The sequence below is a fragment of the Ruegeria sp. AL11 genome (assembly GCF_056540865.1).
On sequence record NZ_JBQFXO010000005.1, the window covers coordinates 281,028 to 336,898 of the forward strand.

Below are 55,871 nucleotides of genomic sequence, written 5' to 3' on the forward strand. Positions count from 1 at the left end.
ACCAGCTGGACCGCCGCACGGTGCAGCCGTATCCGACGTACCGCTTGGGCGCAGGTTTCGCCTGTCAACGCGCGGAACACGCGGTGCCAATGAAACCGCGACATCGCGGCGACATCGGCCAGCGCATCCAGCGACAGATTTCCATCGGGGTGATCGTGGATATAGGCCAGCACCCGCAGGATGCGGTCCTCGTAACTGGTTGCCATTTGGCATCCCTTCCTTCTCTCTGCCCAATCGTGGTCGCATAATCGGCTCTCACAAATCTTGCTGAGTTGCATCCCAAGCGACCACGCGTCATATAGCAGGGAACTTCCGCGTTGAGAGGCGTCATGACCCAGTATCTGGATTTCGAAAAACCGCTGGCCGAGATCGAAGGCAAAGCAGAAGAGCTGCGCGCCCTGGCCCGCGCCAATGAAGAGATGGATGTGGCCGAAGAAGCCTCAGCTCTGGATGCTAAAGCCGCCAAGCTGCTGGATGAGCTTTATGCCGATCTGACCCCATGGCGGAAATGTCAGGTCGCGCGTCACCCCGAGCGCCCCCATTGTCAGGACTATGTCAAAGAGCTTTTCACCGAGTTCACTCCACTGGCCGGGGATCGCAACTTCGCCGACGATCTGGCTGTGATCGGCGGGTTGGCCCGGTTTAACGATCAGCCGGTGATGGTGATCGGGCATGAGAAAGGCTCTGACACCAAATCGCGGATCGAACGAAATTTCGGCATGGCCCGTCCCGAAGGATACCGCAAAGCGGTCCGCCTAATGGAGATGGCCGGGCGCTTTGGTCTGCCGGTCGTGACCCTGATCGACACCGCCGGGGCCTATCCCGGCAAAGGCGCAGAGGAGCGTGGTCAATCCGAAGCGATTGCCCGGTCGACCGAGATGTGCCTGAAAATCGGCGTGCCTCTGGTTTCTGTCATCATCGGCGAAGGTGGCTCTGGCGGGGCTGTAGCCTTTGCAACGGCGAACCGCGTCGCGATGCTGGAGCATTCGGTCTATTCGGTGATTTCTCCCGAAGGCTGCGCCTCGATCCTTTGGAAAGACGCCGAGAAGATGCGCGAGGCCGCCGAAGCGCTGCGCCTGACCGCGCAGGACCTCTATAAGCTGGGTGTTTGCGACCGCATCATTACCGAGCCCAAAGGCGGGGCACATCGGGATCGTCCGGCCGCGATTGAATCGGTCCGTGCCGCCATCGCCGCCATGCTGAAAGAACTGGACGGCAAGGATGCGGTGACCCTGATCAAGGACCGCCGTCAGAAGTTCCTGGATATCGGCTCAAAAGGGCTGGCGGCGTAAACCGTCAGCCGCCCAACCGGCGCAATAACTCAATCGAAGGCTTGCCGGTTACGGCCAAGCCATTGGCGCGCTGATAGCCGCTGATCGCGGCTTCGGATTTCTTGCCGATCACGCCGTCCGCGCCTTCGGTATCGAACCCAGCCGAGGTCAGGCGGCGTTGCAGCTCTTTGCGGTCTTCCAGCGTCAGGCCGGTTTCATCCGGTCCGAACGACGCCTTGAAGGGAGCACCGCCAGCGATTCTGTCGGACAGATGGCCCACACCGATCGCGTAGCTGTCCGAGTTATTGTAGCGCTTGATCACGTTGAAATTGCGGAACACGGCGATCTTCGGCCCCGGCACCTGAGGCTGCAAGACCGCGACGGGCGTGCCGGAAACGGTGCCGACCTCTCCGCCCCAGAGCTGACCACGCACCCAACCCGCGCGCGACAGATAGGCAGCGGTTGAAGCCAGTGAGTCGGACGGATCCTCGGACCAGATATCGCGCCGCCCATCGCCGGTGAAATCGACCGCATAGGCCAGATACGAGGTCGGAATGAACTGCGTATGCCCCATCGCGCCCGCCCAGCTGCCGGTCATGTTGTCCGCCGAGGTGTCGCCCGCCTGAATGATCTGCAAGGCCGCGATCAGTTGCTTTTCAAAAAACGCACCGCGCCGCCCGTCATAGGCCAAGGTCGAGGTTGCCGAGATCACCGGCACATCACCGCGGCGCGCGCCATAGCGGCTTTCCAGCCCCCATACGGCCACGACGACCTCTTTGTCGACGCCATATTGCGCCTCGATCTGCGACAGAACACCGTTATGACGTTGCAGCATCTTTTTACCGGTACTGATCCGCTCATCCGAGGCGGCAATGGCCAGATAGTCCTCAAGCGAGCGTTTGAACTCAACCTGATTGCGGTCCCGTTCGATCACACCGGGCAGATAGCCTGCCCCCTGAAACGCGCGGTTCAGCGTGGATTGTGAGATGCCCTGCGAGGAAGCGCGGGATTTGAAACCCGCCACCCAGGCATCGTAACCCGCATTGGAAACAGGCTGCATTCGGGATGCAGGCGCGCGCGCCGGTGTGGTTGCATCACTGCACGCCGCCAAAAACGCCGCACTGAGACCGATTGAAAAACTGCGTCTATTGATCATGACTGAAATCTGCTCTGGTTTGTGATTTGCTTTAGCGTAGCGCAGTCCGTGCGCGCAAACCAGAAAGACCGGTCACAGTGACCGCCAAAAAGGCCGTTCGGCAATTGGCCGCCTAGAGCATTTTGCGTTTCACTTTAGGAAAGACCATCGAAATGCGCGTCGACCGTGGGGAGAAGCAGCGTATTTCGATTCAAATCAAACGCAAACGATCTAGCTAACCAGCAACCGCAAGCCTTGTGTCACGTCCGAGCGGACCGCGAGGCGCAGGCCCGGCTCGTCCCCCGCCTTCAGCGCGGCAATGATTAGCTTGTGATAATGCGGCGGCTCGGTGCGCCGCAAACGGCCATAAAGCGCACGCATGGTAGGGCCAAGCTGAAGCCAAACAGTTTCCGCCATGGCCAGCATCGCAGGCGCCTGCGCACGCAGGTAGAGCGTCCGATGAAATTCCAGGTTCGTTCGGATATAGCCCACCGCGTCGCGCTTGGTCACCATCTCGGCGACATTCATATTTATGCTCTGCAACCGGTCGATCAGCGCCATATGCGCGCGAGGCAAAGCACGGCTGGCCAACTCAACCTCCAGCAGCGCCCTTAGGGCTGCCAGCTCTTCTATCCGGTCATTTGTCAGCTCGGGCGTCGAGACGCGCCCCGATGACGACAAAAATAAAGCCCCTTCAGCCGCCAGTCGGCGCACCGCTTCGCGCGCCGGCGTCATCGAGACGCCGAATTCCTTGCCGATTCCCCTGAGGGTCAAAGCCTCGCCCGGCGCAATCTCTCCGTGCAGGATGCGCGATCTCAGGGTGCGATAGACCCGATCATGCGTTGCGATGCTCGAGTCTGTGGGCCGTGTCGTTATCATGGCCTCATGTGATCACAAAATTCGGTGACGTCAACTCGCTGGCCCGTCAAATCGGAAGCGATGTAACACGGCTCCGTTGTCCCTCAACCAGCGACGCGGTGTATCATAGGGACCGAAAATACGCTCCACCTGCGCCCAGAAAGCCGGCGAGTGGTTCATCTCCGCCAGATGCGCCACCTCATGCGCAGCGACATAGTGCAGAACTTCGGGCGGAGCCAAAATCAAGCGCCACGAGAACATCAACCCGCCGTGGGAACTGCACGACCCCCAGCGCGACCGCGTGTCCCGCATTGACAGGGTCGTGTAGGACCGGCCCAGAATGGCGGCGTAGTCATCACAGGCCTCGCTCAAACGATCCCGCGCAAGTTCTTTGAGGAAGCGGGCCAATCGACGCCCCTCAGCCCCTGCCGGGACAGCCACCTTGTCCGCGCCCAACTGAACGCGCCGACCGGTTGCCGGGACGATTCGGCGTTCAACGCCTTCGACAGGGATCAGGCCGCCGACGCGTACGTCTTCCCTCTCGGGCTGACCCGCCAGGTTCTGGCGGATCCAATCTTCCTTGCTACGCGCGAAGTTCAACGCCTCGACCTCGGGCACGCCGTTTGGATAAGTCAGGGTAACTCGTCCGTCCAATTGGGAAATCCGCAGACTGATCCGTCGCGCCCGCGCGGATTTGCGCAGCGTCAGCGGCACTGGCGGCCTGCCCGGCAAAGCGTGTTCACCCATATCCCGTCCTCTTCCGCGCAAAGGCTTTGACAGCACCCGCCGCCTGTGGCAGGTGAACTGAATCTTTTAGACGACTCACCTGATATCAAGGGGATTTGACATGCCCAAGGAAGAATGGGGCGTAAAGCGCGTTTGTCCGACCACCGGTAAGCGGTTTTATGACCTGAACAAAGACCCGATCGTCAGCCCCTACACGGGCGAGATCGTGGAACTTGAAACCGGCAAGAGCCGGATGATCGCCGCCGATGCCGAAGATGCGGCAACCAAGAAAGCGCGCGAAAACGCATCCGAGGATGATCTGGTTCTGGATGATGACGACAATGTCGACGTCGATCTGGATGACGATCTGCTGGACGATGATGACGACGGCAATGATGATGTTTCGCTCGACGACATCAAGGACATGTCGTCGGAAGACGAAAACTGATCCGATATAGGGGCGGCCACTGGCCGCCCTTTTTCGTTGTGCAAAGCCGCGCAGAGTTTTTCGCAGAATTCAAATTTTGCTCTTGCACTCGTGCGCGCTGTCTCATAAACGTCCGCCCACTGCCTCGGCAGTACTTGGAAGGGGCCTTAGCTCAGTTGGGAGAGCGCTTGCATGGCATGCAAGAGGTCAGGGGTTCGACTCCCCTAGGCTCCACCAAATCTCAGATCATTGTCGGATTGGTTTTGCTTCCTTGAGCGACAGGGGATGAGCACGTCTCGTTAGCATTGAGACTGCCGGAAGAAATGCCTGGTCTCTCGCATCGGCAAAAGTGCAAACTGCTACTGGCACTGCGCCTGACTATCCCGCGCCTGACAAAATGTTGTTGGACCTTGGCTCTTTCCTGCACCGCCCTCTTGTGCCACCTTGCGCCAGAAAAAGTGGAGAGAGCAGATGGCAATCACGACCTGTGTATTTGACGCCTATGGCACATTGTTCGATGTAGCCGCTGCGGCACGTCAAGCCGCTGCCGAGCCGGGCTTTGAGGCTCTCCGCGATACATGGCCGGATTTGGCAAATCACTGGCGGCTGAAGCAATTGCAATACACATGGCTGCGCGCCGTCGCAGACGCTCATTGCGATTTCTGGGATGTCACACAAGACGGGTTGGACTGGGCGCTCGAGGCGACGGGGCTGCAAGGGGACGGCAAACTGCGCCAACGGCTGCTGGATTTGTATTGGGAGCTGCGCGCCTATCCCGAGGTGCCCCAGATGCTGCAGGCCCTGAAACAGGGCGGGTTGCAGACGGCGATTCTGTCGAACGGGTCGCCTCCCATGTTGGATGGCGCGGTGCAATCGGCCGGTATTGGCGATGTTTTGGACGATGTGCTGTCGGTCGAAAGCGTCGGTATCTTCAAACCCCACGCCAAGGTCTATGATCTTGTGCAGGGCCGGTTCGGATGTGCCCGCGATGAGGTTCTGTTCGTCAGTTCCAACGGTTGGGACGCTGCCGGGGCAAGCGGATACGGCTTTGTTACCGCATGGGTCAATCGCGCTGGCGAACCGATGGATCGACTGCCGTGGAAACCGGCGCATGTTCTGTCTGACCTGACCTCAATCCCCGAACTGGCCGGGCTGTAATGGGTGAATTCAAAACGTCTGACGGGATTCGGCTGCACTATGAGGATAGTGGCGCTGGCGTTCCTCTTCTTTGTCTGGCCGGACTGACGCGCAACGGGCGCGATTTCTCGCTTCTCGCACCGCATATGGACGATACCCGCCTGATCACATTGGATGCGCGGGGGCGCGGGCAGTCGGATCATGATCCGAACCACGCGAACTACAACGTCCTGCGCGAAACTCAGGATGTCGTCGAGCTGCTGGACCATCTGGACCTTGACCGAGTGGTGGTTTTGGGCACGTCGCGCGGCGGGATGGTTGCGATGACGCTCGCGACGCTGCAGCCGGACCGGCTGGCGGGCGTGATCCTCAATGACGTAGGTCCGGTGATTGAACCCTCAGGTATCTCTAGGATCATGGACTACGTGGGCGCAGCACCCACCTCAAAGACCTATGATGAGGCCGCCGCCGTCCTGAAGGCGGTGATGGAGCCTCATTTCCCGAGCGTCCCATTGGCAATCTGGCGCTCACAGGCTGAGAACCAGTATCAGGAGACGACCAAGGGGCTGGCCTTGCGCTATGATCCGGCCCTTCGCACGGCCCTGGTGGAGCAAGCCGCAGTTGGCGCTGTGCCGGACCTATGGCCCTTCTTCGAGGCGCTAAAGGGCATTCCGACGGGCGTTCTGCGCGGCGCAAACTCTGATATCCTGAGCCAAGAAACACTGAAACAGATGCAGACCCGCCACCCGGGCCTGATCACGGCTGAAGTCCCGGATCGCGGACATGTGCCTTTTCTGGACGAGCCGCAATCCCTCGCCGTTATTCGCAAGATTCTGGACCAAGCATGAGTACACTAGAGCTGATCGAAGCCGCTGCCCATCGGCTGAAAGGGCATGTTCGCGAGACGCCCCTTCTGACTTCACCCTTTCTGGACGAGATCGCCGGGCGCCGGGTATGGGTCAAACCCGAATGCCTCCAGTACACCGGCAGCTTCAAATTCCGCGGCGCATGGTCGGCCATCTCGGCACTGAGCGAGGCGGAAAGGCAGCGCGGCGTGATCGCCTATTCCTCGGGCAATCATGCGCAGGGGGTGGCCTTGGCGGCAGCGAAGCACGGGATCTCTTCGGTGATCATCATGCCTTCGGACGCGCCGCAGCTGAAGATCGACAACACGCGTGCCTTGGGCGGTGAAGTTGTTCTGTACGACCGAGCCAAGGAAAGCCGCGAAGAGATTGGCAATGCGCTCGCCTCCGAGCGCGGACTGACCCTGATCCGCCCCTACGACGAACCCCAAGTCATCGCAGGGCAAGGCACCGCCGGGCTTGAGATCGCGCACCAAGCCAAAGCCGCAGACGTAAAAAATGCTGACGTTTTGGTCTGTTGCGGCGGCGGCGGTCTGACCTCGGGCATCGCGCTTGCGCTTGAGGCGCACGCCCCCGGCCTGCGTGCCCGCCCATGTGAGCCGGACGGGTTCGACGACGTCAAACGCTCGCTCCAGGCGGGGCAGATCCAAGGCAATCCTGCAACTGCAGGCAATATCTGTGACGCAATCCTTACCCCGCAACCGGGTGACATTACCTTTCCGATCCTCAACCGCCTCTGCGGCCCCGGCCTATCCGTGACCGAGGACGAGGCGCTGCACGCCATGGCACTGGCCTTTTTGCGCCTCAAGATCGTGCTAGAGCCGGGCGGTGCGGTATCGCTGGCCTCGGCCCTGTTCCGAAAGGATCAAGTCGAAGGGGATGACGTGATCGTTGTCGCCTCGGGCGGAAATGTTGATCCCGGCGTCTTTACGCGTGCGTTGGAATTCCTGACCTGACACCCATATCGGGTTTGTGCAATCTGCACGCACAGACCGAGCAAGGAACCAAAACATGACGATCGCTGATCTGGGTGGCGTTCAGCTAAACTACCGGATTGATGGCGCGCCGGACGGTGCGCCCATCGTGTTTGCAAACTCGCTGGGTACCAATCTGCACCTGTGGGACGATGCGCTGCCACATCTGCCCGACAGGCTGCGGATCATTCGCTACGACAAGCGAGGGCACGGCCAATCCTCGGTCCCGCCTGCGCCTTACGCCATGGGCGCGCTGATCCGCGATGCCGAGGCGCTGCTGGATTACCTCGAAATCCGGGATTGCGTCTTCGTCGGCTTGTCGATTGGTGGTATGATAGGCCAAGGGCTGGCGGTGAAACGGATGGATCAGGTCCGCGGGCTGGTACTGTCAAACACCGCTGCCAAGATCGGGATGCCGAAAATCTGGCAGGAGCGGATGGAGGCCGTCCGCACCGGTGGAATCGAAGCGCTGGCCGATGCGACGATGGAGCGGTGGTTCTCGCGCGATTTTCGGGCCGCCAACCAGCACCTCGCATGGCGCGAGATGATGGTCAGTCAGCCAACCGAAGGGTATCTGGGCTGTTGTGCCGCCATTGCAGGCACCGATTTTTATACGCCGACCAGCGGCCTGCGCCTGCCCACCCTCGGGATCGCGGGCAATGAAGACGGCTCGACCCCGCCGGATTTGGTGCGCGAAACGGTGGACCTAATCCCCGGCTCGCGGTTCGAATTGATGCGCCGGGTGGGCCACCTGCCCTGCGTCGAAAAACCCGCTGAATACGCTGCCCTTTTGCGGCAATTCCTGACCGAGATCGGTCACATCTGAAGGAGCGTCCCTTGGCCGAATTTTTATTGGTCCATGGATCCTGTCACGGCGCCTGGTGCTGGCGCGACCTGATACCCGAGCTTGAAGCGTTCGGCCACTCCGCCCGTTCCATCGACATGCCCAGCCACGGCTCGGACCCGACGCCGATCTGCGATGTCACGCTGGAGAGCTGCCGAGACGCCGTGCTCGCGGCCTCAACACCAGACGCGATTCTCGTCGGGCATTCTTGGGGCGGCTACCCGATCAGCGCCGCAGCCGAGGCCGACCCGAACGCCATGCGTGCCCTGATCTATCTTTGCGCCTATGTCCCGCAGGACGGATTGTCTCTGGTCGACATGCGAAGACGTGGTCCGGTGCAAACCATTGGCGATGCGGTCGACAAATCCACCGATGGGCTATCCTATACCGTGCATCCCGACCGCGTTCAGGACCTGTTCTATCATGATTGCACGCCCGAGATCCTGCCCTATGCATTCGCCCGGCTCTGCCCGCAGGCCATCAAGCCGCAAGACACACCGCTTTCATTGGGGGATCACTTTGACCAGGTTCCAAAGGCCTATATCCGCACCACCGAAGACCACACTATCCCTCCGGCCTATCAGAAAGACATGAGCGAGCGAATTCCAGCACATCTGCGGCGGGATATCGACAGCTCCCACTCTCCGTTCTTCTCGCACCCGCGCCATCTGGCGCAGATATTGGATGAGCTGTCGGACAAGCTGTAACTGACTGACGAGACGTCATCCTGGGTGGCTAAACAGCGCCCTTCCCTCATCCTGCTGGCCCCTCTAGGGTAAGCGCTGGGTCATATAGTCGGGTTCCATGCGTCTTCCATTTGTCTTTGTTCTTCTGACCGTCATGATTGACGCGATGGGTATCGGCCTTGTGATGCCGATCATGCCGCAACTGATCGTCGAGGTGCAGGGTGGAACGCTCGCCGACGCCGCCCTTTGGGGAGGCGTCCTCAGCACGGCCTTTGCCGCCATGCAATTCGTGTTCGGGCCTATTCTTGGCAATCTGTCAGACGCCTATGGCCGTCGGCGTGTCTTGCTGGTCTCGTTGTTTGTGATGGCTTTGGACTATGTGGTCATGGCCATTGCAGGCAGCATCTGGTTGCTTTTGCTCGGTCGTATTGTAGGAGGGATCACAGCCGCAACCCACGCGACCGCGGCTGCCTTCATGGCAGATGTCTCAAAACCCGAAGACAAAGCCGCCAATTTTGGCCTGCTCGGCGCGGCTTTTGGCATGGGATTTGTTCTGGGTCCCGTAATGGGCGGCCTGCTTGCCGAATACGGAACGCGCGCGCCTTTCTGGGCGGCTGCGGCCCTTTCAGCCGTCTCATTCGGCCTCGGGCTAATGGTCATGCCTGAAACGGTCACAGACAAAACTCGCTGCGCCTTCAGCTTGAGACGCGCCAACCCTGTCAATGCGCTAAAGGCCATTGCCGCCCTGCCCGGAGTTCGCCCCCTCTTGTGGGTCTATTTCCTCTACTCGGTAGCAATCTATGTCTACCCCGCGATCTGGTCCTATTTCACGACCGAGCGTTTCGGGTGGTCGCCGCAGATGATCGGTCTGTCTCTCGGCGTCTATGGCATAGGCATGGCCGCCGTTCAGGGCGGGTTGATCCGACCCGCAACACGTCATCTTGGGGAACGCATGACCATCATCTGCGGCATGGGTTTTGAGGTCATCAGCTTCGCCCTACTGGCCTTCCTGACCAATGGCACCATCGCCCTGATGCTGATCCCGATCACCGCCTTGGGCGCCGTGATCACGCCCGCGCTGCAGGCACTGACCTCGCGCGCGACGCCAGACTCGCAACAGGGTGAGCTTCAGGGCGTCCTGACGTCTCTGCATGCCTTGTCCATGGTGATCTCGCCCCTGTTGATGACCAGCGTGTTTGCGTGGTTCATCCGGCCTGACACGTCACTCTACCTGCCCGGAGCACCATTCCTCCTGGCACTGGTCCTTATGACCGCCGGGTTTTTCCTGTTTCTGCGCGCTAGGCCTGCCGTGGCGTAATACCGACATACCCGTGACGGTTTCCGTCTTGCGAGATGCCGAATCCCGCGCCACCGTAAACCAAACGAAGCGAGGGACGACATGCAAACCATCAAAGCCGCCGTATGCCGGGCGTTCGGGGAACCTTTGACCATAGAAGAGGTCCAACTGGCCGCCCCTGGCACCGGCGAAGTCGAGGTTACACTGGACGCGGTGGCCATCTGCCATTCGGACATCTCATATGCCGATGGTGCATGGGGCGGATTCCTGCCCGCTGTCTATGGGCATGAGGCCGCCGGGGTGGTCAGCGCAGTGGGCGAAGCTGCAGGGGATTTCAAACTGGGCGACCCGGTGGTTGTGACACTGATCCGGGCCTGCGGCTCTTGCCCGTCCTGTGCGGGTGGCAAACCTACGATCTGCGAAACCCCCTATGACACGGTCCAAGGTCCGTTGCGCACGGGCGACGGAGGGCCTTTGGAACAGGCGATGGCCTGCGGCGCCTTCGCCGAGAAAGTCGTCGTCAGCCACCGGCAGATCGTTCGGATTCCGGAAACGCTACCCAAAGATCTCGCCAGCCTGTTGTCCTGTGGTGTGATCACCGGGGTCGGCGCAGCGGTGAACGCCGCAGGCTTGCGCCCCGGTCAGGATGTAGTGGTGATCGGCGCGGGCGGCGTGGGCCTTAACGCCATCCAAGGCGCTCGGATCGCAGGCGCGCGCCGTATCGTTGCGGTCGACATGACCGAAGAGAAGCTTGAGATCGCCAAGGAGTTCGGTGCCACCCACGGCGTCCTCGCCAGTCTGAAAGAACCTTGGAAAGCAGCCTACAAAGCACTGGGCGGGCGCGGCGCGGATGCGGTATTGATCACCGTCGGCGCGATCCCCGCCTATGATCAGGCCCCACGGTATCTGGGTCTGGGCGGCAAAGCCGTAATGATCGGCATGCCCCATTCCGGGGACGAAGCCAGCTATGAGCCGGTGATCCTCGCCGCGCTGGGACAGGGTTTGGTAGGGTCAAAGATGGGCGACGTGGTCATCCAGCGCGATATCCCGTGGATGATCGACCTCTATGAGCAGGGGCGGCTGAAGCTGGATGAACTGATCTCGGGCCGCTGGTCTCTGGATCAGATCAATGAGGCGATTGCCGATACCAAAACCGGCTCCGCCAAGCGCAATGTGATCCTGTTCGACAGGTAGGCCGATGTTGCGTTTCCTGACCGATCTCTTCAAACCCGAGGCGGCGAAACCTGCGCCGTCCACCTCGGAGACGTCGATGAATTTCGATCTGGCAGAGGTACCGCCTTTCCTGATAGGCCTCGCCAACAATCCCCGGTTTGGGCTGCCCGAAGCACTGGTCACCCAGATCGCGGAGAACCTGTCGGATTTGCCCGTGGACCAAAGCAGCCGTTGGCAGATCGAGGGCAGTTTCGACGGCAAACCAGCGCTGATCGAAATTCAGGCCTTCATGGACGATGTCGACGCCCCGGATATGGCGTTCTTTGGCAGCGCCGAGGTGGTGGCCGAGATTGATCGCGAACTTATTGCCTTTGACCAAGCACGAGAGGGCTAAGATGAAACTGCAAGACCTCGATATTATCGTCACGGCCCCGCCCGCCCCCGGTTGGGGCGGTCGCTATTGGATTTTGGTCAAGCTGACTACGGATACCGGCATCACCGGCTGGGGCGAGTGCTACGCCTCCTCGGTTGGACCAGACGCTATGCGCCACGTGATCCGCGATGTATTTGAACGCCACATGCAGGGCGAGAATCCGGAAAACATCGAGTTGATGTTCCGCCGTGCCTATTCCTCGGGCTTTACGCAGCGCCCGGACCTGACTGTCATGGGCGCGTTCTCGGGGCTTGAGATCGCATGCTGGGACATTCTGGGCAAAGACCGCGACCGACCGGTCTACGCGCTGCTGGGCGGCAAGATGAATGACCGTATTCGCGCCTATACCTACCTCTACCCCCTGCCCCAGCACAACCTGACCGACTTTTGGACCTCGCCCGAACAGGCGGCTGAGGCTGCGGCAGATGCGATCCGTCGCGGCTATACCGCCGTTAAGTTCGACCCCGCCGGTCCCTATACGATCCGGGACGGGCACATGCCTGCGATGTCCGATATCTCTCTGTCCGTTGCGTTTTGCAAAGCAATCCGCGAGGCGGTGGGCGACAAAGCTGATTTGCTGTTTGGCACCCATGGCCAATTCAACACCGCCGGTGCCATCCGGCTGGGTCAGGCGATAGAACCATACTCTCCGCTTTGGTTCGAAGAACCCACTCCGCCCGACAATATCGAGGACATGGCCCGCGTCGCCCGCAACGTCCGCATACCTGTCGCGACCGGAGAGCGCATGACCACCAAAGCCGAATTTGGCGCGGTTCTGCGCGCAGGCGCGGCGGAGATTTTGCAACCGGCTTTGGGGCGTGCAGGCGGCATTTGGGAAATGAAGAAAGTCGCTGCGATGGCCGAAGTGTTCAACGCGCAAATGGCCCCGCATCTTTATGCCGGGCCGGTGGAGTGGGCTGCGAATATCCATCTGGCGGCCTCTATCCCGAACCTGTTGCTACTGGAAACCATTGAAACGCCATTCCATGACCAGTTGATCAAGGGCTCAATCCGGGTTGAGCAAGGGTTCGTGACCTCTCCAACCACCGCCGGGCTTGGGATTGAAGTGGACGAAAATCTGGCTCGCGCGCATCCTTACAAAGGCGACGGGCTTCACCTTCAGATGCAGGAAGAACCGTGCGATTATGCCAATGGCAACGCCTTTCAGGGTGGGGCTCCCGCATCTGAGGGGTGACATTATAACGTTTCTTAGGGCATAATGTCAGAAGACTTAGTTGAAGAACGGTTGACCGGTGACACTGAAAGACAGCACCACTCAAGCCCCGGCATCGGACGGATTGGCGGAAATGAAAGACAACGCAGCCCGTGCCGCCGCGTTTCTGAAAACGCTCGCGCATGAGGGCCGCCTGATGATCCTGTGCCACCTCGGAGACGGTGAGAAGTCGGTGGGAGAGCTGGAGGCGCTTTTACAAATCCGGCAGGCCGCCGTCAGCCAGATGCTGGCCCGCCTGCGTGAGGATGGTTTGGTCTCGACCCGGCGCGCGGGGAAAACGGTGTTTTATTCGCTTGAGGATGGCAACACGAAACAGGTGATCGAGTTGCTCTATCAACTGTTCTGCAAGCCGAAAGACTGACAGTAGAGCGTTTCAGGCTTATCCCGAAACGGCTCTAGTTCGAGACATATCCCGCAACCACCTGCAGCAGTTTGAACGCCGTCGCCGCGTCGTTTTCGACCACGGCCAGGAATTCCTCTTCCCCGATGCGCAAGCAGGACAGGTCGGTTTCGGCCACCATGCTCAATGCGCGGGGCTCTTTGCGGATCAGGCCCAGCTCCCCAACCAATGCCCCGGGGCCGACGCGTAGGATAAGCTCATCCGGCGTGCCTGATTTGGGCAGATACAACCCCGCCTCGCCTTCGAGAACAACGTAGGCACCATCCGTGGGCTGGTCATCTTTGAGGAAGATCACCTGCCCGGCAGAGGCATCAAACCACCGCGCACCAAAGGCCAGCAGGCGCAACTGTCGCCGATCAAGGCCAGAAAACAGCGGCGTCTGCTCTAGGGCGCGCAGCTTGCGGGCCAAGTCGGCCGAGGCGGCACTATCCTCTTCCACATCCCCCGGTCCTTCATCCGTGACAACCCGACCTTGCCGGATCTCGACATACATGTCGAAGACATCGGGGTTTTGGAATTGGTCGTTCAGATAGATGACCGTGGTCTCGGGCAACAGCGCGCGCAGGTTTTTGTAGACCGCGACCTGCGTCTGCATGTCATAGCTGGCCAGCGCGTTTTCCAGGATCAGGATGTCGGGTTTCTTGATCGTCGCACGGGTGAACGCCAGGGGTTCGGCAAAGACTGCGGGCAGGTTCTGGCCACCGAGCGCGACCGGCACATCATAGATCAGCTCAACCACCAACGGACGCGCGCCGTGTTCGGCCAGAACATCAACAATAAGCTTGCGCACCTCGTCCGAGCGCGCGCCGCCGATCTCGCTGACCTTGCCGAACAGCGCGTTCTCCATCACGGTCAGGCCGGGCGCGACGGCCTCAGGGTCCAGCGGCACGAAGACGTCCATCAACGGCCGCATCAGCTTTTCCGAGTGGCTGTGGCGCAGCTCCAGAATACGATCCTTTAACTCATCCGAAAAGGCCGGGCCGATCTGTTCAGCCGAGACGACCAGAGGCACCGCCAGCAATGTTGCCAGTTGTTCGTCGTCCAACCCCTCAGCGCCTTCCTTGCGGGTGCGCTCGACCAGTTCGACGGCTGTTTCATAGGTCTGTGCCTCAAGTCCCAACTTGCGGAACAGCGGGTGATCTGTTCCATCCAGGCCAAAGATCTGGCGCAGCATGTCGATCACATCACGGGTCAGCGCGATCAGAGTCTCGTCCAACCCCAGTTCGCGCAACTGACCCAGAAAGACTCTCTGCTGTGCCAACAGCGCTTGCGTGACCGGTACACGGGGCGTGGCAAAAAGAAGGTTTTCGGCCACGGGCAAGGCCGGGTTATAGGTGGACTTGTCGAAGATCAGCGCCTGCTGCTCAAGCCCTGCCTTCTTCACCGCCTGCTGCACCAACGGTCGCAGCTTGACCAGTTTCTGCGCCAGTTCCGGATGCAGTGCAGCGTCGAAAACCTGCTCGGCCCCGCGCTGGAACAAGGCCGCGCCTGACCCCATTCCATCAATCAGTTGCAGCCACCAATCTCGCAGGGCATCCGCCGATTCCAGCCCAGCGAGAGACGGGTCCAGCCACTCAGCCTTGAAAGGGTCGGCGCTGTTGCCCGCCCGCAAGGTTTCGGCAAATCCGGGATCGTCGCCCCCCTCCGACAGGGGCTTGTAGCGCATCGGCATCATCACATTATCGCCCAGCGTTCCCTGAAACATCACCGGCCGCGATGACGCATAGCCGATCCGCGCGGCGACGACGCCCTGATGCAGTTCGGCCAGATTCTGCTCGCCAATGCGGACACGCCCAGCGCTCGGCAGGATTTCACGGGTCAGCAGCTCGGCAATAGCGCGGCGGTCTTCTTCGCTAGGCGCGGCGATGCCGATTGTCTTTCCACGCGGGAAGGTCAGGTTCAGATCGTCCAGGATCTGGTTGCCGTCCATATCGCGCACCGACACCCGATCCAGAGCGATGTCGCCATCAAGATGCGGGCGGGTCTTTGGCTCACCCTCAAACAGCGCTTCATCCTGCATTCCGGCCGGCGCGAACCGTTCGATCACCACATCCCAACGCAACGACATGTCCTGCGTCTGGTTGTAGTAGGTCAGCAGTTCCTTCCACGGAGAGCTGAGATCCTTATACGCCGCCAACGCCGCCACCAGCGCGCCCAACGAGACCGAGCCCTGCAGGACCAGCAGACCGCCCACCAGATAAAACATGAACGGTGTCAGCTGTGAGATGAAGTTGTTTATGAACTTCATAAAGAACTTCTTCTGGTAGATCTCGAACCGGATCCCGAAGAGCCGCCCCAATTGATCCGAGATCATGGCCCTGCGATACCGCCAGCCCCCATTTGCGCGCAGGGTCGAGGCCCCAGCCGCGTTCTCGCCGATCTGGGCGGCAAGGATACGCACCTCCTGGATGCGCTTTTTGTTGAGAAGGTTGATCTGGCGCTGCAGCTTGGGAATCAGCCAGGCCTGCACGGGGATCAGCGCCACCGCAGCCAGACCGAACCAGACGCTTTGCAGAAACAAAAACGACAGGATGGTGATCATCTGCCCCGCTTGCAGGACCGGCTGGCTGATCGCATCCCCCATCAACCCGCCCATAGGCTCACTTTCGGCGGTGATCATCGAGACCATCTCACCCTGGCTGACCCGCTCGAAATAGGGCTGGGGAAAACGCAGGGCGCGGCTGATCAGCTGATAGCGAAAGCGGCGCAACATACGCTCGCTCAGGACACCTTTCATGGTGTTGATGCGCATTTTCATCAGGCCGTGGGCCAGCACCGCCGCCAAAAACGCAAAGCACAGAATGATCAGGAAATTCGTCTGCGGCAGGCTGTAGCCCCAAACCTGAACCACGCTGCTCGAGGCACCAATCGCGTCATTGATAATGCGCTTGGGCAGCTCAAGCGTGAGATAGAGCAGCGGAAACAACGTCGAGGTCACGGCCAGCAGGATCAACTGGTCGCGCTTGGAGTATTTCCAGATGAAGCGGAAAATCGTGCGTTCTATGGAACCTGTCCCTGCTTTTGATCAATGATCCGGTTTCGAAACGATGCACGGAAAATTAACAGTCTGAATTTACAGTAATCTTGCTTTGCTAGGCAAATAGTTTCCGACAAAGTGCCAATCTTTGCGCATGTGTGAACTAGTTCATTTGCCTACACGCATTTTAGCGCCTAGAGTTCCCTTTAGGACGATATCGGGAGGATACGTTTGCCCGAAAGCTATGGTGCCGTGTTGCTGTTGCTCTGCTTGTTGCAGATCAAACATATGTTCGCGGACTTCTATCTACAGACGCCCAAGATGCTGACCGGGCGTGGCGAGTATTTTCATTTGGGACGCGCGCAACATGCGGGAGTGCATGTTGTGGGCTCGGCCCTTATTTTTTTGCTGTTTGGCGCGCCGATCAGCTTTATCCTGATCATCTCGGCCCTGGAATGGATCATCCATTTCAACATTGATTTCGCCAAAGCCAGCTATTCCGACAAGAAAAAGCTACAGCCCAATCAAGCCGCGTTCTGGCGGGCAACTGGTCTGGACCAGTTGATGCACAGCCTGACCTATATTGCCATGGTTTGGGCCTGGATCGCTTTCGCCGTCTGAGGTCTTAGGCAACGCGGTCCATTTGCGCGATTTGGTAGGCGGATATCCAAAGTCGGTCCACTGCATCCAACTCGTCCGGATCAAACTGCTGCTCGGATTCCCAATACCGCCCGGATGGCACATAGTAGCCGAGGCGCGCTTCGGCCTCTAACACGTCCTGCGCGCCAACGGTCGACGGCATCGGTGCTTCTTCCATCCGTAACGCGCGAAGCGATGGATAGAGCAGCCTGCTTTCACCCTCCGACAAACGCACCATGCGACAGCCCTGCGCGGCGGCAAACACGCCCAATCTGGCCGACTTCGCCTCAAGCGACCGCAATGTTATGTCGGCACGCAGCGGATCAGCGGTTCCGTTGCCATAAAAGTGCGTCTTACCCGATCCGGGGTAGACCATATCGCAGCCGAAATAGGCAATCACGGACGGAGCGAGGGCAGACAGCGCCCAATAACCAGCGGTAAACGCCATGGTGCCCCCCGCATAGACAAAACCACCATAAGCGTTTTGCCGAGGCACGTAGTCTTCGGCTGTCACGATCCTTTGGTCTTTCGTCAGAGTTGTGGGTCGGTTTTCCGGCGGAAAATCCTCAGGGTGGATCAGGATGTCCCAATCCGGACGAATGCGCCATGCATTGTTGATGGTCACGATATGCGTGAACGGCGTCCGATCCCAATCCCGGGCGGCCACCGCTGACGGCGCACTGCCAAGGATCAGGACTTTGTTTGGCGTCTGAGGCATCACGTATCCGCTCCTTTTCGCGTCTAAGTGATGTTAGGGCCAATTGTCGGGCTGACTACCCCAGAACGGAAAAACTGCTTTCTTCGTTGATCGGGCGATTGCGTGAATAGAAACCGACATCAATCACGCGTTTGATGTAAGGCAGTTCGAACTGCAGCGGTTCAGCATCGTGGTCTGCACCGCCTTCGCAATAGTCGATCAGAGCCGTCATCATCTTGCCCGCAATCGGCGCGTTCTTGTATTGGTTCCCGCTGGTGCCGCAGGCCATGTAGAATCCTGGCAGGCTGGATTTATCGTAGATCGGAATCCAATCGGTCGACGCATCGTAGAGGTCAACAACACCCCGCGTTTTGGACGGAATACCAAGGCTGGGTACCCGCTGCGCATAGCGCATCGCCTGCGTCGTCCACTGGTCGGTGAAATCGCGGTTATATGTCTTATCATCCTCACACCATTGATGCGGATCGCATTCGGGGTCCTCGGACCCCACGAGGATGTGGTTGCCATGCTCCGGGCGGCAGTAGCAGGCGATGTCACTATCCGAGACAATGGTCCCGTTGTTTTCGAAATCGAACCCCTCGGGCGCCGGAACATGGACCACTTCCTGCCGCAGCGGGCGGGTTTCGATGGTCATGTCGTCCAGAACGCCTGCCATGCCGTTGACAATGGCCGATCCCGGCCCGGCCACGTTTACCACGACCTTGGCTCGAATTTCTTCGCCCGTAGCCAGTTTGACACCCGCCACGCGCCCGTCCTCAATCAGGATCTCAACAACCTCGGCCCCAGTGCGCAACTCGGCCCCGTTCTGGATTGCCGCATCCATCAGGTTCTGCGCCGAAAGTGCCGGGTCGGTGACATAGCCTGCCTGAGGCCAGAACACGCCACCCTGCATTTTGCGCCCGTTCGGTTGCCCGAATTCCGGGTCGTCCATTCGGCGCGCAGGGGCGAAGCTTTCCAGAGAATAGACCGGCAGGCGTTCCGTGACAGTCTCGGGCGACCATTCCTCGAACGGGCAGTCCAGATCCGCACTGTTTTGCATATGCTTTTCCAGCATCCCGTTGGCATCCGTTTTCATGACCAGGCAACCGGTCTCGCGGAACTGCGCCAGATTGGCATCTGCGGGCAGGCCCAGATACGCGGCCCAATCGCGCCAAAAATGGTAGCCCTCCCACGCGAAAGCCGTGCCGTCAAACGTCGAATAGTGCATGCGGATGATCGCGCAGGACCCCGCGGTCGAGCCATGGCCAACCTGCGTATTGCGATCTAGCGAAAGGGTTTTCCATCCGGCCTTGGCCATCTCGAACGCGATGGCCGCGCCAATGACGCCTGTCCCGATTATGATTGCATCTGGTTGGCTCATTCTGTCTTTCCTTCCCAAAAGCGCTTGGAATAAGCGCGAAATTCTTCAATTTCCTCGGCCCGAGGCTGAACCCCTGTGAAAGCATGTAGGTAGTGGGGCACCAACGAAAGCCGCGTTTCCATCGGCTCGTTCAGCTGCGCCAGATCATACCCGATCTGCATGTAGTATAGGACGCGCGCCCGGGTTTCGGCCTCAATGTCCGAATAGCCAAACCGCGCAAACATCGCGTGCAGCGCCTTGAGACGCCGCGCGTCGGACTGATCCAGCGCATTGCGCACCTTTCCCGATTTGCGAGCCCAGTCCCGGATGGCAAAATCAAGCGCCGTGTCGAACAGATCCGTGTTCACCACGCATCTCTGCACGTTGCAGACCGCGCTGGTAATGGTCTCGGCCGGGGCCTCGGCCTGCGCGATCAACGCAGCCGTATTGGTCGCCTGCCACCGCGCCAGTAACGCATCCAGAAGCTCTTGCCGCGATTTGAAGTACCAGTAGAAAGACGAGCGGGACACGGCCATGCGCTCGGCCAGGTTCATGACCTTGATCTGATCCACGCCGTCAGAGATCAGCACATCCATCGCCACATTCAGCCAGTCATCCCGCGTGACTTTGATATTGCCGACCAGAGGCTCGGCCTTGGGGTCATCGCGGTGCAGGATCGGTTTGGTGCTCATTCAACTCTCCGGCGGCGCGCCGCCTTCTGCGGTTCGCTTCGCGATGAAATCGTGCAAGGCCCCGAGTCGATCGCTATCGCCTGCGGGCGGTTTGAAATCGTTCAGGATACCTTTCCAAACACCTGTTGCACGTTGATTGGCATCGACAGATCCACGCTCGGTCCAGGTGCCGAAATTGGCGTAGTCATGGACATGCGGCTGGTAGAATTCGGTATTGTAGCGCTCCATCGTCTGGGACGAGGCAAAGAAATGCCCGCTGGGATCAACCTCACTCAGGGCGGTATCAAAGCCGATTTCGGCCTGTCCGGCATGCGCACCGGCACAGAGCTCGGCAACCATGTTCAGCACTTCGGCGTCACAGATCATCTTCTCAAACGACACGCTCAATCCGCCTTCGAGCCAACCTGCAGAATGGATGATCACCGTCGCCCCGGCCATCAAACAGCCCCAGAGCCCAAACTGGTTTTCATTCGCGGCTTGCACGTCGTTGGTGTTCGAAGCCGACCCGGCCGCCGACCGCCATGGCAGGCCCAGGAACCGTGCCAGTTGGCCTGCCGCCAAAGACGCTTGAAAATGCGAGGGCGTCCCAAAGGCCGGAGCGCCGGATTTCATGTCGACGTTGCTGGTGAAGGTTCCATAGCAGACCGGCGCGCCAGGGTTCGTCAATTGCGTCAGGGTCACAGCCGCCAGAGCCTCGGCATGGGAAAGCGTGATAGCCCCCGCGACCGTTATCGGGGCCATCGCCCCCATCAGGGTAAACGGCGTGACGATCGACATCTGGCCATGACGGGCAAAGTCGATCAGCCCTTGCGCCATCGGGATATCCAGCGTGCGCGGGCTGTTGGTGTTGATGATCGTATAGCAATGCGCGTTGCCCCGGAATTCATCATCCGAAAGCCCTCGCGCGATAGACAGCATCTCAAAACTGTCCAACACCTGTGGGGTGCCGCGCGAGAAGAAGAAGGGGAATTTATCCGTCAACTCCATCTGCGCCTGCGTTGTGAAATAGTGGCGAAGATGGGTCGGCACATCCTGCGGCTCGACCTGAGGCGAAATCATCTGGAAGACGTCGAAGTGATGCGTCAGCTTCAGGAATTCAATATAATCCTGACCCGACGCCGGTCGCCTGCCCCGTTCCAGATCGGTTGCGTTCGGCGCACCTGCACCCGGTTGAAACACGAGCGAACCCAGTTCCAGCGTAAAATCACGGTCACGCGCCCCTGCATGACACGCGATGGATTTGGGGGCCGAGGCCACAGCGGCCTCAACCAGATCGCGCCCGATAAAGACCATCTGAGTATCTTCGTCCACACGCGCACCTGCCTTGGCAAAGATGCGGCGGGCTTCGGGCAGCAGGACTTTCACCCCAAGTTCCAGCAATACACGTAGCGCCGTCTCGTGCATGTCCGCGATCTGATCTTCGGGGAACACCTCCATCCGCGGGAAAGGGTTGCGCAGCTGGCGGTAGTTCACATCACGCGAGGGCGGTGGGGCGGCATCTGCACCCCGCCCGCGCCGTCGCCGACCACGCTCGGATGTCTGCGAGATCACCATCAGCCCCTCATCGCCTTGCCCTGCGGATCGTAGGGAGACGGTGCAACCACCCGCGCGGGCCGTTCCACACCAACCACATGCACGGTCAGCTCCGTCCCCGGTTCGGCCTTGTCGCGATTGATCAGTGCCATCGCCAGAGACTTGCCCGTGTAGTGGCCGTAGCCGCCCGAGGTGACAAAACCCACGCGTTCGCCATTGGACCAGATCGGCTCATACCCGCTGGCGTCGGCGTCCACAGCATCGACCTCAAGCGTCACCTGAAGCTGTGCCGGGCCATTGCCGTCACGCTCGGCCAAGGCGGCCTGTTTACCGACGAAATCCTTGTCCCAGTCGATCCAGCGATCCATTCCGGTCATGCCCGGCGTGTAGGCTTGGGTAAACTCGGCGGACCAGATGCCGAAACTCTTCTCCAACCGGGTTGAGAGCATCGCATTGAACCCGCATTCGCGGATGCCTTCGTCAGCCCCGGCGTCCAACAGCATCCGTCGCAGCTTGATGTGATCGCCGTACTGGCAGTTGATTTCATAGCCCTTCTCACCGGTTACCGACATGCGGGCGACGCGGGCTCGGACCAGACCGATATCGAAATCTCCACAACCCATGAATTTCAGGCCCGAGATATCCTGTTCCGCCAGCTTCTCGACAACCGCCTGAGATTTCGGGCCGACCACGGCAAAGCCGCAATATTCCTCGCCCAGATCACGGACAGTCACGCCGTCCATCATGTGATCGTCGAACCAGCGCATGTGCCACGCACGAAGGTAGTAACTGCCCATGATCCACCATGTTCCGTCACCCCAGTTCAGCACGGTCAGGTCGCCTTTGAGACGCCCCGTCTCACCCAGCATCGGCGCCAGTTTGGCGCGCCCCGGCCCTGGCAGTTTCGAGGCCATGACCTTGTCCAGCCAGGCCTGCGCATTCGGACCCGTCACCTCGAACCGCGAGAAACCCGAGATGTCCAACAGGCCAACCCCTTCGCGGAGCGTCTTGCACTCTTCCGCCACGATGTCATGGGCATTCGACCGCTTGAGGGTCGGCGTTTCCTCGAACCCTTTGGGCGCGAAATAGAGCGGCACCTCCAGATCCCAGCTGACGCCCCATTTGCACCCGGCCTCAGTCATCGCATCATGCGCCGGGGCCATCTTCAGCGGACGTCCTGCTGGCAGTTGCTCATTCGGATAGGTCATCACGAAACGGCGCGAGTAGAACTGACCGGTCGTTTCGCGAATGTAACGTTTGTTCTGCGCGAAATCGCCATAGCGAGCGACGTCCATTGGCCATGCGTCGGCCTCGGGCTCGCCATGGATCATCCACTCGGCCAGAGTTTTGCCAACGCCGCCGCCCTGCAAGAACCCGGCCATCACGGCGCAGGCCGACCAATAGCCGCGCTTGCCCGGAACCGGACCGACCAGAGGGTTCCCGTCGGGCGAGAAGGTGAACGCGCCATTGACCCATGTCTTGATGCCGACATTCTGGATCGAAGGATAGCGCTCAAAACCCAGCGTCAGCTCATTCTCGATGCGGTCGAGTTGCTCCTGAAACAGTTCCTCACCATAGTTCCAGGGCGCCCCGTCCATGGCCCAGTGTTCATGGTCGACCTCATAGATTCCGACCAGAACGCCCTTCTGATCCTGCCGCATATAGGTGAAGCCTTCGAGGTCGACAGTCATGGGCATCTCGAACTCGGCTTCGGCAACCTCGGGGACCGTGTCGGTGATCAGGTAATGGTGTTTGAGCGGAGAGACTGGCAGCTCCACTCCGGCCATCCGGCCCACCTGCTTGGCCCAAAGGCCTGCCGCGTTCACTACATGTTCGCAGGTGATTGTGCCCTTGTCGGTTTCGACTTGCCAGCCATCGGCGGTCTGCGTCAGGCTTTCGACCCTGGTTTCCTCATAGTATTCCGCGCCACGCTTCTTTGCTGCCGTCGCGTAAGCCTGCACCGTGCCGGTCGTGTCGATATAGCCTTCGCGATCCGCCCACATCGCGCCCAGCACGCCATCGGTGGACATGATCGGACAACGTCTCTGCGCCTCTTCCGGGGTCAGAAGTTCGCAATCGTCAATGCCAATGGATTGGAAGATGCGGTAGTTTGCCTGCAGCCATTCCCAGCGTTCCGGGGTGCCCGCCAGCGTGAGACCACCGGTCATATGCAATCCAATATTCTGGCCCGATTCCTTTTCGATCTCACTGAGCAGGTCGATGGTGTAGGCCTGCAAGGACGCCATATTCGGGTCCGCGTTCAGCGCGTGAATACCACCCGCTGCGTGCCAGGATGACCCCGAGGCCAGCCTCCGCCGCTCCAACATGACGACGTCCGACCAGCCGAACTTGGCCAGATGATACAGGACCGAGGCCCCAACGACACCGCCCCCAATGACCACAACGCGATACTGAGATTTCATCCTGCCCTCCGCTGCACGACTCGGATGAAACGCTAGTGGCACTGTTCACTTCTGTCTAGACATTTCTGTACAGTGTCGAGCGCAAGCTGAATCCGGCCAAATCAGGCGCGTTTTAGAGGCTGGCGCTGGGCCGGGATTTAATTGTGTCGAACCAGGCTTGAGTCGCGGTATTTGCTTCCGGGATACGCATTTTGATCACACGGGCGAAATCGACAAAGACGAACCCGGTTATATCGGCGAGGGTAAAGTCCTCTCCCGCCAAAAACGGGCTGCCCTGCAAATGGTCCTCGAGCAAGTCGAAGAACGCCCCCACCCTGTCGCGACCCCGTTGCGCAAGTTCAGGGATCTGCGGATAGTTCTCAGGTCCCGGAATAGGACGATCTTTGAAAGCAGGATGGCCGTTGCGTAGGGCTTCGGCGATAGGCATACCGCCTTGCTGCTCGGCGATTGCGTTCCACATCAAAACACGGCCTTTTTCATCCGGCGTCTTGCCCATCAATGGGGGTTCGGGCCGCTGCGCCTCGAGATACGCAGCAATCCCAAGGTTCTCGGTCAGAACCGTGCCTTCATCGGTCACCAGCACAGGGATCGTGGCCCGAGGGTTAACGGCGCGAAACACATCGCTCAACTGCTCTCCCTCTGCAATCGAGATCTGCCGGGTTTCGATCTCCAGCCCCTTTTCGGCAATGAACATACGCGCGCGGCGCGGGTTCGGAGCGGTGGCGCAGTCGTAAAAGATCATCCGATTTCCCTCTGTCGTGTTTAGCTCAAAGCCTTGCCGACCGCCCGCGCGATCACCCGTTCTTCGTCGGTCGGGATCACGAGCACGGGTATACCGCCATCTGATATCACCGTCGCATTTTGGGCGTTGGCCTCGGCGTCCAGATGGATGTTGAGAAATCCCATCCCATCGAGCACGCTCTGGCGAATAGGCGCAGCGTTCTCACCAATGCCGCCGCAGAACACCACCGCATCCACGCCACCCAAAACAGCCGCCATCGCACCCAGCTCCCGCCTGATCCGGAAGACATAATAGTCTATCGCCTCACGCGCGCGGGGATCATCGCTTTCCAGCAATGTGCGCATATCGTGGCTGATCCCGCTGAGGCCTAGCAGGCCACTTTTCTTGTAGAGGATATGCGTGATCGCCTCCGCAGAGTGACCTTGCTCCATCAGATAAAGCAACACGCCGGGATCAAGCTGACCACAACGGGTCCCCATCGGCAGCCCATCAAGCGCGGAAAAACCCATGGTTGAGCCGATACTCTTGCCATTGGCCACAGCGCACATAGACGCCCCGTTGCCCAGATGCGCGATAACCACCCGGCCTGCGGCCAGATCCGGGAAATCCTCAGCCATCTTGCCGGTAATGTAGTCGTAGGACAGCCCATGGAATCCATAGCGCCGAACGCCTTTTTCATAAAAGCGGCGCGGGATGGCGAAGGCATCGTTTACAAACGGATGGCCGACATGAAAAGAGGTGTCAAAACACCCAATCTGTTGCGCACCCGGGAAAGCCGTTCGCGCAGCGCGGACGGCCGCCAGATTATGGGGCTGATGCAGCGGGGCCAGTGACGAGAGCGTTTCAAGTTGGGCCAGCACGTGATCATCCAGAACCGTGGGCCCTTCGAAGGTCTGTCCGCCGTGGACAATACGGTGGCCTACACCGACGATTAGATCCGATTTAAGCAGAGGCTCTATGTTCTGCAAGATCGCCGTGACGCCGGCCGCGTGGTCAGCAGGCCCGATCTCACGTGTCTCACGAAACCCGTCGCCGTTGATTTGCAATTGGGCGACCGGTCCCAGATTGTCGACTTGCCCGTGCCACAGCAATTCGGGTTCAGCGTCGGCGCGGTAAACTCCGAATTTGATGGTCGAACTTCCCGCGTTCAGCGTCAGGATGGCCTGCATTGCGTTCCTCCGGTTTGCTTAGCCTTTTGGTGGACCCGGACGCGCCTAAGGCGTCACCGCCGGTAGATAAAACAGCGCCCTTCGACCGCGCCCTCCGGCAAGGGCAATTCAGTCAGCGCATCGAAATACATCCGATCACTGGAGACCATCAGCCCACCCCGCGCCAGAAGCGGTTCAATCAAAGGCGAAACAAACCGCGCGAACGCGTCGTTCTTTTCTCGATTGTGCCCCCCCAGATCCGCATGAATCAGGCTGGCCGTCGCGCCGAGCTTATCCACCGAGGCTGGCAGAGTGTCCCGCACATCGCCCAAAATCACCCGATCCTCGGGCGGGGTGGAATCGGGATGTGAAGCCACCGCGCGTTCGAACACAAAAACCGGGCGATTCTGAATGTACTGGATCATGTGGTGGTAGGTTCGACCGTTGCCTAGGCCCAGCTCGAACACCGGCCCGGACATGCCTTTTGTCTGCTCGATTGCAAAATCAAGGCAGGCGCGTTGCGACACCATACGGTCAATAAACAGATCCAGTCGGCTTTGGTTTTCGGGCACAGGGAATTCTCTCTTTGATACTCAACGCCAGCTTAAATGGTGCTGGTCACGAACTTGATGGCAAAAACTCAACTGTTTGTGTAGTTGTAGAGGCGAAAGTTTCACATTCCCGCGACATTTCAGCCTAAGAACGGGTTTGACGAGTCGGGTGAAACCGCGCGACAGTAAGTCAAAAAACGGGGAGAATAAAAGCCGATGCTCATCTACGGCCAGACGGGTGGAAAACCCGAATGACTGCGTTGTTGTCTGTCAGAGATCTCAGCATCGGTTTCGGCGCGGCGGATTCAGTCGTGCGGGACGTGAATTTCGATGTAGAGGCCGGACAGACACTTGCATTGGTGGGTGAGTCGGGCTCGGGCAAAACAATCTCCTGCCGGGCCGTGTTGCGTATCCTGCCCCGCGTGGCCCAGATTCGCAGCGGATCGATTATTCTGAACGATTCCAAAGGCAAGGCCGACCTGACGCGAATCAACGAGCGGGACATGCGCAGCATTCGCGGCAACCGCGTCTCGATGATCTTTCAGGAGCCGATGCGATCTTTATCGCCACTGCACAAGATCGGCAATCAGGTCAGCGAGGTCCTCTGGCTGCATCGCGGAGCGTCCGAGGCGCAGGCCCGAAAGGAAGTCCTGACCCAGTTTGAACGCGTGGGCTTTCCAGATCCCCAGAGGGCCTATGACTCCTATCCGTTTGAACTGTCGGGCGGTATGCGCCAGCGCGCCATGATCGCCATGGCGATGGTCTCCAAGCCCGAGCTGCTGATTGCAGACGAGCCTACTACTGCGCTGGATGTAACCACACAGGCTCAGGTTTTGGGGCTGATCAAGGAACTTCAGCGCGAAACCGGGATGGCGCTGATCCTTGTTACGCACGACCTGGGCGTGGTGGCAAACATGGCCGAGCAGGTCGTTGTCATGCACAAGGGTCGCGTGATGGAGGCGGGCCCCGCCGCCCCCATCCTCACCGCGCCAGCGCATCCCTATACCAAACAGCTGTTCGACGCGGCCCCGGCCATTCCGGATCAGGACGCCGTCGGCATTCCGATGCCGAATGAGGACCTGATCCTGCATATGAAAGGGGTCTCCAAGACCTACACGATGCGGTCAAGCAAGGGTTGGCAAGCCGACAAACAGATTCACGCCTGTCGCAACGTCGACCTGAAACTTGCACGTGGCAAGACTTTGGCGATTGTCGGCGAAAGCGGCTCTGGCAAGACCACCGCCGCCCGGATTGCCCTTGGCGCCGAACTGCCCGACCCAGGCGGAGAGGTCCTGTTCTGCACCGCCCAAGGCGAAGACCCCATACCAGTCCACCAGATGACCCGCGCCCAGCGTACCGCGTTTCAACGGAAGGCGCAGATGGTGTTTCAGGATCCCTACAGCTCACTCAGTCCACGGATGCGCATACAGGATGCGATGACTGAGCCGCTGGAAATCCACCGCATCGGTTCCGTCTCGGAACAACGCGACAAAGCCGCCGAAATGCTGCAGCGCGTGGGGCTGAACTCGGACATGCTGAAACGCTATCCGCATGCGTTTTCCGGTGGGCAGAGACAGCGCCTGTCCATCGCCCGCGCCATGATGCTGGACCCGCAGTTGATTGTCTGCGACGAGCCGACCTCGGCGCTGGATGTCTCGGTTCAGGAACAAATCCTGACATTGTTGGAATACCTGCAGGACAGCCTGAACCTGTCCTATTTCTTCATCTCTCACGACCTTGCCGTAGTCGCCCGTATCGCTGACGAAGTCGCCGTGATGCGTCGGGGGCTGATTGTGGAACAAGCCCCGCCCGAAACACTCTTCTACAATCCGCGCCATCCATACACCAAGGCGTTGATTGCCGCTCAACCAGAACCCGACATCAACCGCCCGATTGACCTGCAAATGGTTTCTCTGGGTGCCGGCGCGCCGGACAGTTGGGATGAGGCCTTTCGTTTCTCGGACACCGTGATACCTTCGCTGGTGGAATTGGAACCGGGCCATAAGGTACGTTGCCATGTTTAAGACCACTCCCCCTCTGATCCTGGCCGCCGCTCTGGCCTTTGGCTGGACGCTGCCCGCGCTGGCCGATGTGCCGGTCCCGCAAGAGAGCAGCTTTTGGTCGGCTGAGGTGAATGCCGGCGATCTGCCGCCGGTTTCGGAACGCCTACCCAAAGACCCTCTGGTAGTGGATCTGGCCGCGAAGGGCCGTGAATTCGGCACCCCCGGCGGCACAATGCGGACCATGGTGACCCGGTCCAAGGATATCCGACAGATGGTCGTCTACGGTTACGCCCGGTTGGTTGGGTTTGACGGAAATTACAATATCGTGCCCGACATATTGGCCTCGTTCGAAAATGACGGAAACCGCAAGTTCACTCTGCACTTGCGCGAAGGGCACAAATGGTCAGATGGCTCGCCGTTTACGTCCGAAGATTTCCGGTACTGGTGGGAAGATGTCGCCAACAACGAATTGCTCAGCCCCTCTGGGCCACCCGATTTTCTGATCGTCGAGGGCAAGGCCCCTACTGTCTCATTCCCGGATGAGACGACAGTGATCTACGAATGGGATGATCCGAACCCGGATTTCCTGCAAACGCTGGCACAGGCCCGCCCGCCCTTCATCTACCGCCCATCGGCTTTTCTGAAACAGTATCACGAAAACTATGTTGATCCTGAGGATCTGGCCGCGCAGGTCGATGATGCCCGCGTCAAAAGCTGGGCGGCCCTGCACAACAAACTCGACAACCTTTACAAGTTCGACAACCACAAGCTGCCCACGCTTCAGCCTTGGCTGAACGCAAGCTCGGGCAAGAAAATCCGCCACAATTTCGTGCGCAACCCGTACTACCACCGCATCGACTCCAAAGGGGTGCAGCTGCCTTATATCGACGTTGTCGAGATGGAGATCGTTGCCCCTGGGCTGGTGGCCGCAAAAACCAATGCGGGCGAGACCGACCTGCAGGGGCGTGGTCTGGCGTTCCGGGATGCCTCGATCCTGAAAAAGGGTGAGGCGGTTGGCAACTACAAGACATTGCTCTGGAAAACCGGTGTGGCCTCACAGATCGCGATCTATCCGAACCTGAACTACGCGGATGAGGTTTGGCGGGATGTGATGCGAGACGTGCGCGTGCGCCGCGCCCTGTCTTTGGGGATTGATCGCAAGACGATCAACCAGGCGCTCTATTTCAAACTGGCAAAACCGGGCGCGATGGCGGTTCTGCCAGCCTCACCCTTCTACAGTGAGGAAAACGCCCAGGCATGGGCCCAGTACGATCCGGATCTGGCGAACGCGCTGTTAGACGAGGCCGGGCTGATCGAGCGCGACAAGAACGGCATTCGGCTGTTGCCCGACGGCCGCCCGATGGAGTTAATCATCGAAACCGCTGGTGAGCGGCAGGAGGTCGAAAACGCCCTGCAGATCGTCACCGACACATGGCGCGAGATTGGCGTCGATCTTGTGATGCGCCCGCTGGATCGCGATATCCTGCGTAACCGGGTGTTCGCGGGCAACACGATGGCTTCGGTCTGGTTCGGCTGGGATGACGGGCTGCCCCAAATCCACACCTCGCCTGCCTATCTGGCCCCGACGGATCAGGTGTTTCTCGCCTGGCCAAAATGGGGACAGTATTATCAGACCGGCGGCGAAGTGGGTGAGGCACCCGACATGCCCGAGGCTGAGCGCCTGATGACCTTGGTCCATGACTGGGAGACCGCCACAACGGATGAACAGCGCGCTGCCGTCTGGACCGAGATGTTGGAAATCCACGCCGACCAGCTTTACGCCATCGGCATTCTGAACGGCGCACCGCAGCCCATCGTCGTCTCGAACCGTTTACGCAACGTCCCCGAGCAGGCCATGTGGGCGTGGGAACCCGGCGCGCATTTCGGCGTCCATCGCCCGGATGAGTTCTTTTTGGTCGACTGAGCAGGAGCAGCTAAATGATCATGCTGCGCTATGCGGTCTATCGCTTCTTTACGATGCTGCTGACACTGTTGGTGGTATCGGTACTGATATTTGTCATCATCAACCTGCCGCCGGGCGACTATCTGAGCAATCAGATCGCCGAGCTTCAGGCCTCAGGCCAGTCCGCCGGTGTAGCCAAGGCGGAGTTTCTACGAGCCGAGTACGCTCTGGATCGTCCCATGTGGGAGCAATACCTGATCTGGATGGGCTTCTGGCCCGGCCCCCACGGCTTCGAAGGCCTCCTGCAAGGCAACTACGGCTGGTCGTTTGAGTTCGACCGACCTGTCTCAGACATCGTAGGCGATACGCTTTGGCTGACGGTTGTTGTCAATCTTGCCGCGATCTTGTTCGTCTACGCCGTCGCCCTGCCCTTGGGTGTGATCGCCGCCGCGCGATCGCGCACGTGGATCGACTATACCTCGGCGTTTGTCGGCTATCTTGGTTTGGCCACGCCGAATTTTTTGCTGGCGCTGATCCTGTTCTACTACGGGCATCAGTATTTCAACCTGCCCATCGGCGGCCTGATGGACCCCAAATTCGAAGGCGAACCGATGAGTTGGGACAAGCTGAAATCCATCCTTGTCCATCTGATCGTGCCAACCTTCGTCATCGGCACCTCGGGTGCGTCGGCCATGATGCAGCGTCTGCGCGCGAACATGCTGGACGAGCTGGGCAAACCCTATGTTGAGACAGCCGTTGCCAAGGGCATGGCCCCATCGCGGATGCTGACCAAATATCCGTTGCGCGTGGCCTTCAACCCGTTCGTCGCCGACATCGGGAACCTGTTGCCCTCAATGGTGTCCGGCTCGGTTCTGGTATCGGTCGTGTTGGGCCTGCAAACCATTGGCCCGACCCTGCTGACGGCGCTGAAGACGCAAGACCAGTTCCTGTCTGCATTCATCCTGATGTTCGTGGCCCTGCTGACCCTGATCGGCACTATGATCTCGGACATCCTGCTGGTCATGCTCGACCCGCGCATTCGTTATGAGGGGCGAGACGCATGACCCAACGCCCCGACGATCGCTATGTCGATGACGCACCGTTCGACCCGCAGGCCTCGGTCCAACAACTCGAGCGCGCCGATCTGGACGCCCCGAACTGGGTGCTGGTCTGGCGCAAGTTCCGCACGCACAAGCTGGGCCTGATCTCGGGCGTTTTCCTGTTGCTGTGCTATCTGATGCTGCCCTTTGCAGGCTTCATCGCCCCCTACGGCCCCAATGACCGGAACGGAGAGCACCTCTACGCCCCGCCCCAGTCGATCAACTGGTTCCACGAGGGCGAGTTCATCGGGCCCTATGTCTACCCCATCACAGCTGAAGCGGATCTTGAGACATTCCAATGGAAATTCATTCCAGATACTGAAGATCCTCGTCCGATCAAGTTCTTCTGTGAAGGGTCCGAGTATCGCTTGGCCGGGTTCATCCCCTCTGACACGCATCTGTTCTGTGCCCCTGATGGCGCAACGCTGTTCCTATGGGGCTCGGACCGGCTGGGCCGCGATATCTTCAGCCGCATTCTCTATGGCGCGCAGCTATCACTGACCGTTGGTCTGATCGGCATCTCGGTGTCGTTCTTCCTTGGTATCCTGTTCGGGTCAATGGCCGGGTATTTCGGAGGGCGTATCGACTGGACCATCAACCGCGTGATCGAAGTCCTGCGATCCCTACCCGAACTGCCGCTCTGGCTCGCCTTGTCCGCTGCAGTGCCCTCGAACTGGAGCCCCGTCGCGGTCTTCTTCATCATCTCGATCATCCTCGGCATCCTCGACTGGCCCGGCCTCGCCCGATCCGTTCGCGCCAAGTTCCTGTCCCTGAGAGAGGAAGAATACGTCCGCGCGGCAGAGATGATGGGCGCAAGTTCTGGCCGGGTGATCCGCAAGCACCTGTTGCCGAACTTCATGTCCCACCTGATCGCCTCAGCCACCCTGTCGATCCCGGCGATGATCCTGGGTGAAACCGCGCTGTCCTTTCTCGGCCTCGGCTTGCGCGCGCCTGCGGTCAGTTGGGGCGTGATGCTGAACGACGCGCAGAACCTCGCCTCGATCGAGATATACCCGTGGACGGCCATTCCGATGCTGCCCATCATCGTCGTCGTTCTGGCCTTCAACTTCCTTGGCGATGGGTTGCGCGACAGTCTGGACCCCTATCAGCAATGAGCCTGCTGTCCTCTCTACCGGCGGCTGACAGCTATCGCACCTCCGGCGAGGGAACCTTGCCCAGCGCCTTCGCCGTCTCCGAACTAGCAACCGCCAGCTTCGCAGCGGTCGGTCAGGAGTTGGCCCGATACATGGCCGCCGCAAACCTGTCACCAACCGCGCCAGAGGTCACGGTGGATCACCGCCTCGCTTCGCTCTGGTATCGCTATTCCTTCAAACCCGATGGTTGGGAGATGCCTAGCCTGTGGGACGCCATCGCAGGCGACTACCGCGCGTCTGACGGCTGGATCAGGTTGCACACCAACCTGCCCCACCACCGCGCTGCCGCCCTGAGAGTCCTGAGCACACAAGCCGACCGCGACGCGGTCTCACAGGCCCTACGCAGCTGGGCTATTGCTGACCTGGAAAGCGCTGTTGTGGCCGAGGGCGGCGTCGCAGCCGCCATGCGCAGCCGCGCCGAATGGTTGGACCATCCCCAAGGCCGTGCCGTCAGCCGTGATCCACTGATCACTTGGCAGAATCCACGTCGGATCACTCTACGGCACCGTCCGGCTGCAACAGCCGAACGCCCGCTTGCCGGCTTGCGCGTCCTAGACCTGACCCGCGTTCTGGCGGGTCCTGTCTCAACCCGCACACTGGCCGGATTCGGCGCGGATGTGCTGCGCATCGACCCTCCGGGCTGGGATGAGCCGGGCGTTATTCCCGACATCTCACTGGGCAAACGCTGCGCCTATCTGGACTTGAAGTCGACCGAGGGCCTGACCCACCTGCAAGACCTGTTGTCACAAGCAGATGTATTCATCCAAGGGTACCGCCCCGGCGCGCTTGAGGCTCTGGGGCTTAGTAAAGCAAAGCGTGACGAACTGGCCCCTAACCGGGTCGAGGTCACTCTGGACGCTTATGGCTGGCAAGGCCCTTGGGCCACACGCCGAGGTTTCGACAGTCTGGTTCAGATGAGCGCGGGTATTGCCCATGCGGGGATGGAATGGGCCAACGCCGACAAACCCACCCCGCTGCCACTTCAGGCTCTGGACCATGCGACCGGATACCTTATGGCAGCCGCAGTTCTTTCTGCACTGGCCGAGGCAGCCTCGGGAAATTCAATCATGCACGCCCATCTATCTTTGGCGCGCACCGCCGAGTTGCTGGCCATTCTTGGCAAAACCGATACAGGGCAAGACGCGATCACGGCCAACCAATCCGACTATGGCGAAGAATCCGAACAGTCCGGATGGGGCCCTGGCCACCGGCTAAAACCCGCACTGACCATTGGTCAGACGTTGATGAGGTGGGACCTTCCCGCCCCACAACTGGGCACATCCGAGCCAACCTGGCCCTGACGCTCCAACCGCCGCGCGGCACGCGCGGCCCGGCCCAACGCTTTGGAAGGCGTCTCGTCAGAGACGCAGCCCAAAGGGGCGGGAGAACCGTCTTAGCGGTCGTCACCGCCCGGTCCGATATCGTCCAGATAGTCCTCATCAATCGCCGCTTGTACCGCGCCAGTCACTGCCTCGCGCTGTTTCGGGGTCAGATCTTCGGCCTCTTTGCCATCGGCAAGACGAACGGTCACTTCACGATGGGCAAACTTGATGCCTTCGCGGGCGAACAGCTCTCGAATATCTTGATACACCTTCTTGCGCACCAACCACTGATCGCCCGGCTTGGTCATGAATTTGACCCGGATGATCATCGCCGAATCCTGCATCTCGATCACGCCCTGAGACTTCAAGGGCTGGATGAAGTTGTCTCCGATCACCGGATCGCTCAGCAACTCCTGACCCAGTTTCTTGATCAGTTTCCGCACCTTCTCGACATCCGTGTCATAGGTCACGCGCAGAGGCAGCTTCATGATCACCCAGTCACGCGAATAGTTGGTCAGAACCTTGATCTCCCCAAAGGGAATAGTGTTCAGCGCCCCCAGATGGTGGCGCAGTTGGAACGAGCGGACCGAGATTTTCTCGACCGTTCCCTTCACATCCCCAATGTCGATGTATTCCCCTTTGCGGAACGCATCATCCAACAGGAAGAAGGCGCCCGAGAAGATGTCGCGCACCAAGGTCTGCGACCCGAACCCGACAGCCAGACCAACCACACCGGCACCTGCGAACAGAGGGCTGACGTTGATGCCCAGCTCCATCAGTACGATCAGCACAATCGTCACGACAACGACCGCCAGGATCGCCCCGCGGAACAAAGGCAGCAAGGTGGCCAAGCGGCTCTGACCGCCTTCGCCGCCTTCATCGCCCAACTCGGCCTCGGAGCCATCATCAGACTCTTCGGCGATTTTGCTGTCGATCCAGATGCGGAAGAAATTGAACAGGATGTATCCAATGAACAGGATCACCATCACGTCCAGCGCGCGCCCGATCGGCAGATCCTCGCTCCAGCTGGCATCCGGGTTCCAGATCACCACCAGCGCATAGCTGCCTACGACAAAGGCCAGAATGCCAGCCACTCGGCGGGCCAGGTCCTCATAGGTCAGAATGGCGTGCTTGCGTTGTACCGCCTCGGGCGAGGGTGCCTCTGCCTCAATCTCTGCCTCGGCGTTGATCTGTTCGATCTTGCGGTTGCGATCGAAATAGCGCTCCAGCAGGTAGTTCATCGCGCCATAGGCCACGACAACCGACATGAAGATCGCATAGCTGCTGGCAACAATCGGGACCGAGTTTTCATTCTCAAGCACCAGATCCACGGCCAGCTTCGACCAGCTGAACACAATGTACAGGATCAACACCGGAGCCCAAGCAAATGAGATGAAGCGCAGAATCCACGAAACTTGAGACGGTGCCCGCCCGCCCCGGATCGCGTTTGAAATGGCCCCGGCATTGAACAGGATCATCAGAATATTCAAGAAGGCCCCAAACAGGGTCAGGCACCCATAGACCAAAGCGTAGACGTTGTAGTTCAGACCGAAATCCGCCACCCAGGTCGAAAATAGAACGACCGAAACGTCATAGGTCGCCACCGCCGATGCCCAAATATACAGCCGCTTGGCGTGGCGGTCGGAAAAGGGCGGCAGGCGATACTGGCTCAGGTAAGGTGACAGCACCATTCGCCACAGGTCCGAGATCGTGCGCGACAGGAAAAAGGCCGTGAAGATCGCGGTCACGGTAAACTGGATCGAGATATCTTCGGCCTCGCCAAAGAAAAGATAGCCCACGATCAATGCCATCAACATGGCAAAGATCGTGCCGCCGATTCCCATCACGAAGCGGTACACGAGAAACGGCATCTTCTCGCGATAGCCCTGCGGGTTCTCCTTGATCCGCGCCACGACCCAGCGCTTGGCGATCCGTTTGCCATAGATCTCGGTTGAGAGCCACCGCCCCAATAGTAGGAAGAGGATGTTCCAGCCCAGAACCTCGACATAAGTCTGGATACGACCATCCGGGCTGGTCTGACGCAGGATATACTCCACTTCGAACACCGAATAGGGCAGTGCCTCAAGGCGTGATTGGACCGATTCACGGAACTTGGTGAATCGCGCCTGTGTCCGCATCAGTTGCGAGGCCTCCGCCATGGGGTCAGCCACAGCCGATTCCGCTTCGGGCTGCTCACCCGCGGTGGAGACCAGATTGCCCGAACTATCGATGACGATGACACTGGCACCAGCCTCGGTGGCGGTGCGGATCGCGTCGGCGAGATCACTGTCGTTGGTTGCAGTCTCTTCTGTCGCGGAGCCTGAACTATAGCCCGGTATCAGCGAGGTCTGCGCCGCCACACTGGCTGGAAACGCCAACAACAGAGCCCAAAATGCCAAAAGCGTCGCGGCCAGAAAGTTCGGTTTCATAGGGTCTTGCATCCAATTTCTTCACTGGCGCACACCGTACAGAACCTGTTGGACCTGTTCAAATCCTCCCGCCGCCTGTTTTCGCGCTTTGAACGAAACGGCGACGACTGGTGCAAATTGAACCCATATCCTCAATATCCTGTTGCCAAATCGCCATGTTTGGCACATTTGCAGGCGGGCGATTTCCCCTTTGGCAAGCGCAGCATAAGGATATACGGTAACGCTTGCATACGCGCGGATGTAGTACCCAGACCAATAAGACGGGCGACCCTATGAGCCTAGGCAAAAAACAAGACAATCCGGACCGCGCGCCGCGCCTGCTATTTTACAGCCACGATACCTTTGGGTTGGGCCACTTGCGCCGTTCGCGCGCGTTGGCTGCGGCGATGACAGAAGCCGACCCAAGCGCATCCGCCCTGATCCTGACTGGATCGCCTGTGGCCGGGCGTTTCACCTTTCCCCGCCGCGTCGACCATGTGCGCCTGCCGGGGGTTACCAAACGCTCGGACGGATCTTACGCGGCCCGCACGATTGGCATGGGCATTGATGAGGTGACCGAGCTGCGCTCGAGCCTGATCAAGACAGCCGTTCAGCAATTCGATCCCGACGTCCTGATCGTCGACAAGGAACCCACGGGCTTTCGCGGCGAGTTGCTGCCAACGCTGGAATTCCTCGAACAGTCCTGCGACACCAAGCTGGTTCTGGGCCTGCGCGATGTTCTGGACGAGCCTGAGGTTCTGGCCGCCGAATGGGACCGCAAGGATGCGATCGCTGCGACCGAGCGGTTCTATCATGAGATCTGGGTCTACGGGTTGCATTCGATCTACGACCCGACCGAGGGTCTGCCCCTCAGCGCAGCGGCCCGATCACGCCTACACTGGACCGGCTATCTGCGCCGCGATCTCGGCCCGGTCGGAGAGCCCCCGGAACAGCCCTATATCCTGATCACGCCCGGTGGCGGCGGCGATGGAAAGGCGATGGTCAACCTGGTCCTCTCGGCCTACGAACAGGACCCGACCCTGTCGCCCCGCGCGGTGCTGGTTTATGGACCCTTCCTGTCGGGCGAGTCACGCGATGAATTTGAAACCCGCGTGGCCGCGCTGAACGGGCGCGTGACAGCCGTTGGATTTGAATCCCAGATCGAAACGCTTTTTGCCGGGGCGGCGGGCGTCGTCTGCATGGGGGGCTACAACACCTTCTGCGAAGTCCTGTCCTTCGACAAACGCGCCGTCATCGTACCCCGCACCACGCCTCGATTGGAACAATGGATACGCGCCTCGCGCGCTGAAAACCTTGGCCTTGTCCGGATGCTGGACGAACAGCGCGACGGCTTGACGACCGACGCGATGATCCGCGCCATCCGCGAATTGCCGCGACAGCCCCTGCCCTCGCAGGCGATCAGCGACGGCTTGCTGGACGGGCTGGACTATGTAACAGGTCGCATCGATGCGCTGCTGCGCCGGGAACAGGAACGAGCGACCGGATGACATCCCAAGACCCGAAACTCGCGGTGCTGGTCAAAGGATGGCCGCGCCTGTCCGAGACGTTTATCGCTCAGGAACTGGTCGCCTTGCAGGAGGCCGGGCATCAGTTTGACATCTGGTCGCTGCGCCATCCGACCGACACCAAGCGCCATCCCCTGCATGACAGGTTCAAGGGGCAGGTGCACTATCTGCCCGAATACCTCTATCAGGAACCACAGCGCGTCTGGGCCGCACGGGCCATCGCCCAACGCCTGCCCGGCTATGCCGAGGCCTACCGCGTGTGGCGGCAAGACCTACGCCGCGACCCGACCCACAACCGCATTCGCCGCTTCGGACAGGCCTGCGTTTTGGCGGCTGAGCTACCGGAAGCGACGCAGGCGCTCTATGCCCATTTCATGCACACGCCCTCATCGGTGGCGCGCTATGCCGCCATCATGCGCGGTGTACCGTGGAGCTTTTCGGCCCACGCCAAGGATATCTGGACTTCGCCCGAGTGGGAAAAGCGCGAAAAGCTGCAAGCGGCGACCCATGGGGCCGCCTTTGGCGCCACCTGCACCGCTATAGGGGCCGCCCATTTGCGGGAGCTGGCGGATGACCCCGCACGCGTTGACCTGATTTACCACGGGTTGGACCTAGCACGTTTCCCAAGCCCGCCGGACCGGAAACTACGAACAGCAGACGGGCTGTTTCACATGATCTCGGTCGGGCGCCTGGTCGAGAAAAAGGGCTTCGATCGGCTGATTAATGCCTTGGCCTTGCTGCCCGAGACGCTGGACTGGCATTGGACCCATATCGGCGGCGGCGCTTTGGGGGACGTACTGCGCGACCGCGTCACGGCAGCCGGCATTGCCGACCGGATCAGTTGGAAAGGCGCCTGCGATCAGCCTGAAGTGATCGAGGCCATGCGCGCTGCCGATCTCTTCGTCCTCCCCAGCCGCATTGCCGAGGATGGCGATCGGGACGGGTTGCCGAATGTGTTGATGGAGGCCGCCTCGCAACTCCTGCCGATCCTATCGACGCCGGTGTCCGCGATTCCTGAGTTCATCACCTCAGGCACACACGGCATCTTATCGGAAGACGATCCAATTGCGCTAGCCAAAGCGATGCTGGCACTGGCGAGCGATCCCGAAGCCACCGCCAAAATGGCCCGGGCTGCCTATGACCGTTTGCTGGCCGAGTTCCGGATGGAACCCGGCATCGCGCGGCTTTCGGATCGGCTGAACGCTTTGTGCCTGGAAACGGTCTAATGTCTCGCGTGGCGTTCTACGCCCCCATGAAGTCCCCACACAGCCCGACCCCTTCGGGCGACCGCGAGATGGCGCGGAACCTGATCACCGCCCTTGCCGCCGAGGGGGATCACGTCGACCTTGTCTCCGAGCTGCGGATCTATGACAAGCACGGAGATAGCGCCAAACAGCACGCCTTGCGCGCAGCGGCCGAGGCCGAAACTCAACGCCTGATCACCGAGTTGCCGCAAGACACTCAGCTCTGGGTGACCTACCACAACTACTACAAAGCCCCGGACCTGATTGGCCCGCAGGTCTGCGCGGCGCGGCGGATTCCCTATGTTCAAATGGAAAGCACACGGGCGAGCAGCCGCCTGAAGGGGCCTTGGGCCGGGTTCGCGCAATCCGCTCATGAGGCCTGCGATGCGGCCAACGTGATTTTCTATCACACCGCAAATGACCTGATCACGTTGGAGCGTGACCGTTTTGGCACTCAGGCCTTGGTCGAGTTGCCACCGTTTCTGCCGATCACGGAGTTGCCCCCTCAGGCCGCTGCCGAGGGTCCGATGCTGGCCGTCGGCATGATGCGATACGGGGACAAGCTGGCCTCCTATCAGCTGCTGGCCGAAGCTCTGACATATCTCACTGGCGATTGGCAGTTGCAGATCGCAGGCGACGGACCGGCTCGAGGCGCAGTTGAAGCACTCATGGCCCAGTTCGGTGAAAAGGTCACGTTACTGGGCCAACTGGACCAAGAGAGCCTGGGCCACCTCTATCAGAACTCAGGGTTTCTGGTCTGGCCCGGCGTCAACGAGGCCTACGGCATGATCTATCTTGAGGCTCAGGCCGCTGGCCTGCCTGTGGTCGCGCAAGACCGCCCAGGCGTGCGTGACGTGCTTTCGCCTTCGGACTACCCCAGTGTCGAACAAGCGGCGCAAGGTCTGGCCCAGCGCATTCAGACCCTGTTGCAGAACGGCGAAGAGCGGCGACGCCTTGGGGCTGAAGCCCGCCGATACGTCGCTGAACGCCACCTGATGCTGGGTGCGACACGACGGTTCTGGCAGACCATCCGCCCCATGTTGGAGGTTTCCGCATGATCAGATTGGCCTTGCTGCGACACGGTCATACGCCCTGGAACCGCGCCGGACGCATTCAAGGGCGTAGCGATATCGCGCTGGACCCGGAAGCGCGGGCTGAACTGTCCGGATACGCCTTGCCCGCCTCTTGGGAGCAGGCTCAGATTTGGGCCAGCCCGTTGCAGCGCGCGTGCGAGACAGCGCAGATCATCTCGGGCCGCGCCCCGATGACCAGCGATGTGCTGATCGAGATGAATTGGGGCGATTGGGAGGGGCTGCGCGGTGTGGACTTGATTGCAGACCCGTCCAGCGACTACCGGCATATCGAAGACTGGGGTTGGGACTATCGCCCGCCAAATGGCGAAAGCCCGGCTGAGGTTGCAGATCGCCTCGTGCCTTGGCTGGCGGAACTCCGGCAAGACGCCCTGGCCGTATGTCACATCGGCATCATGCGGGTCATTCTGGCGCGCGCCTGGGGATGGGATTTTGAAGGCCCCGCCCCTTTCAAAATCAAGCGCAACAGGCTCTACGTCATCGACATGAAAACGATGACGCCCGAAGCGGAGCCGGTCCGCCTGATCAAGCGCGAGGCCACGACATGAAAGTGATGCTTGTCGTCACACACCTGTTGGGAACCGGGCACCTGAGCCGAGCCTTGACGCTGGGGCGTGCCTTCGCGGGTGCCGGCCATGAAGTGATGGTGGTGTCTGGTGGCATGCCTGCGCCGCAACTCGATAGCTCTGGCCTGACGCTGTTTGGCCTGCCGCCGCTGCGCTCGGACGGGACCAACTTTACCCGGCTGTTGGGTGAGGACGGCAAAGAGGCTGATGAAAACTATCGCAACGCGCGGACCGTGGCGTTGGTTGAGGCCGTCCGCGCGTTCCAGCCGGACGTGTTGATCACCGAGCTTTTCCCCTTTGGCCGCCGCGTATTGGCGGATGAATTCGAGGCTGCACTGACCGCCGCGCGGGCACTGCCACACAGCCCCGTCATCCTCAGCTCAATCCGCGATATTCTGGCGCCGCCGTCCAAACCCTCCAAGGCCGAACGAGCCGATGAAATTATTGACGCGTTTTATGACGGTGTTCTGGTTCACGCGGATGAGCGTATCACACCGCTGACTGTCAGCTGGCCCGTCTCAGACCGGCTGGCCGGGTATTTGCGCTATACCGGCTTTGTCGCGCCGGTTGCGCCGCAGCCCCATCCGGACGGTGTTGGTGAGGGAGAGATTCTGGTCAGCGCGGGCGGTGGATCGGTAGGGCAGCCGATCTTTCGCGCGGCCATCGAGGCCGCCCGAAAGATGCCCAACAGGCGCTGGCGCCTGTTGGTGGGCGGGCGTGATGCCAAGGCGCGTATTTCTGAACTGTCCCAATTGGCCGAAGGTGCACCTGTTTTCATCGAGCCCGTGCGCCCGGATTTTCGGCAAATGCTCCCTCATGCGGCGGCGTCGGTGAGCATGTGCGGCTACAACACCGCGATGGACCTGCTGCAATCGGGGACTCCGGCGGTGATGGTACCCTTTGATGACGGCAATGAAGTGGAACAAAGCCTGCGCGGGCAAAGCCTGTCTGCACTTTCTGCGATGGAGGTTCTTCCCAGCAAGGACCTTGACGCGACCCGCCTTTCCGACGCGCTGCAGAGGGTCATTTCAGACGTACCCCGTTCGACGCAGGGCTTTGGCTTCGACGGAGCGCGGTGCAGCGTTGAGATCGCTCAGAGGCTCTGGGACGCGCGCAGATGATGGCTGATTGGCACATATTGGACGAAGAACTGGCCATTTGGCGCGACCAAGGGCTGTCTTTTCCGCTGTGGTGGCGGGACGACGATACGATTGCTCCGACCCCTCAGCTGGACCAACTCTCCGCTTTGTCTGAACGGCTTGGGATACCGGTTCATCTTGCGATCATCCCGCGTCATGCTAAGAACGAACTGGCCTCTTACATGGCGCAACGGCCGAACCTAATACCGGTTGTCCACGGCTGGGCGCACGAAAACCACGCTCCGTCAGAAGAGAAGAAATCCGAATTTCGTCTGCACCGTCCCATGGAGACGATCTTGCAGGACGCCGAGGCCGGTATAGCGCGCCTGCGGTCTCTGTTTCCGGATAGCTTGCGGCCCATGTTCGTCCCTCCATGGAACCGTATCGCGCCAGAGATTGCCGCGCATCTGCCCGATCTCGGGTATGAAATCCTCTCGACCGCGACCCCTCGGACATCGACACAGGCCGCGCCGGGGTTGGAGCAGGTGAACACCCATATCGACCCAATCGACTGGCGCGGCAGCCGGAGCTTGGCGGATCCTGAATCGCTAGTTCAGAAAGCCACTGCGCTGCTGCGGGATCGCAGGGAGGGGCGCGCCGACAACGGCGAACCGCTCGGCGTATTGACCCATCATCTGGTCCATGATCAAGACATCTGGGCCTTTACCGAAGCTTTGCTGAAACACCTGTTGGACGGGCCGGCGACCCTCTGGACCGCCCCCAGACACGGAAACGGAGACCCCGAATGAGCCGACTGGATTCCATGCTGCGCCGCCTGACTGCGCAACGCGACGGGCTGAATTGGGCCGCTGCGAAGATCGCTGATCAGAAAGGCGATGTGCTGGACATGGGGCTCGGCAATGGGCGCACCTATGACCACCTGCGTGAAATCCTGCCCGAGCGCCGCATCTGGGTGATGGATCGCGTTCTGCAATGCCACCCCGACAGCACTCCTCCGGAACAGGATTTCCTGCAGGGCGAGGCCGAACCTATGCTGCAAAAGCTTGCCAGCGCAGGGCACAAGATGGCGATGGCGCACTACGATTTCGGCCGAGGGATCAAGGCGGATGACGTGGCCGAGGCGGCGCGGCTCAGCCCTCTGATCGCGCAGGTGATGCAGCCCGGAGGGTTGCTGATCTCGGGGCAGCCGCTGGTCGGGTTCCATCAGATCGACGGGCCCGAAACCATTGCTCCGGACCGCTACCTGTTCTACATGGCCTGATCAGGCGACGCGCCGCCCGCGCGACCAGACCGCATTCAGGGCGGGAACACCTGCCCGCATGCGGAATCGGATCAGGTCCGCGCGGGCGCCGGTGCGCAACACGCCTCGGTCGTCTAGCCCCACGGCCTGTGCCGGGGTCTGGGTCACAGTCCTCAGCCCACGCGCCATGTCGTCCCAAATCTGTCCCAACCGCACAGCCGACAGCAGCAAGGCCGAGGGCACGTAGTCGGATGAGATGATGTCCAGATGGCCTAGCTCGGCCAGCTCCTGCGCGGCGACATTGCCCGAATGCGACCCGCCCCGGATGATGTTCGGCGCGCCCATCATCACCTTGATCTCGTGCGTGTGGCAGGCTTGGGCGGCTTCGACCGTTGTCGGGAACTCAGCCAGACGAATGCCGTGACCTGCGGACACCTGGACCTGCTCTTCCGTCGTATCATCGTGGCTGGCCAAAACTGCGCCAAAGCGGTTGGCAGCCTTGACGGTCTCAACCTCATGCTTTTCGCCATTCCGGTCACGCAGCCCTTTCAGATGGGCCACGTGTTGCATGAACGTATCATCGTCCATGGCGTATTTGCCCTTCATATAGGCCTCAAGCTTCGAGAGATCGCGAAACTGCCTCTGACCCGGTGTGTGATCCATGATCGAGACAAGACCAACGCGGTCCTCGGGGCCGAACTCGTCCAACTCCTCGATCAGTGTTTCGGAACATACCTCGGCCCTGAGGTGCAGGAAGTGGCTGATCTTCAGCGCATCCTGTTCGCGCAGGTCCCAAAGCTCCTGCGACAGCCCGCGCGCATATTTCAGATACCGGGCCGAGCCCGAGGGGATGGACCCGATCCGCATCGCGTCAAACACGGTTGTGATCCCGGTGCTTGCCAGCTCGGCATCATGGGCGAGGATCGCGGCGGCGTGGGGCCAATCGACCTTGGGGCGCGGCTGGATGTGACGTTCAAGGTTGTCCGTGTGCAGCTCGACCAGACCCGGGCTGATATAGTCGCCTTCACAATCAATTGCACCCGCAGGGACCGAAGCGCCTGCGTCGATATCCGCAATGCTGTCGCCCACGACCCGAACACTCCCCGTTATGGTTTCGTCCGGTAGAACGAGCGTGGCATTGGCAAGGATCATTTCTTCTGTCATCTGAACTTCACACAGTTTGAGCTATTGAACGGGCCACGCAATAGGAGGCCAATGTGACATTCACGCGATACGCGATCTACTATGCCCCCCCTGCCGATGCAGCGTGGACGCAATTTGCAACCAGCTGGCTGGGCTGGGACATGGAGACCGGGGTACCGGTGGCGCATCCCGCCGTGGATGGCATTGACGTTGCCTCGGTCACCGAAGTGCCGCGCAAATACGGGTTGCACGCGACGATGAAACCTCCGTTCCGGCTGCGCGATGGGCAGACGGTTGAGGCGCTCTACGACGCCTGCGCTACGCTGGCCGCACGCCATGCGCCGGTCTCGCTGGACGGGTTGGAGGTCGCGCGACTGGGCCGGTTTTTGGCCTTGCGCCCGGTCGGAGAAACCCATGCCCTGAACGCCCTCGCCGCGGCCTGTGTGCAAGAGCTTGACGCGTTCCGCGCGCCTGCGTCCGAGGCCGAACTGACCCGCCGCCGCGCCGCGAACCTGACCCCGGAGCAGGACGTCAATCTGGTGCAGTGGGGCTACCCTTACGTGTTGGAGGCCTTTCGGTTCCACATCACCCTGAGCGGAAAACTGGCCAAACCCGTGCTGGCAGAGGTTGAAGCGGCTTTGGACACGCATCTGGCCCCAAAGCTGCCCGCGCCCTTCCGGATCGACGATCTGGCCCTGATGGGCGAGGCCGAGGATGGACGTTTTCACCTGATCCATCGTTACGCCCTTTCCGGCTGAAGCCGCGCAAGGATCGCGCTGACCGTATCGTCAAGCGCGCCCGAGTTGTCGATCTCGATCACCCGGCGCAGCCCTTCGGGCAGCGGCGCTTTAGCACGGCCAAGACGCTTGGCCTGTTCTTCTGTGGATTCGCGCCCCCGCGCTGCAAGGCGTTGTTCCAGAACCTTCGCATCGGCGGTCAGGGAGATCACAATGAGGTCCCCGAACACTTCCTGCGCTTGCAGCAGAACCGCGCGAGAGAAATTGACCAGAAGAGCCTGACCTTTCGTGCGCTGTTTCACGATCTGCACCGGCACACCGTAATGCAGCCCATGCGCCTGCCAGTGCATCGAAAAGGCACCATCCAGCACCATCTGCTCAAACACTTCGACCGAGACCCGGTCAAAATCCTCGCCCTCTTCCCCCTCGGGTCGCGTGATCACGCGGCGCAAGCGCTGGATTCCCGAAGCGCGGGCCTCTAGTGCAGACATGACACTGTCCTTGCCCACGCCTGACGGACCAACAACCGCTATGACCGGAGCAAGGCTCATGCGGCCCGCCCCGGCGTGAACACGGAAACATCCACCTCGCGGTCACAAACACGTTGGCGCGCGTCAATATCGTGGAAAATGCCAACAATTGCGGCGCCGCAAGCCTTGGCCTCTTCGATCAGCGACAAAACCGTTTCCCGGTTCTGTGCGTCCAGACTGGCCGTCGGCTCGTCCAGCAGCATCGCCGGGTAGTCATGCGCAAAACCGCGTGCAATGTTCACACGCTGCTGCTCACCCCCCGAAAACGTGGTCGGGCTGAGCGACCAGAGCCGTTCGGGAATGTTCAACCGCGCCAGCAACCCCGCCGCCTTGTCCAAAGCAGCTTGCCGGTCACAGCCCAGCGCCAAAAGCGGCTCGGCCACGACCTCAAGCGTGGGGACCCGAGGGACAACCCGCAGGAACTGACTGACATAGCCCAGCGTATCACGCCGCAGCGCCAGAATCTCGCGCGGTTGGGCTTTGGCCACGTCCAATCCGCCGACCAGCACCGCGCCAGAGGCCGCGAGGTAGTTTCCATAGATTACTCGCATCAAGGTGGATTTGCCCGCACCCGAGGCCCCGGTCAGGGCAACGCATTCACCGGGGGCCACCTTCAGCGAGGCACCCTCCATCACCGGAATGACCGCGCTGCCCTGATTGTGCAGGGTAAAGCTCTTGCTGACGTCTGTAAGCTCAATCATCGCTTCATCTTTTCCCAAATATTCAAACCTGCAGAACGCTGGACACAAGCAGCTGCGTATAGGCGTGCTGCGGATCGTCCAGCACCTGATCGGTCAGACCGGTTTCAACGACATGCCCGTCTTTCATCACCATCAACCGGTCCGCCAACAGGCGCACAACGGCCAGATCATGGGTGACGATGATCGCACTCAGCCCCATCTCACGCACCAATCCGCGCAACAGGTCCAGAAGCCGCGCCTGAACCGAAACATCCAGCCCTCCGGTCGGTTCATCCATGAACACCAGCCGAGGCCCCGTCACCAGATTGCGCGCGATCTGCAGGCGCTGCTGCATCCCCCCCGAGAACGCAGTGGGGCGATCATCGACCCGAGCCTCGCTGATCTCAACCCGGCCCAACCAGTCGATTGCCTTGTCGCGAATGTCACCGTAATGACGATCGCCGACGGCCATAAGGCGCTCGCCGATATTGCCGCCAGCACTGACCGACATGCGCAGCCCATCACGGGCGTGTTGATGAACAAAGGCCCAGTCCGTGCGGCTGAGCATCCGCCGCTCGGGCTCGGACATGGTGACCGTATCCACCGGACCGTCTGCACGGGTGTCAAAGATCACCTGCCCCGCATCGGGTTCTAGGTGACCTGCCAGACAATTCAGCAACGTCGATTTGCCCGACCCGCTTTCGCCAACGATCCCCATCACCTCACCCGGATAGAGATCAAAACTGACATCCGTACATCCGATCCGGGCACCGTAGCTTTTTTCGATGTCCTTAACTTGCAACAGCGGAGTCATGCCGCGTCCTCTCTGGTCATAGGGCCTTGGTGGCCCGCCTCACGGCGCGACCGGCAATAATCCGTGTCCGAGCAGACGAACATCCGATTGCCCGCGTCATCCATGATGACTTCGTCCAGATAGCTGTCCTCGGCCCCGCACAGGTCGCAGGGGTGATCCGCTTTGGAGGCCTCAAACGGGTAGTCCTCAAAATCGAGGCTGACGACTTTGGTATGGGGCGGCACCGCGTAGATCCGCTGTTCGCGCCCCGCGCCGAACAGTTGGATCGCGTCCATCTCCAGCTTCGGGTTGTCGAATTTCGGAATCGGCGACGGGTCCATCACATAGCGGTCCGACACTTTGACCGGGTACGCATATGAGGTCGAAATCGCGCCGTGTTGGCTGATATCTTCATAAAGCTTCACATGCATCAGCCCGTATTCCTCAAGGCTGTGCATCTTTCGCGTCTCGGTCTCGCGCGGTTCGAGAAAACGCAGAGGCTCAGGGATCGGGACCTGATAGACAAGGATCTGATCCTCGGTCAGCTTTGCCTCGGGGATGCGGTGGCGGGTCTGGATGACGGTGGCCTTCTCGGTCTCTTCCGTGGTTTCAACGCCTGCTGTGTTCTCAAAGAACTTGCGGATCGACACCGCGTTGGTCGTGTCATCCGCGCCCTGATCAATCACCTTGAACGTATCGTCAGGCGTCAGCGTTGCTGCCGAGACCTGAACACCGCCGGTACCCCAGCCATAGGGCATCGGCATCTCGCGGCTGGCAAAGGGCACCTGATACCCCGGAACCGCCAACCCTTTGAGGATCGCCCGGCGGATCATCCGCTTGGTCTGCTCATCCAGATAGGCGAAGTTGTACTCCGTCATAGCAAACCTCTTTCAGTCAACGCGGCATCCAAAGCCTGTGGCGAAGTGAAGTGAATGGCGTCCATGCCCACTGCCTGTGCACCTTTGACATTGTGCAGGCCGTCGTCGATGAACACGCAGTCTTCGGGCGCGTGGCCGGAACGTTCGCACAGGATTTCGAAAATCCGCGCGTCGGGTTTCATCACGCCCTCCTGGCCCGACACGACCAGCGTGCCAAAGACCTCGCCCAGCCGTGGTTGAACCTTCAGCCCCTCGGGCCAGGTTTCCGCCGACCAGTTGGTGATGGCGTGGACCGGCGTGCCTTGCGTCTTCAGACGATCCAGAACGTCCCATGTGCCGTGGATCGGTGTCTCGACCGTGCGGGCGTAGAGGCCGACATAGGCTTCGAACAGCTCCTGATCGCGCGGGTCCGAAAGCTCCTGCGCCATATCGGCGAAACGCTCTCCATTGTCGCCCCGCGCGTTGCGCGCTAGGAAATCTGTCCTTTTGATGAAGGCGTGTGCGGCGTCTTCCGACCCCAGCTCCTCGACCCAGGCCAGATGCGGCTGCCAATCGACAAGCACGCCACCGATATCAAAAACCACCGCTTTCATTCTGCAGCCTCCTTGGGTGCTATGCGTTCTTCCGCCTCTCGGCGCAGCTTGCGCACGAGTTCCAGTTCCGATTGGAAATCCACGTAATGCGGCAGCTTGATGTGTTCGAGGAACCCGGTGGCCTGAATATTATCCGCATGGCTGAGGACGAATTCCTCATCCTGCGCGGCAGCCCCCAGATAGTCTTCGCCCAGCTCTTTCCACCGCAATGCCCGGTCGACTAGAGCCATCGAGATCGCTTTGCGCTCGGACTGCCCAAAGACCAGACCATAGCCACGGGTGAACTGCGGCGGTTCGGTCTTGGAACCCTGAAACTGGTTGACGGTTTCACATTCGGTCAGCTCGACCTCACCGATCTCAATGGCGAAACCAAGCTCGGGGATGTCCATCTCGACCGCCACTTTACCGATCCGCAATTCGCCGACAAAAGCGTGGTTACGGGCGTAGCCGCGCTGGGTTGAGTAGGCCATGCCGAGAACGAACCCCTCATCCCCGCGGGTCAGAGCCTGCAAACGCAAAGGGCGGTTCGACGGAAACTCCATCGGCTCCCGCGTCAGGTCGCCCGGTGCGTCCTCGCTGAGCGGCTCGTCCTGAATAACGCCCTCACCCTTGAGGAAGCTGGTGATATGCGGTGTCGGTTCTTGCCGGGCGTCGCCTTCGGGCGCGGGGGCAATTTCACCATCGGCGGCCAGTTTAAAATCCAGCAGGCGGTGGGTGTAGTCGAAAGTCGGCCCCAGCACCTGCCCGCCCGGCGCGTCCTTGAACGTGGCCGAGACACGACGGTCGCAGGCCATATCCCCCGTCTTGACCGGGTTGGAATAGCCAAACCGAGGCAGTGTGGTGCGATAGGCACGGATCAGAAAGATCGCCTCAATCAGATCCCCGCGCGCCTGCTTGATCGCCAGCGCGGCGAGATCCGGGTCGTACAGGGAGCCCTCTGCCATGACGCGATTGACGGCAAGACTTAGCTGTTCGCGGATTTGCGGGATGCTCAGATCGGCGATGTCAGTATCGCCCCGGCGCTCTTCGGCCAGCCAGGCATGGGCGTTTTCGATGGCCTTTTCACCACCTTTGACGGCTACATACATCGGTTATCCCTCGGCCTTGATCTGCGTGCTGCGCGGCAAGGCTGCGACCTGATCCCCGCAGGTGAAGAAGAAGTCACAGCCCAACGGATAGAGCATCGCGTTGCCCTGCAGCGCCGCGATATCCGGCAGCGACAGACGTGCCGTGGTCTTGATCCCAGGCCCGCTCAGAACCGCGCCCTTAGGCGCGAGTGCATCACTCTCAACAATCAAAGTGGCCGAGCGGTCGGGATATTCGGACGTGCCGATCCTGTAGTCGTTCAAAGGCATCAGTTCAGGCCAGCGGCCCACGGCGAAATCCGCTTTCGACGCCTCGACGATTGGAGCACCTGTATGAAACCCGAGCCATTGACGCATGTCCGGCGTATCTGCCGCGCCCGCCAGATAAACCCCTGTATCCGCATCGCACAGAGTCAGCAGCAGAGTACCTGCCGCAACCGATAGCGGTGCCGGAGGTTCCGCCCCGACTAGCGTTCTGATTTCTCCGGGTCGCGCCATCACGGTCATCGCGGCTCGAAACGCGTGCGCGGCATCGCGCGAGGCGTCCTGAAATCCACCTGAGAAGTGCGTTTGTGCGTTCATCAGTCCTCTCCCCGGACCAGCGTGAAGAACTCGACCTTGGTGGCCGCCGCTTTTGCCGCACGCGCCTTGCGGGTATCCTGCATTTGGGTCTTGAGCGGAGTGATCACCAGCTCGGTCAGACGATCCGCTGCCTCGGTCTGCATCAGAGCATCAATCAGTGCGGCGGCCTCAGCCTTGGGCTTGGAACGGCCCTGGACGTAGCCATGGCCCACGGTGCCATCCTCCAAAGCCAGTGAACAGCGCGTGACCGTCATTTCTCCCAGATTGAACGGAGCGCCAATGGCGCCCGCACGACCGCGCACCATCACGCCGCCAATCTCGGGGCTGCGCAGCCATTTGAACGATGGACGATCCGCCACCCTGTCCCAAAGCGGCATCATCGCATCCTCGGGGGCGCGGGCCAGCAGGCCCATCCACTCCTGACGCGTGATCCCGTTGCTTTTCATCTGTTCTGTCATCGAAAGCCCTTGTCGCGGTTGTCTACTTGACCTATACAACTAGACAAATATTAACCTGCATCCGCCTTCCAGGCAATCCATGAGACCGTGAAGTTTTGATGACATGAGCAAAACACCGATCTGGAAAAGCATCGCACTCAGCCTGACCTCGGATATCGCCGAGGGGCGCTTTGGCACCGGTGACCGCCTGCCGACCGAGGCGCAACTGGCGGCAACACACGGCGTCAATCGGCACACCGTCAGGCGCGCATTGGCCGAGCTGGCGGAGCAAGGGTTGGTTCAGCCTCGACGCGGGGCGGGTGTCTTTGTCACCGCGCGACCAACGGATTATCCGATCGGCAAACGAGTTCGTTATCACAAGAGCATTTCCGCCAGCGGCAAGATACCGGGCAAGCGTATCCTGTCCCTGACCACCCGCGCTGCGGATGAGGCCGAAGCCGAGGCACTGGCTTTGCAGCCCGGCGATCCGGTTCACGTCTATGACGGATTATCTTTGGCAGATGGTCAGCCCATTGCGCTGTTTCAAAGCGTCTTTCCAGCGCTCAGACTGCCCGACATTCTCACCCACCTAACCGAAACCCAATCCGTCACCAAGGCGCTTCAGCTTTGCGGAATTGAGGATTTTGTACGAACGTCCACACGGCTGACGGCCCGCGCGGCAACGGCGACGCAGGCGCTGAACCTGAACCTCAACGAAGGCGCGCCGATCCTGCATTCGCTTGGGATCAATGCGGCCCCAGATGGGCAGCCAGTCGAGTATGGAAAAACCGTTTTCGCCGGTGAGCGCGTAACCTTGACGCTGAACGAGACCTGACAAGGGGGCGCTGCCGTCCGTCTTCAGCCTCCTGCCGGAGGCCTCATCCCGTTGGGGGTTGCGCCGCGCAAAGCGCGGCGCTGGACCCAAGGCCGCCAATGGGTATCGGCGTAGCCGATGCACATGCGGGCGCGGGAGGGTTACGCGTATTTCTCCAGAAACGCCTCAATGTGCAACGCGCGGAAATCCGGCAGCACGTCGCGCAATCTGTCGTGGCTCCAATCCCACCACGCCAGGGCCAGTAGCCTCTCTGACACGTGTTCGGAAAAGCGGCGGCGGATCGGTTGCGCGGTTACCCCGGCAACGATCGTGTAGGGGGCGACATCCTTGGTGACGATCGCGCCGGACGCCACAACCGCCCCGTGCCCGATCGTCACCTCGGGCTTGATGATCGCCGCGTGGCCGATCCAAGTGTCATGACCAATCGACGCCTGTCTCCCGGCACGATAGGCAAACCATTCGGCATCGTCTTCGGCATCCTCCCAATAATCCGCTGAGCGATACAGAAAATGATGCAATGAGGTTTTCTCCATCGGGTGATCCGTCGCGCCGATCCGGGTGAAGCTGGCGATATTGGCGAATTTGCCGATCTCGGCATTGGCAATGTCACAGGTTCGGTCGCAATAGGAGTAGTCGCCGAACCGCGAATTGGCGACCCGAGTCCCGGCGCCGATCTCGACATAGGCACCAAAACTGCTGCCCGAGATCTGGCAGTCCGGATGAATGAAAGGCTGATCAGAGCGCAGGCGCGTCATCGTATTCCCCATACGCTCAGGACTGCAGCTTGGCCGCACCGCGCGGCTTGCGCTTTTTGCCGGCCTCGCCCTGAATCAGACGCTTGCGCAACCAGCCCGAGAACCAATCCATCAGCATCACCATCAGAATGATGAGAACGATGTAATAGGCGACTTCTTCCCAGTCTTTCTGCGTGATGATCGCCTGCGTCAGCAACAGACCAATCCCGCCACCGGTGATCGCGCCAATCACTGTCGCGCTGCGGGTGTTGGATTCGAGGAAATAAAGAAGCTGGCTGAGCAGAACCGGAGTGATCTGCGGGATCACCCCAAAGCGGTAGCGTTGCGGCGCATTGGCCCCGGTCGACTGGACGCCTTCGATCTGCTTGTTGTCGACATTCTCCAGCGCCTCGGAGAAGATCTTGCCGAAGGTTCCGGTATCGGTCACCAGAATGGCCAGGGCCCCTGTCAGCGGTCCCGGGCCAAAAGCACGCGCCAGAACCACGGTCCAGATCAACGCATCCACGCCTCGTACAAAGTCAAACACGCGCCGCGTTGCAAAGCGGACCGAGCGCAGCGGGTTGAAGTTCCGCGTCGCGAGGAAGGCCAAGGGCAGAGCAATCATACCCGCGCCCAGCGTGCCGAGGAACGCCATCAGGATCGTCTCGAAAATCGCCCAAGCCACGTCCTGGTGCCGCCACATCTTGTTGGTCCAGAAGTCATTCAGGATCGCGCCTGCCTCACCAGATGCTGCGAGGCTCACAAGCTCGGGGAAGGACTTGCCGTAGTAGGGGCTGTCGAGCGTGAACCAGAACAGCTCCCACCCGGTGAAGTAGCGGAACACCTCGGACCGGTTGCGGGTGACAGTAAGACGGCCTGCATCGGTTTTGATGGCCAGACGGTTCTTGGAGACATTGATCCAGTCCGGAACCTCTCCGGCAGGAAGTTCGGCCTGCACACCGGTCGACCGGCTGGGGGTTGCGCGCACGGTGCCATAGCCGGGGATGTCGTATTCGACCGTCTCGGGGCCGAAACGCACCACATGACCGTCTTCCAGATCAATCACCGTGGTCTCACCCAGCGCGACCCAATCGGGCGCGGTGCCGTCGGGATAGCTTCCCTTGCGCTCACCCTCGATCGCGGCAGAGACCTCACCAGTGCGGTTATCGCGTTCGATATGGGTCTTGTAGCTGTAGCTGTCCGCCACCAGTGTCTTGCCGTTTTCCCAGTTGGCCCGCTCGGTCAGGCCCGGAACGTCGAAGGCGAAGAATACGTAGATCAGATAAAGGGCAACCAGCCCCGGCAGCCCAAAATTCACGATGCGCTTGCGGCTGAACAGGCGGTCCGCTTCGGCCTTCAGGTCGTCAATCGACAAATCGGTGGCAAAGGTACTCATACCGAGGCTCCTTTTTCCGACCCGTGGGTCAGGCGGTCGCGCAGATAGCCCGAGATCTGATCAACGACCACAATAGTAACGAAGAGAAGGATGAAGATGGCCGCAGCCTCATCGTAGCGGCCTTGCCCCCAGGACATGGCGTTGCGCAGCTCGTAGCCCAGGCCACCGGCACCGACAAAACCAAGGATGGCCGAGGCGCGGATGTTGATTTCGAACCGCAGCAAAGCGTAGCTGACATAGTTCGGGCCAACCTGAGGAATCACGCCCAGATACATGCGCTGTGACCAGTTGGCCCCGACGGACTGCAACCCCTCAACCGGTTTCAGAGAGGCGTTTTCATTCACCTCAGAGAACAGCTTGCCCAAAGCGCCAGCCGTGTGGATGGCAATGGCGATCATCGCGGGCACTGGCCCTCCACCGAGAATGAAGATCAAAACCAGAGCAATCACGATTTCCGGGATCGCGCGGCAGATGTCTGAGATCCGACGGAACAGCGGTATCAACGAGGGCCAAAGCGCCATGCCCCGCGTCGCCATCAGGGCCAGAAACGTGCCCGCAATCGTCCCGATCAGGGTCGAGGCGGCGGCAATGTTGATCGTCTCGATCAGGGCCGGGAAGAATTCGACCAGATTGGCCGGCATCTCGGCGATCTTTTCCCACGCCTCGGACAGAACCTCGGACGGGTAGTCCAGAATCCGATGCCAGCCATCTGTGAAACTGCCTGCATTGCGCTCATCAGCCGTGCGGAAGCCCGCCGCCATCAGGGCGACGAACAGGATCAGGAGAATACCACCATAGACCCGTTTGCGCCGCGTCATCGCGGTATAGTCGTCGCGGATCTGATCGACGCTATAGGACCCTGCCGAAAGGTCAGTCATGGAATGCTCCTGAGTGGAAAACGGGGTCCGGCATTTAACCGGACCCCGCGAATAGAAGAGACAGGTTTAGTTGGACTTCAGCTTGCGCGCTTCGATGATGATTTCGTAGGCGTCGTGGGTGATCGGATCAAAGCTTTTGGCTTCGCCCGCAGCCACACCGTAGAAGCAATCGCGGTCTTTTTCCGAAAGCGTGTCCCAAAGCTCGGTCACTTTGGCTTTGACGTCGGCAGGCAGCGCCTTGCGGACAACAACCGGACCTTCCGGGATCGGCTCGGATTTCCAGATCTGCACCAGATCGTTCATGTCGATCAGACCGGCGTCCACCGCGCGGCGCAGAGCACCCGACTGGTAGCCGTCTTCCCATTCGCCCAGACCGTCGGCCCAGGTCACACCGCCATCAACGTCGCCGTTGTTCACGGCAACGATGGTCTGCTCGTGACCGCCGGTGAACTTCACTTCACCGAAATAGTCGCCCGAATCCATGGTCGCGCCCGTTGCGGCAGGGATTTCAATCGACGGGATCAGGTAGCCCGAGGTCGAATTGGGATCGCCGAAGCCAAAGGTCTTGCCTTTCATGTCTTCCAACGAGGTGATGCCGCTGTCTTTGCGGGCAAAACCGATCGAGTGATAGCCGTAGCCGCCATCGGTGTTGACCTTGACCAGAACCGGCTCAACCGCTTCGGGGTCGGAAAGGTAGGTTTTCGCGTAACCCGACGCGCCCAGCCAGGCTACGTCAATGGTGCCGCCCAGCAGACCCTGGATCACACCGTTATAGTCGGCAGGGGCAAACAGCTTGGCCGGAACGCCCAGAGCCTCTTCGGTGTAGACGCGCAGGCATTCGTTGTTGTTCAGACGGTCCTGAGCGTTCTCACCGCCCAGAATACCGATACGCAGCTCGGAAATCTCCTGAGCCATTACAGGCGCGGCCATGGCAGTGGTCGCAACAAGGGCAGCAACTAGTTTTTTCATCTGTCTCTCTCTCCAGTTTGATGTTCCCGACCTCTCATCGGGCCGGGCGATGAAAGGGGTAGGGGTGGCTCAGACGGTCGCTTCGGCTTCCATCAGGGCCTTTTGTGTGGCGTCGAGGGTTTCGATCTCGGTTGAGGTTGCCTCTTCCGAGAAGCTGGCATCGGCGCCATAGATCTCGCGGGCGACACCTGTGGTCAGTTGTTCGGGCAGACCGTCAAAGACGATACGCCCGTCGCGCATACCCACCACGCGGTCGCAATAGCGGCGCGCAGTATCCAGCGTGTGCAGGTTGGCAATGACGGTGCGGCCGTCCTCTTCGTGGATGCGGCGCAGGGTCTGCATCACCACCTGAGCATTCATCGGGTCCAGCGAGGCAATCGGTTCATCGGCCAGAATGATCTTGGGGTCCTGCATCAGGGCGCGGGCAATGGCCACGCGCTGCTGCTGACCACCCGAAAGCGCCTCGGCCCTCTTGGGCGCATGTTCCGCGATGCCCAGACGATCGAGGATGTCGATAGCGCGGTGGACCTCATCCATCGGGAACAGATTGAACATCGTAGCCAGGGTCGAGTGGCGGTTCAGCGTCCCGTGCAACACGTTCGACACCACGTCCAACCGGGGCACGAGGTTGAACTGCTGGAAGATCATCGCACAATCGGCCTGCCAGGCGCGCTTTTCACGACCCTTCAACTGAGTCACGTCGCGGCCTTGAAACAGGATCTCG

Annotated in this window: 55 protein-coding genes and 1 tRNA gene (2 of these 56 cut by a window edge); 28 read left to right on the plus strand and 28 right to left on the minus strand. The window is 60.3% G+C overall.

The features are described from left to right. Positions 1-206, minus strand: the 5' portion of a protein-coding gene (locus ACR0IP_RS10600) for an AraC family transcriptional regulator (RefSeq protein WP_170377616.1). The gene continues 628 nt to the left of window position 1, outside the view; 206 of the gene's 834 nt are visible here — the first part of the coding sequence; its start codon is at positions 204-206; its stop codon lies off the left edge, out of view. A gap of 123 nt (positions 207-329) precedes the next feature. Between ACR0IP_RS10600 and ACR0IP_RS10605 the strand changes: the two genes are divergently transcribed. Beyond that, complete coding sequence (locus tag ACR0IP_RS10605) at positions 330-1,292, plus strand: acetyl-CoA carboxylase carboxyltransferase subunit alpha (protein WP_480525420.1); 963 nt, start codon at positions 330-332, stop codon at positions 1,290-1,292. A gap of 4 nt (positions 1,293-1,296) precedes the next feature. Here the strand turns inward: ACR0IP_RS10605 and ACR0IP_RS10610 are convergent, their stop codons facing one another. From ACR0IP_RS10610 to ACR0IP_RS10620, 3 genes are all read right to left on the minus strand, one after another. Further along, complete coding sequence (locus tag ACR0IP_RS10610; protein ID WP_480525422.1) at positions 1,297-2,427, minus strand: lytic murein transglycosylase; 1,131 nt, start codon at positions 2,425-2,427, stop codon at positions 1,297-1,299. A gap of 210 nt (positions 2,428-2,637) precedes the next feature. Continuing rightward, entirely contained in the window at positions 2,638-3,285 is a 648-nt protein-coding gene (locus ACR0IP_RS10615) for a GntR family transcriptional regulator (RefSeq protein WP_170377611.1), read from the minus strand. A gap of 30 nt (positions 3,286-3,315) precedes the next feature. Next, a complete protein-coding gene (locus ACR0IP_RS10620) occupies positions 3,316-4,011 on the minus strand; it encodes a M48 family metallopeptidase (RefSeq protein ID WP_480525424.1) in 696 nt (231 codons plus the stop codon). A 100-nt stretch (positions 4,012-4,111) separates the two neighbouring features. On the opposite strand from ACR0IP_RS10620, the gene ACR0IP_RS10625 reads away from it, so the two are divergent. The 12 genes from ACR0IP_RS10625 (at position 4,112) to ACR0IP_RS10680 (ending at position 13,419) form a co-directional block, all read left to right on the plus strand. After that, complete coding sequence (locus ACR0IP_RS10625) at positions 4,112-4,438, plus strand: TIGR02300 family protein (RefSeq protein ID WP_170377607.1); 327 nt, start codon at positions 4,112-4,114, stop codon at positions 4,436-4,438. A 140-nt stretch (positions 4,439-4,578) separates the two neighbouring features. Continuing rightward, positions 4,579-4,654 (plus strand) — tRNA-Ala (locus ACR0IP_RS10630). Positions 4,655-4,888: 234 nt separating this feature from the next. After that, entirely contained in the window at positions 4,889-5,575 is a 687-nt protein-coding gene (locus ACR0IP_RS10635; RefSeq protein ID WP_170377604.1) for a haloacid dehalogenase type II, read from the plus strand. Beyond that, positions 5,575-6,402, plus strand: a complete 828-nt coding sequence (locus tag ACR0IP_RS10640) for an alpha/beta fold hydrolase (RefSeq protein WP_170377602.1) — start codon at positions 5,575-5,577, stop codon at positions 6,400-6,402. Before ACR0IP_RS10635 ends, ACR0IP_RS10640 begins: the two co-directional genes overlap by 1 nt. Continuing rightward, complete coding sequence (locus tag ACR0IP_RS10645) at positions 6,399-7,373, plus strand: threonine/serine dehydratase family protein (protein WP_170377600.1); 975 nt, start codon at positions 6,399-6,401, stop codon at positions 7,371-7,373. The genes ACR0IP_RS10640 and ACR0IP_RS10645 overlap by 4 nt, the downstream gene beginning before the upstream one ends. 55 nt (positions 7,374-7,428) lie before the next feature. Next, the gene (pcaD, locus tag ACR0IP_RS10650) at positions 7,429-8,217 is read left to right on the plus strand and encodes a 3-oxoadipate enol-lactonase (RefSeq protein WP_170377598.1); all 789 of its coding nucleotides are present in this window, start codon (positions 7,429-7,431) and stop codon (positions 8,215-8,217) included. An 11-nt stretch (positions 8,218-8,228) separates the two neighbouring features. Beyond that, on the plus strand, positions 8,229-8,942 hold the full coding sequence (locus ACR0IP_RS10655; RefSeq protein WP_170691018.1) for an alpha/beta fold hydrolase: 714 nt from the start codon (positions 8,229-8,231) through the stop codon (positions 8,940-8,942). Positions 8,943-9,039: 97 nt separating this feature from the next. Further along, complete coding sequence (locus tag ACR0IP_RS10660) at positions 9,040-10,239, plus strand: TCR/Tet family MFS transporter (protein ID WP_480525427.1); 1,200 nt, start codon at positions 9,040-9,042, stop codon at positions 10,237-10,239. An 81-nt stretch (positions 10,240-10,320) separates the two neighbouring features. Then, positions 10,321-11,412: a Zn-dependent alcohol dehydrogenase gene (locus ACR0IP_RS10665; protein ID WP_170377592.1), complete on the plus strand. Its 1,092-nt coding sequence runs from the start codon at positions 10,321-10,323 to the stop codon at positions 11,410-11,412. Between the two features lie 4 nt (positions 11,413-11,416). Further along, positions 11,417-11,785 carry a hypothetical protein gene (locus ACR0IP_RS10670; protein ID WP_170377590.1) on the plus strand — a complete coding sequence of 123 codons (369 nt, stop codon included), beginning with the start codon at positions 11,417-11,419 and terminating at the stop codon, positions 11,783-11,785. A gap of 1 nt (position 11,786) precedes the next feature. Beyond that, a complete protein-coding gene (locus tag ACR0IP_RS10675; protein WP_480525430.1) occupies positions 11,787-13,019 on the plus strand; it encodes a mandelate racemase/muconate lactonizing enzyme family protein in 1,233 nt (410 codons plus the stop codon). A gap of 112 nt (positions 13,020-13,131) precedes the next feature. Then, a complete protein-coding gene (locus ACR0IP_RS10680; RefSeq protein ID WP_170555798.1) occupies positions 13,132-13,419 on the plus strand; it encodes an ArsR/SmtB family transcription factor in 288 nt (95 codons plus the stop codon). Between the two features lie 34 nt (positions 13,420-13,453). On the opposite strand, the gene ACR0IP_RS10685 is transcribed toward ACR0IP_RS10680, so the two are convergent. After that, positions 13,454-16,450: an ABC transporter transmembrane domain-containing protein gene (locus ACR0IP_RS10685; RefSeq protein WP_480525490.1), complete on the minus strand. Its 2,997-nt coding sequence runs from the start codon at positions 16,448-16,450 to the stop codon at positions 13,454-13,456. A 216-nt stretch (positions 16,451-16,666) separates the two neighbouring features. Here ACR0IP_RS10685 and ACR0IP_RS10690 point away from each other — a divergent pair, with 216 nt between their 5' ends. Then, on the plus strand, positions 16,667-17,056 hold the full coding sequence (locus tag ACR0IP_RS10690) for a DUF3307 domain-containing protein (protein ID WP_170377584.1): 390 nt from the start codon (positions 16,667-16,669) through the stop codon (positions 17,054-17,056). A gap of 4 nt (positions 17,057-17,060) precedes the next feature. Here ACR0IP_RS10690 and ACR0IP_RS10695 read toward each other — a convergent pair whose 3' ends face one another. The 8 genes from ACR0IP_RS10695 to ACR0IP_RS10730 form a co-directional block, all read right to left on the minus strand. Continuing rightward, entirely contained in the window at positions 17,061-17,792 is a 732-nt protein-coding gene (locus ACR0IP_RS10695) for a hypothetical protein (protein ID WP_480525433.1), read from the minus strand. Positions 17,793-17,847: 55 nt separating this feature from the next. Continuing rightward, a complete protein-coding gene (locus ACR0IP_RS10700) occupies positions 17,848-19,152 on the minus strand; it encodes an NAD(P)/FAD-dependent oxidoreductase (RefSeq protein WP_480525435.1) in 1,305 nt (434 codons plus the stop codon). After that, entirely contained in the window at positions 19,149-19,823 is a 675-nt protein-coding gene (locus ACR0IP_RS10705) for a TetR/AcrR family transcriptional regulator (protein ID WP_170377578.1), read from the minus strand. The genes ACR0IP_RS10700 and ACR0IP_RS10705 overlap by 4 nt, the downstream gene beginning before the upstream one ends. Further along, complete coding sequence (locus ACR0IP_RS10710; RefSeq protein ID WP_170691008.1) at positions 19,824-21,377, minus strand: trimethylamine methyltransferase family protein; 1,554 nt, start codon at positions 21,375-21,377, stop codon at positions 19,824-19,826. Continuing rightward, a complete protein-coding gene (locus ACR0IP_RS10715) occupies positions 21,377-23,779 on the minus strand; it encodes a GcvT family protein (RefSeq protein ID WP_480525437.1) in 2,403 nt (800 codons plus the stop codon). The genes ACR0IP_RS10710 and ACR0IP_RS10715 overlap by 1 nt, the downstream gene beginning before the upstream one ends. Positions 23,780-23,891: 112 nt before the next feature. Beyond that, positions 23,892-24,521, minus strand: coding sequence for a glutathione S-transferase family protein (locus tag ACR0IP_RS10720; RefSeq protein ID WP_480525439.1), 630 nt, complete (start codon positions 24,519-24,521; stop codon positions 23,892-23,894). A 20-nt stretch (positions 24,522-24,541) separates the two neighbouring features. Next, positions 24,542-25,690: an acetate/propionate family kinase gene (locus ACR0IP_RS10725; protein ID WP_170691002.1), complete on the minus strand. Its 1,149-nt coding sequence runs from the start codon at positions 25,688-25,690 to the stop codon at positions 24,542-24,544. A gap of 53 nt (positions 25,691-25,743) precedes the next feature. Continuing rightward, positions 25,744-26,241 carry a class I SAM-dependent methyltransferase gene (locus tag ACR0IP_RS10730; protein WP_170691001.1) on the minus strand — a complete coding sequence of 166 codons (498 nt, stop codon included), beginning with the start codon at positions 26,239-26,241 and terminating at the stop codon, positions 25,744-25,746. Positions 26,242-26,471: 230 nt separating this feature from the next. Here ACR0IP_RS10730 and ACR0IP_RS10735 point away from each other — a divergent pair, with 230 nt between their 5' ends. From ACR0IP_RS10735 to ACR0IP_RS10755, 5 genes are read left to right on the plus strand one after another with little or no spacing between them, the layout of a single operon-like run. Continuing rightward, the gene (locus ACR0IP_RS10735) at positions 26,472-28,244 is read left to right on the plus strand and encodes an ABC transporter ATP-binding protein (protein ID WP_480525442.1); all 1,773 of its coding nucleotides are present in this window, start codon (positions 26,472-26,474) and stop codon (positions 28,242-28,244) included. After that, on the plus strand, positions 28,237-30,147 hold the full coding sequence (locus tag ACR0IP_RS10740) for an ABC transporter substrate-binding protein (protein ID WP_480525444.1): 1,911 nt from the start codon (positions 28,237-28,239) through the stop codon (positions 30,145-30,147). The genes ACR0IP_RS10735 and ACR0IP_RS10740 overlap by 8 nt, the downstream gene beginning before the upstream one ends. A 14-nt stretch (positions 30,148-30,161) precedes the next feature. After that, on the plus strand, positions 30,162-31,190 hold the full coding sequence (locus tag ACR0IP_RS10745) for an ABC transporter permease (protein ID WP_170377562.1): 1,029 nt from the start codon (positions 30,162-30,164) through the stop codon (positions 31,188-31,190). Beyond that, on the plus strand, positions 31,187-32,341 hold the full coding sequence (locus ACR0IP_RS10750; protein WP_170659814.1) for an ABC transporter permease: 1,155 nt from the start codon (positions 31,187-31,189) through the stop codon (positions 32,339-32,341). The genes ACR0IP_RS10745 and ACR0IP_RS10750 overlap by 4 nt, the downstream gene beginning before the upstream one ends. After that, complete coding sequence (locus ACR0IP_RS10755; protein WP_480525446.1) at positions 32,338-33,681, plus strand: CoA transferase; 1,344 nt, start codon at positions 32,338-32,340, stop codon at positions 33,679-33,681. The genes ACR0IP_RS10750 and ACR0IP_RS10755 overlap by 4 nt, the downstream gene beginning before the upstream one ends. A gap of 92 nt (positions 33,682-33,773) precedes the next feature. Here ACR0IP_RS10755 and ACR0IP_RS10760 read toward each other — a convergent pair whose 3' ends face one another. Then, positions 33,774-36,131, minus strand: coding sequence for a mechanosensitive ion channel family protein (locus ACR0IP_RS10760; protein ID WP_170677275.1), 2,358 nt, complete (start codon positions 36,129-36,131; stop codon positions 33,774-33,776). A gap of 272 nt (positions 36,132-36,403) precedes the next feature. Here ACR0IP_RS10760 and ACR0IP_RS10765 point away from each other — a divergent pair, with 272 nt between their 5' ends. Genes ACR0IP_RS10765 through ACR0IP_RS10795 form a run of 7 tightly spaced genes read left to right on the plus strand, consistent with a single transcriptional unit; the run spans position 36,404 to position 42,898 of the window. Then, positions 36,404-37,618: a glycosyltransferase family protein gene (locus ACR0IP_RS10765; RefSeq protein WP_480525448.1), complete on the plus strand. Its 1,215-nt coding sequence runs from the start codon at positions 36,404-36,406 to the stop codon at positions 37,616-37,618. Beyond that, positions 37,615-38,862, plus strand: a complete 1,248-nt coding sequence (locus ACR0IP_RS10770; protein WP_480525450.1) for a glycosyltransferase — start codon at positions 37,615-37,617, stop codon at positions 38,860-38,862. Before ACR0IP_RS10765 ends, ACR0IP_RS10770 begins: the two co-directional genes overlap by 4 nt. Continuing rightward, positions 38,862-39,938 carry a glycosyltransferase family 4 protein gene (locus tag ACR0IP_RS10775; RefSeq protein ID WP_480525452.1) on the plus strand — a complete coding sequence of 359 codons (1,077 nt, stop codon included), beginning with the start codon at positions 38,862-38,864 and terminating at the stop codon, positions 39,936-39,938. Before ACR0IP_RS10770 ends, ACR0IP_RS10775 begins: the two co-directional genes overlap by 1 nt. Continuing rightward, complete coding sequence (locus ACR0IP_RS10780; RefSeq protein ID WP_480525454.1) at positions 39,935-40,519, plus strand: histidine phosphatase family protein; 585 nt, start codon at positions 39,935-39,937, stop codon at positions 40,517-40,519. The genes ACR0IP_RS10775 and ACR0IP_RS10780 overlap by 4 nt, the downstream gene beginning before the upstream one ends. Beyond that, positions 40,516-41,658 carry a glycosyltransferase family protein gene (locus ACR0IP_RS10785; protein WP_480525456.1) on the plus strand — a complete coding sequence of 381 codons (1,143 nt, stop codon included), beginning with the start codon at positions 40,516-40,518 and terminating at the stop codon, positions 41,656-41,658. Before ACR0IP_RS10780 ends, ACR0IP_RS10785 begins: the two co-directional genes overlap by 4 nt. Then, positions 41,655-42,425 carry a polysaccharide deacetylase family protein gene (locus ACR0IP_RS10790; RefSeq protein WP_480525458.1) on the plus strand — a complete coding sequence of 257 codons (771 nt, stop codon included), beginning with the start codon at positions 41,655-41,657 and terminating at the stop codon, positions 42,423-42,425. Before ACR0IP_RS10785 ends, ACR0IP_RS10790 begins: the two co-directional genes overlap by 4 nt. Next, positions 42,422-42,898 (plus strand): class I SAM-dependent methyltransferase, encoded by a 477-nt coding sequence (locus tag ACR0IP_RS10795; protein ID WP_480525460.1) that lies wholly within the window; start codon positions 42,422-42,424, stop codon positions 42,896-42,898. Before ACR0IP_RS10790 ends, ACR0IP_RS10795 begins: the two co-directional genes overlap by 4 nt. On the opposite strand, the gene ACR0IP_RS10800 is transcribed toward ACR0IP_RS10795, so the two are convergent. After that, a complete protein-coding gene (locus tag ACR0IP_RS10800) occupies positions 42,899-44,041 on the minus strand; it encodes an alpha-D-ribose 1-methylphosphonate 5-triphosphate diphosphatase (protein WP_480525462.1) in 1,143 nt (380 codons plus the stop codon). 53 nt (positions 44,042-44,094) lie between these two features. On the opposite strand from ACR0IP_RS10800, the gene ACR0IP_RS10805 reads away from it, so the two are divergent. Beyond that, positions 44,095-44,778 carry a DUF1045 domain-containing protein gene (locus ACR0IP_RS10805; protein WP_480525464.1) on the plus strand — a complete coding sequence of 228 codons (684 nt, stop codon included), beginning with the start codon at positions 44,095-44,097 and terminating at the stop codon, positions 44,776-44,778. Here the strand turns inward: ACR0IP_RS10805 and phnN are convergent. The 8 genes from phnN to phnG are packed head-to-tail and all read right to left on the minus strand — an operon-like array spanning position 44,760 to position 50,356. Next, positions 44,760-45,308 (minus strand): phosphonate metabolism protein/1,5-bisphosphokinase (PRPP-forming) PhnN, encoded by a 549-nt coding sequence (phnN, locus tag ACR0IP_RS10810; protein WP_480525465.1) that lies wholly within the window; start codon positions 45,306-45,308, stop codon positions 44,760-44,762. The genes ACR0IP_RS10805 and phnN overlap by 19 nt on opposite strands. Next, positions 45,305-45,988, minus strand: coding sequence for a phosphonate C-P lyase system protein PhnL (phnL, locus tag ACR0IP_RS10815; RefSeq protein WP_480525467.1), 684 nt, complete (start codon positions 45,986-45,988; stop codon positions 45,305-45,307). Before phnL ends, phnN begins: the two co-directional genes overlap by 4 nt. A 22-nt stretch (positions 45,989-46,010) precedes the next feature. Beyond that, entirely contained in the window at positions 46,011-46,781 is a 771-nt protein-coding gene (gene phnK, locus ACR0IP_RS10820) for a phosphonate C-P lyase system protein PhnK (protein WP_170377532.1), read from the minus strand. Next, positions 46,778-47,638: an alpha-D-ribose 1-methylphosphonate 5-phosphate C-P-lyase PhnJ gene (locus ACR0IP_RS10825; protein WP_170766510.1), complete on the minus strand. Its 861-nt coding sequence runs from the start codon at positions 47,636-47,638 to the stop codon at positions 46,778-46,780. Before ACR0IP_RS10825 ends, phnK begins: the two co-directional genes overlap by 4 nt. After that, positions 47,635-48,231 (minus strand): HAD family hydrolase, encoded by a 597-nt coding sequence (locus tag ACR0IP_RS10830; RefSeq protein WP_480525470.1) that lies wholly within the window; start codon positions 48,229-48,231, stop codon positions 47,635-47,637. Before ACR0IP_RS10830 ends, ACR0IP_RS10825 begins: the two co-directional genes overlap by 4 nt. Beyond that, complete coding sequence (locus ACR0IP_RS10835) at positions 48,228-49,319, minus strand: carbon-phosphorus lyase complex subunit PhnI (protein WP_170639164.1); 1,092 nt, start codon at positions 49,317-49,319, stop codon at positions 48,228-48,230. The genes ACR0IP_RS10830 and ACR0IP_RS10835 overlap by 4 nt, the downstream gene beginning before the upstream one ends. A 3-nt stretch (positions 49,320-49,322) precedes the next feature. Beyond that, positions 49,323-49,898 (minus strand): phosphonate C-P lyase system protein PhnH, encoded by a 576-nt coding sequence (phnH, locus tag ACR0IP_RS10840; RefSeq protein ID WP_170377522.1) that lies wholly within the window; start codon positions 49,896-49,898, stop codon positions 49,323-49,325. Then, positions 49,898-50,356: a phosphonate C-P lyase system protein PhnG gene (gene phnG, locus ACR0IP_RS10845; protein WP_480525471.1), complete on the minus strand. Its 459-nt coding sequence runs from the start codon at positions 50,354-50,356 to the stop codon at positions 49,898-49,900. Before phnG ends, phnH begins: the two co-directional genes overlap by 1 nt. A gap of 103 nt (positions 50,357-50,459) precedes the next feature. Here phnG and phnF point away from each other — a divergent pair, with 103 nt between their 5' ends. Beyond that, a complete protein-coding gene (gene phnF / locus ACR0IP_RS10850) occupies positions 50,460-51,170 on the plus strand; it encodes a phosphonate metabolism transcriptional regulator PhnF (protein ID WP_170377520.1) in 711 nt (236 codons plus the stop codon). Between the two features lie 140 nt (positions 51,171-51,310). On the opposite strand, the gene ACR0IP_RS10855 is transcribed toward phnF, so the two are convergent. The 5 genes from ACR0IP_RS10855 to phnC all read right to left on the minus strand — a co-directional run. Next, positions 51,311-51,925, minus strand: coding sequence for an LbetaH domain-containing protein (locus ACR0IP_RS10855; RefSeq protein WP_170639162.1), 615 nt, complete (start codon positions 51,923-51,925; stop codon positions 51,311-51,313). 16 nt (positions 51,926-51,941) lie between these two features. Beyond that, the gene (gene phnE / locus ACR0IP_RS10860) at positions 51,942-53,300 is read right to left on the minus strand and encodes a phosphonate ABC transporter, permease protein PhnE (RefSeq protein ID WP_480525474.1); all 1,359 of its coding nucleotides are present in this window, start codon (positions 53,298-53,300) and stop codon (positions 51,942-51,944) included. Continuing rightward, complete coding sequence (gene phnE / locus ACR0IP_RS10865; protein ID WP_170640666.1) at positions 53,297-54,178, minus strand: phosphonate ABC transporter, permease protein PhnE; 882 nt, start codon at positions 54,176-54,178, stop codon at positions 53,297-53,299. The genes phnE (ACR0IP_RS10860) and phnE (ACR0IP_RS10865) overlap by 4 nt, the downstream gene beginning before the upstream one ends. A gap of 66 nt (positions 54,179-54,244) precedes the next feature. Further along, entirely contained in the window at positions 54,245-55,147 is a 903-nt protein-coding gene (phnD, locus tag ACR0IP_RS10870) for a phosphonate ABC transporter substrate-binding protein (RefSeq protein WP_170377512.1), read from the minus strand. Between the two features lie 69 nt (positions 55,148-55,216). Next, positions 55,217-55,871, minus strand: partial view of a phosphonate ABC transporter ATP-binding protein gene (phnC, locus tag ACR0IP_RS10875; RefSeq protein WP_170377510.1) — the 3' portion only. The gene runs 167 nt beyond the window's last position; 655 of the gene's 822 nt are visible here — the last part of the coding sequence; its start codon lies beyond the right edge, outside the window; its stop codon occupies positions 55,217-55,219.

Excerpts from the sequence above, each read along its gene's own strand:
- ACR0IP_RS10715 (WP_480525437.1), bottom strand. The coding sequence starts at position 23,779 with ATGAAATCTCAGTATCGCGTTGTGGTCATTGGGGGCGGTGTCGTTGGG.
- ACR0IP_RS10660 (WP_480525427.1), top strand. The coding sequence starts at position 9,040 with ATGCGTCTTCCATTTGTCTTTGTTCTTCTGACCGTCATGATTGACGCG.
- ACR0IP_RS10795 (WP_480525460.1), top strand. The coding sequence starts at position 42,422 with ATGAGCCGACTGGATTCCATGCTGCGCCGCCTGACTGCGCAACGCGAC.
- ACR0IP_RS10830 (WP_480525470.1), bottom strand. The coding sequence starts at position 48,231 with ATGAAAGCGGTGGTTTTTGATATCGGTGGCGTGCTTGTCGATTGGCAG.
- ACR0IP_RS10855 (WP_170639162.1), bottom strand. The coding sequence starts at position 51,925 with ATGACGCGCCTGCGCTCTGATCAGCCTTTCATTCATCCGGACTGCCAG.
- ACR0IP_RS10640 (WP_170377602.1), top strand. The coding sequence starts at position 5,575 with ATGGGTGAATTCAAAACGTCTGACGGGATTCGGCTGCACTATGAGGAT.
- ACR0IP_RS10605 (WP_480525420.1), top strand. The coding sequence starts at position 330 with ATGACCCAGTATCTGGATTTCGAAAAACCGCTGGCCGAGATCGAAGGC.
- phnH (WP_170377522.1), bottom strand. The coding sequence starts at position 49,898 with ATGAACGCACAAACGCACTTCTCAGGTGGATTTCAGGACGCCTCGCGC.
- ACR0IP_RS10610 (WP_480525422.1), bottom strand. The coding sequence starts at position 2,427 with ATGATCAATAGACGCAGTTTTTCAATCGGTCTCAGTGCGGCGTTTTTG.
- ACR0IP_RS10770 (WP_480525450.1), top strand. The coding sequence starts at position 37,615 with ATGACATCCCAAGACCCGAAACTCGCGGTGCTGGTCAAAGGATGGCCG.
- ACR0IP_RS10740 (WP_480525444.1), top strand. The coding sequence starts at position 28,237 with ATGTTTAAGACCACTCCCCCTCTGATCCTGGCCGCCGCTCTGGCCTTT.
- ACR0IP_RS10800 (WP_480525462.1), bottom strand. The coding sequence starts at position 44,041 with ATGACAGAAGAAATGATCCTTGCCAATGCCACGCTCGTTCTACCGGAC.
- ACR0IP_RS10705 (WP_170377578.1), bottom strand. The coding sequence starts at position 19,823 with ATGAGCACCAAACCGATCCTGCACCGCGATGACCCCAAGGCCGAGCCT.
- ACR0IP_RS10615 (WP_170377611.1), bottom strand. The coding sequence starts at position 3,285 with ATGATAACGACACGGCCCACAGACTCGAGCATCGCAACGCATGATCGG.
- ACR0IP_RS10785 (WP_480525456.1), top strand. The coding sequence starts at position 40,516 with ATGAAAGTGATGCTTGTCGTCACACACCTGTTGGGAACCGGGCACCTG.
- pcaD (WP_170377598.1), top strand. The coding sequence starts at position 7,429 with ATGACGATCGCTGATCTGGGTGGCGTTCAGCTAAACTACCGGATTGAT.
- ACR0IP_RS10835 (WP_170639164.1), bottom strand. The coding sequence starts at position 49,319 with ATGTATGTAGCCGTCAAAGGTGGTGAAAAGGCCATCGAAAACGCCCAT.
- ACR0IP_RS10625 (WP_170377607.1), top strand. The coding sequence starts at position 4,112 with ATGCCCAAGGAAGAATGGGGCGTAAAGCGCGTTTGTCCGACCACCGGT.
- phnE (WP_480525474.1), bottom strand. The coding sequence starts at position 53,300 with ATGAGTACCTTTGCCACCGATTTGTCGATTGACGACCTGAAGGCCGAA.
- ACR0IP_RS10760 (WP_170677275.1), bottom strand. The coding sequence starts at position 36,131 with ATGAAACCGAACTTTCTGGCCGCGACGCTTTTGGCATTTTGGGCTCTG.
- ACR0IP_RS10645 (WP_170377600.1), top strand. The coding sequence starts at position 6,399 with ATGAGTACACTAGAGCTGATCGAAGCCGCTGCCCATCGGCTGAAAGGG.
- ACR0IP_RS10680 (WP_170555798.1), top strand. The coding sequence starts at position 13,132 with ATGAAAGACAACGCAGCCCGTGCCGCCGCGTTTCTGAAAACGCTCGCG.
- ACR0IP_RS10745 (WP_170377562.1), top strand. The coding sequence starts at position 30,162 with ATGATCATGCTGCGCTATGCGGTCTATCGCTTCTTTACGATGCTGCTG.
- ACR0IP_RS10735 (WP_480525442.1), top strand. The coding sequence starts at position 26,472 with ATGACTGCGTTGTTGTCTGTCAGAGATCTCAGCATCGGTTTCGGCGCG.
- phnN (WP_480525465.1), bottom strand. The coding sequence starts at position 45,308 with ATGAGCCTTGCTCCGGTCATAGCGGTTGTTGGTCCGTCAGGCGTGGGC.
- ACR0IP_RS10775 (WP_480525452.1), top strand. The coding sequence starts at position 38,862 with ATGTCTCGCGTGGCGTTCTACGCCCCCATGAAGTCCCCACACAGCCCG.
- phnE (WP_170640666.1), bottom strand. The coding sequence starts at position 54,178 with ATGACTGACCTTTCGGCAGGGTCCTATAGCGTCGATCAGATCCGCGAC.
- ACR0IP_RS10765 (WP_480525448.1), top strand. The coding sequence starts at position 36,404 with ATGAGCCTAGGCAAAAAACAAGACAATCCGGACCGCGCGCCGCGCCTG.
- ACR0IP_RS10780 (WP_480525454.1), top strand. The coding sequence starts at position 39,935 with ATGATCAGATTGGCCTTGCTGCGACACGGTCATACGCCCTGGAACCGC.
- ACR0IP_RS10710 (WP_170691008.1), bottom strand. The coding sequence starts at position 21,377 with ATGGTGATCTCGCAGACATCCGAGCGTGGTCGGCGACGGCGCGGGCGG.
- ACR0IP_RS10700 (WP_480525435.1), bottom strand. The coding sequence starts at position 19,152 with ATGAGCCAACCAGATGCAATCATAATCGGGACAGGCGTCATTGGCGCG.
- ACR0IP_RS10695 (WP_480525433.1), bottom strand. The coding sequence starts at position 17,792 with ATGCCTCAGACGCCAAACAAAGTCCTGATCCTTGGCAGTGCGCCGTCA.
- phnD (WP_170377512.1), bottom strand. The coding sequence starts at position 55,147 with ATGAAAAAACTAGTTGCTGCCCTTGTTGCGACCACTGCCATGGCCGCG.
- ACR0IP_RS10670 (WP_170377590.1), top strand. The coding sequence starts at position 11,417 with ATGTTGCGTTTCCTGACCGATCTCTTCAAACCCGAGGCGGCGAAACCT.
- ACR0IP_RS10790 (WP_480525458.1), top strand. The coding sequence starts at position 41,655 with ATGATGGCTGATTGGCACATATTGGACGAAGAACTGGCCATTTGGCGC.
- phnG (WP_480525471.1), bottom strand. The coding sequence starts at position 50,356 with ATGACAGAACAGATGAAAAGCAACGGGATCACGCGTCAGGAGTGGATG.
- ACR0IP_RS10635 (WP_170377604.1), top strand. The coding sequence starts at position 4,889 with ATGGCAATCACGACCTGTGTATTTGACGCCTATGGCACATTGTTCGAT.
- ACR0IP_RS10620 (WP_480525424.1), bottom strand. The coding sequence starts at position 4,011 with ATGGGTGAACACGCTTTGCCGGGCAGGCCGCCAGTGCCGCTGACGCTG.
- ACR0IP_RS10755 (WP_480525446.1), top strand. The coding sequence starts at position 32,338 with ATGAGCCTGCTGTCCTCTCTACCGGCGGCTGACAGCTATCGCACCTCC.
- ACR0IP_RS10720 (WP_480525439.1), bottom strand. The coding sequence starts at position 24,521 with ATGATCTTTTACGACTGCGCCACCGCTCCGAACCCGCGCCGCGCGCGT.
- ACR0IP_RS10665 (WP_170377592.1), top strand. The coding sequence starts at position 10,321 with ATGCAAACCATCAAAGCCGCCGTATGCCGGGCGTTCGGGGAACCTTTG.
- phnK (WP_170377532.1), bottom strand. The coding sequence starts at position 46,781 with ATGACTCCGCTGTTGCAAGTTAAGGACATCGAAAAAAGCTACGGTGCC.
- ACR0IP_RS10725 (WP_170691002.1), bottom strand. The coding sequence starts at position 25,690 with ATGCAGGCCATCCTGACGCTGAACGCGGGAAGTTCGACCATCAAATTC.
- ACR0IP_RS10750 (WP_170659814.1), top strand. The coding sequence starts at position 31,187 with ATGACCCAACGCCCCGACGATCGCTATGTCGATGACGCACCGTTCGAC.
- ACR0IP_RS10825 (WP_170766510.1), bottom strand. The coding sequence starts at position 47,638 with ATGACGGAGTACAACTTCGCCTATCTGGATGAGCAGACCAAGCGGATG.
- phnL (WP_480525467.1), bottom strand. The coding sequence starts at position 45,988 with ATGATTGAGCTTACAGACGTCAGCAAGAGCTTTACCCTGCACAATCAG.
- phnF (WP_170377520.1), top strand. The coding sequence starts at position 50,460 with ATGAGCAAAACACCGATCTGGAAAAGCATCGCACTCAGCCTGACCTCG.
- ACR0IP_RS10675 (WP_480525430.1), top strand. The coding sequence starts at position 11,787 with ATGAAACTGCAAGACCTCGATATTATCGTCACGGCCCCGCCCGCCCCC.